This is a genomic window from Pseudomonas helleri, from assembly GCF_001043025.1.
In the GTDB taxonomy this organism is placed as follows: domain Bacteria; phylum Pseudomonadota; class Gammaproteobacteria; order Pseudomonadales; family Pseudomonadaceae; genus Aquipseudomonas; species Aquipseudomonas helleri.
Map to the genome: position 1 here is coordinate 167793 of NZ_JYLD01000011.1, position 51614 is coordinate 219406.

At 57.9% G+C, this 51614-nt stretch carries 51 protein-coding genes and 1 rRNA gene (1 of these 52 only partly in view); 22 read left to right on the forward strand and 30 right to left on the reverse strand.

Going from position 1 to position 51614, the window contains the following annotated elements; genetic code table 11:
* Both TU84_RS18455 and TU84_RS18460 read right to left on the reverse strand, forming a co-directional pair.
* Positions 1-141, reverse strand: partial view of a carboxylate/amino acid/amine transporter gene (locus tag TU84_RS18455; RefSeq protein WP_048371537.1) — the 5' portion only. Its footprint begins 720 nt before the window's first position; only the first 141 of its 861 coding nucleotides appear in the window; its start codon is at positions 139-141; the stop codon falls past the left edge of the window.
* A gap of 227 nt (positions 142-368) precedes the next feature.
* On the reverse strand, positions 369-968 hold the full coding sequence (locus tag TU84_RS18460) for an FMN-dependent NADH-azoreductase (protein ID WP_048371539.1): 600 nt from the start codon (positions 966-968) through the stop codon (positions 369-371).
* Positions 969-1143: 175 nt separating this feature from the next.
* Here TU84_RS18460 and TU84_RS18465 point away from each other — a divergent pair, with 175 nt between their 5' ends.
* The 4 genes from TU84_RS18465 (at position 1144) to aqpZ (ending at position 5692) form a co-directional block, all read left to right on the forward strand.
* Positions 1144-2067: a LysR family transcriptional regulator gene (locus tag TU84_RS18465; RefSeq protein WP_048371541.1), complete on the forward strand. Its 924-nt coding sequence runs from the start codon at positions 1144-1146 to the stop codon at positions 2065-2067.
* Between the two features lie 170 nt (positions 2068-2237).
* Positions 2238-2825: a peptidylprolyl isomerase gene (locus TU84_RS18470; RefSeq protein WP_048371543.1), complete on the forward strand. Its 588-nt coding sequence runs from the start codon at positions 2238-2240 to the stop codon at positions 2823-2825.
* Between the two features lie 90 nt (positions 2826-2915).
* The gene (locus TU84_RS18475) at positions 2916-4748 is read left to right on the forward strand and encodes an ABC transporter ATP-binding protein (protein WP_048371545.1); all 1833 of its coding nucleotides are present in this window, start codon (positions 2916-2918) and stop codon (positions 4746-4748) included.
* A gap of 200 nt (positions 4749-4948) precedes the next feature.
* Positions 4949-5692: an aquaporin Z gene (aqpZ, locus tag TU84_RS18480; RefSeq protein WP_048371547.1), complete on the forward strand. Its 744-nt coding sequence runs from the start codon at positions 4949-4951 to the stop codon at positions 5690-5692.
* 18 nt (positions 5693-5710) lie between these two features.
* Here aqpZ and TU84_RS18485 read toward each other — a convergent pair whose 3' ends face one another.
* The gene (locus tag TU84_RS18485; protein ID WP_048371549.1) at positions 5711-6835 is read right to left on the reverse strand and encodes a GNAT family N-acetyltransferase; all 1125 of its coding nucleotides are present in this window, start codon (positions 6833-6835) and stop codon (positions 5711-5713) included.
* A 323-nt stretch (positions 6836-7158) separates the two neighbouring features.
* On the opposite strand from TU84_RS18485, the gene TU84_RS18490 reads away from it, so the two are divergent.
* Positions 7159-8451 carry a putative porin gene (locus TU84_RS18490; RefSeq protein ID WP_048371551.1) on the forward strand — a complete coding sequence of 431 codons (1293 nt, stop codon included), beginning with the start codon at positions 7159-7161 and terminating at the stop codon, positions 8449-8451.
* Between the two features lie 113 nt (positions 8452-8564).
* On the opposite strand, the gene TU84_RS18495 is transcribed toward TU84_RS18490, so the two are convergent.
* The 4 genes from TU84_RS18495 to hrpA all read right to left on the reverse strand — a co-directional run bounded on the left by TU84_RS18495 (position 8565) and on the right by hrpA (position 14768).
* Positions 8565-8798 (reverse strand): anti-sigma factor family protein, encoded by a 234-nt coding sequence (locus tag TU84_RS18495; protein WP_048371553.1) that lies wholly within the window; start codon positions 8796-8798, stop codon positions 8565-8567.
* A complete protein-coding gene (locus tag TU84_RS18500) occupies positions 8792-9403 on the reverse strand; it encodes an RNA polymerase sigma factor (RefSeq protein WP_048371555.1) in 612 nt (203 codons plus the stop codon). Before TU84_RS18500 ends, TU84_RS18495 begins: the two co-directional genes overlap by 7 nt.
* A gap of 138 nt (positions 9404-9541) precedes the next feature.
* Entirely contained in the window at positions 9542-10663 is a 1122-nt protein-coding gene (locus TU84_RS18505; RefSeq protein WP_048371557.1) for a beta-ketoacyl-ACP synthase III, read from the reverse strand.
* 193 nt (positions 10664-10856) lie between these two features.
* Positions 10857-14768, reverse strand: coding sequence for an ATP-dependent RNA helicase HrpA (gene hrpA / locus TU84_RS18510; RefSeq protein ID WP_048371642.1), 3912 nt, complete (start codon positions 14766-14768; stop codon positions 10857-10859).
* Positions 14769-14939: 171 nt separating this feature from the next.
* Between hrpA and TU84_RS18515 the strand changes: the two genes are divergently transcribed.
* Positions 14940-15806 (forward strand): DMT family transporter, encoded by an 867-nt coding sequence (locus TU84_RS18515; protein ID WP_088500400.1) that lies wholly within the window; start codon positions 14940-14942, stop codon positions 15804-15806.
* A gap of 223 nt (positions 15807-16029) precedes the next feature.
* Here TU84_RS18515 and TU84_RS18520 read toward each other — a convergent pair whose 3' ends face one another.
* The 3 genes from TU84_RS18520 to cysK all read right to left on the reverse strand — a co-directional run bounded on the left by TU84_RS18520 (position 16030) and on the right by cysK (position 19404).
* Positions 16030-16896, reverse strand: a complete 867-nt coding sequence (locus TU84_RS18520) for a DMT family transporter (protein WP_048371560.1) — start codon at positions 16894-16896, stop codon at positions 16030-16032.
* 344 nt (positions 16897-17240) lie between these two features.
* Positions 17241-18179, reverse strand: a complete 939-nt coding sequence (locus TU84_RS18525) for an aspartyl/asparaginyl beta-hydroxylase domain-containing protein (protein WP_048371563.1) — start codon at positions 18177-18179, stop codon at positions 17241-17243.
* Positions 18180-18429: 250 nt separating this feature from the next.
* Positions 18430-19404 carry a cysteine synthase A gene (gene cysK / locus TU84_RS18530; RefSeq protein WP_048371564.1) on the reverse strand — a complete coding sequence of 325 codons (975 nt, stop codon included), beginning with the start codon at positions 19402-19404 and terminating at the stop codon, positions 18430-18432.
* A gap of 198 nt (positions 19405-19602) precedes the next feature.
* On the opposite strand from cysK, the gene TU84_RS18535 reads away from it, so the two are divergent.
* Entirely contained in the window at positions 19603-20448 is an 846-nt protein-coding gene (locus TU84_RS18535; protein WP_048371566.1) for an AAA family ATPase, read from the forward strand.
* A gap of 21 nt (positions 20449-20469) precedes the next feature.
* The gene (locus TU84_RS18540; RefSeq protein ID WP_048371568.1) at positions 20470-21648 is read left to right on the forward strand and encodes a vWA domain-containing protein; all 1179 of its coding nucleotides are present in this window, start codon (positions 20470-20472) and stop codon (positions 21646-21648) included.
* 91 nt (positions 21649-21739) lie between these two features.
* Here TU84_RS18540 and TU84_RS18545 read toward each other — a convergent pair whose 3' ends face one another.
* From TU84_RS18545 to TU84_RS18570, 6 genes are all read right to left on the reverse strand, one after another.
* Positions 21740-22657, reverse strand: a complete 918-nt coding sequence (locus TU84_RS18545) for a 5-oxoprolinase subunit C family protein (protein WP_048371570.1) — start codon at positions 22655-22657, stop codon at positions 21740-21742.
* Positions 22654-23358, reverse strand: a complete 705-nt coding sequence (locus tag TU84_RS18550) for a 5-oxoprolinase subunit B family protein (RefSeq protein WP_048371571.1) — start codon at positions 23356-23358, stop codon at positions 22654-22656. Before TU84_RS18550 ends, TU84_RS18545 begins: the two co-directional genes overlap by 4 nt.
* Positions 23355-24107 (reverse strand): 5-oxoprolinase subunit PxpA, encoded by a 753-nt coding sequence (locus TU84_RS18555; protein ID WP_048371573.1) that lies wholly within the window; start codon positions 24105-24107, stop codon positions 23355-23357. Before TU84_RS18555 ends, TU84_RS18550 begins: the two co-directional genes overlap by 4 nt.
* 185 nt (positions 24108-24292) lie before the next feature.
* Positions 24293-24826: a DUF2937 family protein gene (locus TU84_RS18560; protein WP_048371575.1), complete on the reverse strand. Its 534-nt coding sequence runs from the start codon at positions 24824-24826 to the stop codon at positions 24293-24295.
* 11 nt (positions 24827-24837) lie between these two features.
* Positions 24838-25614 carry a class II glutamine amidotransferase gene (locus tag TU84_RS18565; RefSeq protein WP_048371577.1) on the reverse strand — a complete coding sequence of 259 codons (777 nt, stop codon included), beginning with the start codon at positions 25612-25614 and terminating at the stop codon, positions 24838-24840.
* A gap of 36 nt (positions 25615-25650) precedes the next feature.
* Positions 25651-26145: a hypothetical protein gene (locus tag TU84_RS18570; RefSeq protein ID WP_048371644.1), complete on the reverse strand. Its 495-nt coding sequence runs from the start codon at positions 26143-26145 to the stop codon at positions 25651-25653.
* A gap of 100 nt (positions 26146-26245) precedes the next feature.
* Here TU84_RS18570 and TU84_RS18575 point away from each other — a divergent pair, with 100 nt between their 5' ends.
* Positions 26246-28291, forward strand: coding sequence for a S9 family peptidase (locus tag TU84_RS18575; protein WP_048371578.1), 2046 nt, complete (start codon positions 26246-26248; stop codon positions 28289-28291).
* A gap of 75 nt (positions 28292-28366) precedes the next feature.
* Here TU84_RS18575 and TU84_RS18580 read toward each other — a convergent pair whose 3' ends face one another.
* A complete protein-coding gene (locus TU84_RS18580; protein ID WP_048371580.1) occupies positions 28367-28663 on the reverse strand; it encodes a hypothetical protein in 297 nt (98 codons plus the stop codon).
* A gap of 82 nt (positions 28664-28745) precedes the next feature.
* Between TU84_RS18580 and TU84_RS18585 the strand changes: the two genes are divergently transcribed.
* The 3 genes from TU84_RS18585 to TU84_RS18595 all read left to right on the forward strand — a co-directional run bounded on the left by TU84_RS18585 (position 28746) and on the right by TU84_RS18595 (position 30413).
* On the forward strand, positions 28746-29432 hold the full coding sequence (locus tag TU84_RS18585) for a spermidine synthase (protein WP_048371582.1): 687 nt from the start codon (positions 28746-28748) through the stop codon (positions 29430-29432).
* Between the two features lie 51 nt (positions 29433-29483).
* Positions 29484-29858, forward strand: coding sequence for a YajD family HNH nuclease (locus TU84_RS18590; protein ID WP_048371584.1), 375 nt, complete (start codon positions 29484-29486; stop codon positions 29856-29858).
* 84 nt (positions 29859-29942) lie between these two features.
* Entirely contained in the window at positions 29943-30413 is a 471-nt protein-coding gene (locus TU84_RS18595; RefSeq protein ID WP_048371586.1) for an RNA methyltransferase, read from the forward strand.
* On the opposite strand, the gene TU84_RS18600 is transcribed toward TU84_RS18595, so the two are convergent.
* The 8 genes from TU84_RS18600 to TU84_RS18635 all read right to left on the reverse strand — a co-directional run bounded on the left by TU84_RS18600 (position 30410) and on the right by TU84_RS18635 (position 36631).
* A complete protein-coding gene (locus TU84_RS18600; RefSeq protein WP_048371588.1) occupies positions 30410-31459 on the reverse strand; it encodes an AI-2E family transporter in 1050 nt (349 codons plus the stop codon). The genes TU84_RS18595 and TU84_RS18600 overlap by 4 nt on opposite strands.
* A 73-nt stretch (positions 31460-31532) precedes the next feature.
* Positions 31533-32351 (reverse strand): DUF4892 domain-containing protein, encoded by an 819-nt coding sequence (locus tag TU84_RS18605; RefSeq protein WP_048371589.1) that lies wholly within the window; start codon positions 32349-32351, stop codon positions 31533-31535.
* A 112-nt stretch (positions 32352-32463) separates the two neighbouring features.
* Entirely contained in the window at positions 32464-33318 is an 855-nt protein-coding gene (locus tag TU84_RS18610) for an alpha/beta fold hydrolase (RefSeq protein ID WP_048371591.1), read from the reverse strand.
* A gap of 12 nt (positions 33319-33330) precedes the next feature.
* Positions 33331-34131: an alpha/beta fold hydrolase gene (locus TU84_RS18615; RefSeq protein WP_048371593.1), complete on the reverse strand. Its 801-nt coding sequence runs from the start codon at positions 34129-34131 to the stop codon at positions 33331-33333.
* 109 nt (positions 34132-34240) lie between these two features.
* Positions 34241-34684 (reverse strand): hotdog fold thioesterase, encoded by a 444-nt coding sequence (locus tag TU84_RS18620; RefSeq protein ID WP_048371594.1) that lies wholly within the window; start codon positions 34682-34684, stop codon positions 34241-34243.
* 121 nt (positions 34685-34805) lie between these two features.
* A complete protein-coding gene (gene sixA / locus TU84_RS18625) occupies positions 34806-35258 on the reverse strand; it encodes a phosphohistidine phosphatase SixA (protein ID WP_048371597.1) in 453 nt (150 codons plus the stop codon).
* On the reverse strand, positions 35255-35587 hold the full coding sequence (locus TU84_RS18630) for a DUF4389 domain-containing protein (protein ID WP_048371599.1): 333 nt from the start codon (positions 35585-35587) through the stop codon (positions 35255-35257). Before TU84_RS18630 ends, sixA begins: the two co-directional genes overlap by 4 nt.
* Positions 35588-35605: 18 nt before the next feature.
* The gene (locus TU84_RS18635; RefSeq protein WP_048371600.1) at positions 35606-36631 is read right to left on the reverse strand and encodes an NAD(P)H-dependent glycerol-3-phosphate dehydrogenase; all 1026 of its coding nucleotides are present in this window, start codon (positions 36629-36631) and stop codon (positions 35606-35608) included.
* Positions 36632-36867: 236 nt separating this feature from the next.
* Between TU84_RS18635 and TU84_RS18640 the strand changes: the two genes are divergently transcribed.
* The 5 genes from TU84_RS18640 to TU84_RS18660 all read left to right on the forward strand — a co-directional run bounded on the left by TU84_RS18640 (position 36868) and on the right by TU84_RS18660 (position 42225).
* The gene (locus TU84_RS18640; protein ID WP_048371601.1) at positions 36868-38766 is read left to right on the forward strand and encodes an ATP-binding protein; all 1899 of its coding nucleotides are present in this window, start codon (positions 36868-36870) and stop codon (positions 38764-38766) included.
* Between the two features lie 248 nt (positions 38767-39014).
* Complete coding sequence (gene fabA, locus TU84_RS18645) at positions 39015-39530, forward strand: 3-hydroxyacyl-[acyl-carrier-protein] dehydratase FabA (protein ID WP_032859207.1); 516 nt, start codon at positions 39015-39017, stop codon at positions 39528-39530.
* 11 nt (positions 39531-39541) lie between these two features.
* Positions 39542-40762, forward strand: a complete 1221-nt coding sequence (gene fabB / locus TU84_RS18650; RefSeq protein WP_048371603.1) for a beta-ketoacyl-ACP synthase I — start codon at positions 39542-39544, stop codon at positions 40760-40762.
* A 126-nt stretch (positions 40763-40888) separates the two neighbouring features.
* A complete protein-coding gene (locus tag TU84_RS18655; RefSeq protein ID WP_048371605.1) occupies positions 40889-41305 on the forward strand; it encodes an OsmC family protein in 417 nt (138 codons plus the stop codon).
* A 59-nt stretch (positions 41306-41364) separates the two neighbouring features.
* Positions 41365-42225 carry a pirin family protein gene (locus TU84_RS18660; RefSeq protein ID WP_048371607.1) on the forward strand — a complete coding sequence of 287 codons (861 nt, stop codon included), beginning with the start codon at positions 41365-41367 and terminating at the stop codon, positions 42223-42225.
* 15 nt (positions 42226-42240) lie between these two features.
* Here TU84_RS18660 and TU84_RS18665 read toward each other — a convergent pair whose 3' ends face one another.
* On the reverse strand, positions 42241-43560 hold the full coding sequence (locus TU84_RS18665) for a Na+/H+ antiporter family protein (RefSeq protein ID WP_048371609.1): 1320 nt from the start codon (positions 43558-43560) through the stop codon (positions 42241-42243).
* A 305-nt stretch (positions 43561-43865) separates the two neighbouring features.
* On the opposite strand from TU84_RS18665, the gene TU84_RS26835 reads away from it, so the two are divergent.
* The gene (locus TU84_RS26835) at positions 43866-46013 is read left to right on the forward strand and encodes a methyl-accepting chemotaxis protein (RefSeq protein WP_048371611.1); all 2148 of its coding nucleotides are present in this window, start codon (positions 43866-43868) and stop codon (positions 46011-46013) included.
* Positions 46014-46058: 45 nt separating this feature from the next.
* Here the strand turns inward: TU84_RS26835 and TU84_RS18675 are convergent, their stop codons facing one another.
* From TU84_RS18675 to TU84_RS18685, 3 genes are read right to left on the reverse strand one after another with little or no spacing between them, the layout of a single operon-like run.
* A complete protein-coding gene (locus tag TU84_RS18675) occupies positions 46059-47378 on the reverse strand; it encodes an ATP-binding protein (RefSeq protein ID WP_048371613.1) in 1320 nt (439 codons plus the stop codon).
* Positions 47375-48043 carry a response regulator transcription factor gene (locus TU84_RS18680; RefSeq protein ID WP_048371615.1) on the reverse strand — a complete coding sequence of 223 codons (669 nt, stop codon included), beginning with the start codon at positions 48041-48043 and terminating at the stop codon, positions 47375-47377. The genes TU84_RS18675 and TU84_RS18680 overlap by 4 nt, the downstream gene beginning before the upstream one ends.
* The gene (locus TU84_RS18685) at positions 48043-48360 is read right to left on the reverse strand and encodes a PepSY domain-containing protein (protein ID WP_407729029.1); all 318 of its coding nucleotides are present in this window, start codon (positions 48358-48360) and stop codon (positions 48043-48045) included. The genes TU84_RS18680 and TU84_RS18685 overlap by 1 nt, the downstream gene beginning before the upstream one ends.
* Positions 48361-48546: 186 nt before the next feature.
* On the opposite strand from TU84_RS18685, the gene queD reads away from it, so the two are divergent.
* The 4 genes from queD to tnpC all read left to right on the forward strand — a co-directional run bounded on the left by queD (position 48547) and on the right by tnpC (position 51358).
* Positions 48547-48903, forward strand: a complete 357-nt coding sequence (gene queD, locus TU84_RS18690) for a 6-carboxytetrahydropterin synthase QueD (protein WP_048386287.1) — start codon at positions 48547-48549, stop codon at positions 48901-48903.
* Between the two features lie 208 nt (positions 48904-49111).
* On the forward strand, positions 49112-49429 hold the full coding sequence (gene tnpA, locus TU84_RS25690) for an IS66-like element accessory protein TnpA (protein WP_082148756.1): 318 nt from the start codon (positions 49112-49114) through the stop codon (positions 49427-49429).
* Positions 49426-49761, forward strand: a complete 336-nt coding sequence (gene tnpB, locus TU84_RS18695; RefSeq protein ID WP_048371619.1) for an IS66 family insertion sequence element accessory protein TnpB — start codon at positions 49426-49428, stop codon at positions 49759-49761. Before tnpA ends, tnpB begins: the two co-directional genes overlap by 4 nt.
* Positions 49762-49810: 49 nt before the next feature.
* Positions 49811-51358: an IS66 family transposase gene (gene tnpC, locus TU84_RS18700; RefSeq protein WP_048371621.1), complete on the forward strand. Its 1548-nt coding sequence runs from the start codon at positions 49811-49813 to the stop codon at positions 51356-51358.
* Between the two features lie 138 nt (positions 51359-51496).
* Here tnpC and rrf read toward each other — a convergent pair.
* Positions 51497-51612: ribosomal RNA gene (gene rrf, locus TU84_RS18705) — 5S ribosomal RNA — on the reverse strand.
* Positions 51613-51614: the final 2 nt, after the last annotated feature.

A 51614-nucleotide genomic window follows, 5' to 3' on the forward strand; every position in this document is an offset into this window, starting at 1 on the left:
TGTCAGCGGGATAAAAACCAGACCGGCCAGCACCACACGCACCAGCACGGCGAAGTAACTGTCGACGTGCCCTGCCAGATACTCGCCAATAAGGCTGAAGGAAAACGCCTGAATCAGCGTCACAACTAGCAAATAACCCATAAATCTCTCGCCCGGTATTGAGTGGACGCGACCTTAGCGGTTTTTCAGCACGCTGCGCTATCGGCCCGTAAACCGCAGGCAAAAAAAACCCGATCCAGCGTAGGGCTGATCGGGCGATAGCACTCAAAGAAAGTGCCAAGGGAGGTTCGATGCGCGAACCGCTTGCTTGAAGGAGCAGTGAAGCGAATTAAGCCATGCAACGATTATCTGTTGATTAACAGACCGGCTCAGGCCACATCTGAAAGCCTGGCTTTGGCTTGGTTCAACCCTTTTTCCTGGAAGTCGCCGCCCAGGTTCATGCCCTCGGCATGGATAAAGGTCACGTCATGAATGCCCACAAAGGCCAGTACCTGGCGCAGGTACGGTTCTTGGTGGTCTGCGGTGCTACCCGCATATATCCCGCCGCGCGCAGTGAGCACGTATGCTTTTTTACCGGTGAGCAGACCCAGGGGGCCGGTGTCGGTGTATTTGAAAGTCAGGCCGGCGCGCAACACATGGTCCAGCCAGGCTTTGAGGGTGCTGGGGATCGCAAAGTTGTACATCGGCGCCGCCAGCACCAGCACGTCAGCCGCCAGCAACTCGTCGGTCAGCTCATTGGAGCGCTGCAAGGAAGCCTGTTCGGCGGCGTTACGCTGCGCCTCGGGCTTCATCCAGCCGCCCAGCAAATCGGCGTCCAGATGCGGCACCGGGTTCACAGCCACATCGCGAATGGTCAGGCGATCAGCCGGATGAAGGGTTTTCCAGTGACTGATGAACTGCTGTGTCAGCTCGCGGGAAAAGGAATCCTGTTGGCGAGCGCTGCTTTCGATGATCAGAACATTAGACATGGGCGGTAGGCTCCATCTGTGAAGGCTGTAAGGCGATGGAGTGAATCCTAGAGGGCATTTCATTGATGAAAAAGCGTAAATATCTGCTACAACCTATCTATAAATTTGTTTATTAATGAGTACCCTGTACAACAGGCTGCGGCTACACAACGACTCGTTACCAAAGGAATACAACGTGAAAGCGCCCCGCGTGACCCTTGACCAATGGCGCACGCTGCAAGCGGTGGTCGACCACGGTGGCTTTGCGCAAGCTGCTGAGGTGCTGCATCGCTCGCAGTCGTCTGTCAGTTACACCGTTGCTCGCATGCAAGACCAGCTCGGCGTGCCGCTGTTGCGCATCGACGGGCGCAAAGCCGTGCTCACCGAAGCCGGCGGCGTTTTATTACGGCGTTCGCGCCAGTTGGTCAAACAAGCCAGCCAGCTTGAAGACCTCGCCCATCACATGGAGCAAGGCTGGGAAGCCGAAGTGCGGCTGGTGGTTGACGCCGCTTACCCGAATGCACGGCTGGTGCGCGCCTTGACCGCTTTTATGCCGCAGAGCCGTGGCTGTCGTGTGCGATTGCGCGAAGAAGTCCTGTCGGGCGTCGAAGAGGTTTTGCTGGAAGGCGTGGCCGACCTGGCCATCAGCAGTTTCAATATTCCCGGCTACCTGGGCACAGAACTGAGCACCGTCGAATTCATTGCCGTGGCTCATCCCGATCACGCCCTGCATCGTATGCAACGGGTGCTGCACTTCCAGGACCTTGAAAGCCAGTTGCAAGTGGTGATTCGCGACTCGGGCCGCCAGCAACCCCGCGACGTGGGCTGGCTGGGCTCTGAACAACGCTGGACGGTCGGCAGCCTGGCCACGGCCGCCGCTTTTGTGGGCAGTGGCCTGGGCTTTGCCTGGCTGCCCCGGCACATGATCGAGCGCGAACTCAAAGAGGGTGTGCTCAAAGCGTTGCCACTGGATCAGGGCGGTGACCGCCACCCGGTGTTTTACCTGTACGCCAACAAGGACAAACCGCTGGGCCCGGCGACACAAATACTGGTGGAGTTGTTGCGCACCTTTGATACCGCCCCCCTGGACGCAGCCTTTGCTGCCCCTGAGCAGGCATAAAGCAAAGATTGCAGCCATGACAGCGGTGGGCAGGAACATCGATCCCGAATATCCTGTCCAAGCTTCGCGGCTGGCCATTCATCAGTGCCAACCTCATCACATCACCTATTCAACACACAGCGCGTGCGTTCTCGGACGCAGCTGCTTCTACTTTTCAGGACTTTTGACTTATGTTGAAAAAAATTGCCTTTGCTGCCAGCGCCCTGCTCTTCGCCGCCAACCTGATGGCTGCAACGCCTGCGGCAAACAAAGCGACACCAGCGCAAAAAGCACCCCATGTACTGTTGGATACCAGCAACGGCCAGATTGAAATCGAACTGGACCCCGTCAAGGCACCGATCAGCACCAAAAACTTTCTGGATTACGTTGATAGCGGCTTTTACAACAACACTATTTTCCACCGTGTTATCCCCGGCTTCATGGTGCAAGGCGGCGGGTTCACCTCCCAGATGACGCAAAAAACAACCCGCGACCCAATCAAGAACGAAGCTGGCAACGGCCTGCACAATGTGCGCGGCACCTTGTCGATGGCACGTACCTCCAATCCGAACTCCGCGACCAGCCAGTTCTTTATCAATGTGGCTGACAATGCGAATCTCGATCCAGGCAGTAACGCTGGGTACGCGGTATTCGGCAAGGTGGTTAAAGGCATGGACGTGGTTGACGTAATCGTCAATTCGCAGACGACCACCAAAAGCGGTATGCAGAACGTGCCAATCGATCCTGTTTACATCAAGTCTGCCAAACGCATCGACTAAGCCTAATCGCTTCGCATGCTGCGGGGAGCTTGACCGGCCCAGGCCGGTCACACCACTAAAGGAGAGCCCGCTCAGCGGGCGTCAGTGACCATGCTTTATCGTCGTTTTGAACAACTGATCGATATTTTTCGCGAAGCTCCCAGCGCCACACCGCCCAACACCGTTTGGGCGTTTTACATCTATTACCTGCGCCAGGTCTGGCCACTGTTTGCCGCCTTGCTGGTGGTCGGGCTGGTCGCCGCCCTGATTGAAGTCTCGCTGTTCAGCTACTTGAGCACCCTGATCGATCTAGCCCAGGGCACGCCCAACACTGAGTTTTTCAGCATTCACAGCGGTGAGCTGATCTGGATGGCAGTGGTGGCGCTGATCATTCGCCCGGTGTTTTTCGGCCTGCATGATCTGCTTGTGCACCAGACCTTAAGCCCGAGCATGACCAGCATGATCCGCTGGCAAAACCACAACTATGTGCTCAAGCAAAGCCTCAACTTTTTCCAGAACGACTTCGCCGGGCGCATTGCCCAGCGCATCATGCAAACCGGCAACTCGCTGCGTGACTCTGCGGTGCAGGCCGTCGATGCGTTGTGGCACGTGTTGATCTACGCCATCAGTTCGCTGGTGCTGTTTGCCGAAGCGGACTGGCGGCTGATGATCCCTTTGCTGACCTGGATAGTGCTTTACATCGGCGCGCTGTATTACTTCGTGCCACGGGTCAAGGAACGCTCGGTGGTGTCTTCGGATGCGCGCTCTAAATTGATGGGCCGGATCGTTGACGGCTACACCAACATCACCACCCTCAAGCTGTTTGCCCACACCAATTACGAGCAGCAGTACGCCCGCGAAGCGATCATCGAACAAACCGAAAAAACCCAACTGGCCAGCCGCGTCGTAACCAGCATGGACGTGACCATCACCTCCATGAACGGGCTGCTGATTGTGAGCACCAGCGGCCTTGCGCTGTGGTTGTGGAGCCAGTCACTGATCAGCGTGGGCGCCATTGCGCTGGCTACTGGCCTGGTGATTCGCATCGTCAACATGTCTGGCTGGATCATGTGGGTGGTCAACGGCATTTTTGAAAACATCGGCATGGTCCAGGACGGTCTGCAGACCATTGCGCAACCCGTTACGGTCAAGGACAAGGACAACGCGCCACGCCTGAAGGTCGATCGCGGTGAAGTGCGTTTTGAGCACGTGGACTTTCACTACGGCAAACAGAGCGGGATCATTAGCGACCTGAACCTGGTGATCAAACCCGGCGAAAAAATCGGTTTGATCGGACCGTCCGGGGCGGGCAAATCGACGCTGGTCAACCTGCTTTTGCGCCTGTATGACCTGCAAGGCGGGAAAATTCTGATAGACGGTCAGAATATCGCCGAAGTGACGCAAGAAAGCCTGCGCGAACAGATCGGAATGATCACTCAGGACACGTCTTTGCTGCACCGTTCGATCCGCGACAACTTGCTGTATGGCAAGCCGGACGCCACCGACGACGAGCTCTGGGCAGCCGTGCGAAAAGCCCGTGCCGATGAGTTTATTCCTGCCCTTTCCGATGCTCAGGGGCGTACCGGTTTTGACGCCCATGTGGGCGAGCGCGGGGTCAAATTGTCGGGTGGTCAGCGCCAGCGCATCGCTATAGCACGGGTGTTACTGAAGAATGCGCCGATTCTGATCATGGACGAAGCGACCTCGGCGCTGGACTCCGAAGTCGAAGCCGCGATCCAGGAAAGTCTCGAAACCTTGATGCAAGGTAAAACCGTGATTGCCATCGCTCACCGGCTTTCGACCATCGCCCGCATGGACCGTTTGGTAGTCCTCGAAAAAGGTCAGATTGCCGAGTCCGGCACCCACGCCGAACTGCTCGCCCATGGCGGTTTGTATGCCCGTCTATGGCAACACCAAACGGGTGGATTTGTCGGCCTCGACTGATCCAAAAAAACACAACCTGTAAAGCCCGCGCAACACATCGCCAGAGCCCGTGGTTAAAGGGCTCTGGCGTTTTTTTAAGGTCTGGAAAATACCCGGTCGCCTGCTGTAATGAAGTAAAGATTCAGATGAATCTTGTCGTCAATTGCAGGATGCACAATCGTGTTTTTTGATCGATAGAGTTATCTATCCTGGATCCTTAAATGAACTTGTTCAAACGTTCGGCAACGGAGTTGGTGGGTACTTTCTGGCTGGTACTTGGCGGTTGTGGCAGCGCGGTGCTGGCAGCCGCTTTTCCCGATGTGGGCATCGGCCTGCTCGGTGTTGCCCTGGCCTTTGGCTTGACCGTGCTGACCATGGCATTTGCCATCGGGCACATCTCGGGCTGCCACCTCAACCCGGCGGTGTCATTTGGGCTGTGGGTGGGTGGCCGATTTCCTGCCAAAGAGTTGCCCGCCTACATCGTCGCCCAAGTACTGGGCGCGATTTTCGCGGCAGCCCTGTTGTACTTCATTGCCAGCGGCAAGCCCGGCTTTGATCTGGCCGCCAGTGGCCTGGCCGCCAACGGTTATGGCGAGCACTCGCCCGGTGGTTACTCAATGGTCTCGGGGCTGGTGTGCGAAGTGGTCATGAGTGCGATGTTTATCCTGATCATCATGGGCGCCACTGACAAACGGGTCCCGCCAGGCCTGGCACCGATTGCCATTGGCCTGGCCTTGACCCTGATTCACCTGATCTCGATCCCGGTGACCAATACCTCGGTCAACCCCGCGCGCAGCACCGGCCCGGCGTTGATAGTGGGCGGGTGGGCCCTTGAGCAGTTGTGGATGTTCTGGCTGGCGCCATTGATCGGTGCGGCCATCGGTGCCCTGACATACCGCTGGCTGGGGTCTGTTGATGTGTCATTGCAGACGAGCCAGCCGCCGTTGGCCAGCGAACACGTTTAACCGCAAAACCGGCGAGAATCAGGCCTGCCGGTATGGCAGCGCCGTTCTCGCCTCTTCGGCATAGGCCAGCACGCCCTTTCGCTCACGCGCCAGAAAATCACTGACAGCGGCTTTCAAGCCCTGATGGCGCAGGTAATGCCAAGAGTGCGTAATCACCGGCTCAAAGCCGCGTATCAGCTTGTGCTCGCCCTGAGCGCCGGCATCAAACCGCTGGATGCCGTGAGCGATGGCGTAATCCATGCCCTGGTAAAAACAGGTTTCGAAATGCAAACGGTCGAACTCGGCCAGACAGCCCCAGTAACGACCATACAAGCTGCCGCCCCCGATCAGGCTAAAAGCCATGGCCACCGGGGTTGAGCCTTGTTTGGCCAGCACCACGCGAATCGCTTCGGGCATGCGCTCGGCCAGCAAACTGAAAAAGTCACGGGTCAGGTACGGCGTCTGGCGTCGCACCGCATAGGTGTTGGCGTAACAGGCGTAGACAAAATCCCACTGCGCCTCGGTCACCTGCCGGCCCTCCAGCCATTCAAATTCAAAGCCCTGCCCCGCGACTTGCTCGCGCTCTTTGCGCATTTGCTTGCGCTTGCGCGAACTCAGAACGTCTAGAAAATCCTGAAAATCGCGGTACTCGCGGTTTTGCCAATGGAACTGACAACCCAACCGTTGCAACCAGCCGGGCTGTTGCGCCAACGCGGTATCCGCCAGCGCATCGGTGAAGTTGATGTGCGCGCTGGACAGCCCTTCGATCTCCAGATAACCGGGCAAAGCGGCCAATAATTCAAAACCGTCTTCAGGCCGTGCGGCCAGCAATCGCGGGCCACTGACCGGGCTGAAAGGCACTGCGGTCAGCAGTTTGGGGTAGTACTCGATCCCGGCCCGTTCACATGCATTTGCCCATTCGTGATCGAACACGTATTCGCCGTAGGAATGCCATTTCCGGTAACTGGGCAATGCCGCCAGCACGCGATCGTTTTCAACGTGCAGCAGGTGTTCAGACTGCCAGCCGGAATGCGGGCCCAGGCTGCCACTGTCCTCCAGTGCACTGAGAAACCCATGGCGAAGGAACGGTTGCGCCACCGGCACCAGCGCATCCCATTGCTCGGCCGAGATGGCGGACAGGCTGTCCAGACGTTGTAACGGCATTCAAAAGCCCCGGGCTATTGCGTTAGAACGGCGATGTTAGCACCCGCTTATGACACTGCGCCTTTTACATTTCCACACAATGGCTGGACCCGTTAGAAACCCACGCCTGCAGATGAGTCGATTCAGCTCGAGAGTGCGTTGTCACAGAGTTGCTATCACTGTGCCACTTTTCTGTCATATCCAATCGTGATACTGGCGCCGCTTCTTAGAAGTCGGGGTTATGAGTGAGCGCTTATCAACCCACGTAAACATCATATTAGCGAGCCCATAAGGGCCGAGTGTTTTTGGGGTGGCAACGTCCATCTCACTACTGGGAGATTCATATGCGTCTTGTTTCTACACGGATTGCGGCGGGACTGTGTGGCGGGCTGGTATTAGGCATGAGTGTTCCAGCAAGCGCTGGCGTTGATGCAAAACTACTGGAAATGCTCAAGGCAAACGGCTCTATTTCTGCGGCGCAGTACGCCGAACTGCAAACCGAGTTGACCAGCGAGAAACAAGCTCAACAAGAAGCCGCTGCAGACCAGGTTAAAAAATCTGACCTCAGCGCTTTCGAACAAAAAGTGGCCTGGGCTGCCAAAACCGAATTCAAGGGCGATGTTCGGGTCCGTCAGGAAACCGTCAAAATTGATGGCGAATCCGATGGCAAAAACCGTGACCGCCAACGTATTCGTGCTCGCCTGGGTGCTTACACCGAAATCAACCCGCAAGTGAACACCGGCATCCGTATCGCCACCGGCGGCAGCGACGACGCACGCTCCACCAACCAGGACCTGGACAACTACTTCGACAAGAAGCAGCTGTGGCTGGACATGGCTTACGTTGACTATCACCCGACAGCGATCAAAAATCTGCACCTGGTTGGCGGCAAGATGCCACAACAGTGGGTCAGCATGGGCGACGTGATCTGGGATAGCGACATCAACCCTGAAGGTGTGTCTGCCTCCTACAAAACCAACCTGGGCAGCAGCGGCGTCGAAGTGTTCGGCAGCACCGGCTACTACACCCTCAAAGACAACGTGAACGGCGATGGCGTGCAGTTCAAAAATGACTTGAGCATGTATGCCGGTCAGTTGGGTGCCCGTTTCGCACCGACCGACAGCCTGAAAGTAACCCTGGGTGGTAGCGTTTACGGCTTCCACAACGACGAAGACAGCCGCTGCCCAACCACCGGCACCAAGACCACGCCGTGCGCCCTGGCCGTTAACGGCAACAGCACCAGCGAGTTCCGCCTGTGGGAAGGTTTCGGTCAGGTCGACATCGCCAACCTGCCGGTTCCGCTGTCGTTGTACGGCCAATACGTGCACAACTCCGAGACCGACAGCGATCAGGACGACGCTTGGCTGGTGGGTTTCAAGAGCAAGCTCAACGCCTTCAGCCTGGACTACAACTACCGCGACGTTCAGCGTAACGCTGTGGTCGGCGCCTTCACTGACTCTGACTTCGCCAACGGCACCACCGGTTCTCGCGGTCACAAGTTCAAAGTGGGTTACGAAATCGACAAGAACTTTGGTGTCGGCGTGACGTACTTCCTGACCAAGGCTGACTACGCAACCTCCACCCAGAAAGATGCCAGCACCAACACGCTGCAACTGGACGTAGAAGCCAAGTTCTAAACCGTTTCACGCAACAAACACGCCGCTGAACGCTTTCACCGGCTTGTGTTAACCCGCAGTGCGCGAATGCCGTCGGTCCCCATCACATCCCCGACGGCATTCGCGCTTGCGCCCTACCGCTGACGCGATTGCTCGGTCAGCATCCGTTCAACCGTCGCGTCCAGGTCAGTGGGCAGCGGTTCGGGCAGCGCCTTCAACGTGGCACTCATCAAGCGCATTTGCCGGATAAAGCGCCGACAATTGGGGCAAAACAGCAAATGATGGCGCATCTTCAAACGCTCACGAACACTCAACTGCCGGTCCATGTGGTCACTTGATCGCGCAACGTATTGCTTGCAGCTCAACATTCGCCGGTCTCCTCGAAATGCTCCACGGTCGCAAAGACTTTAAGCCGGGCACGATGCACCAGCACTCGGGCATTAGAGAGCGATATATCGAGAAGATTACAAATCTGCTCCAACTCCAGCCCCTGGCGTTCACGCAATACCAGCACCGAGCTTTGCCATTGCGGCAGGCTGAGCAACGTGCGCTCAAGGCATTCACGCAACTCTTGTTCCGTGAGCAGCGCTTCCGGGGTGTCCTGATGCCAGGCATAAGGCCCCAACAACCAGTGGCCATCGCTGGCAAAACGCTCATCATCAACCGTACCGTGGGGTGACGGCAGGTCGTCGAGCAAGACTTCGCGGCGATTGTGTTTAAGGCGGGTTTTGGCGGCGTTGGCGGTGATAGTGAGCAGCCAGGTCTTGAGGCTGGAACGGCCTTCGAACCCGCGCAGGTTGCGCACCACTGACAACCAGGCGTCCTGAACGACTTCATCGGCATGCCGACTGCCGACAATCGCATAAGCCACGGCGAGCATGGCCCCTTGATAGGTACTGACCAACTGCCGAAAAGCTTGTTGCTCACCGGCGAGCAGGCGCTGGAGTATTTCAGAGTCGTCAGCAGCAGCCATTAACGCTCCCGGGGCAGAATCAACCACCCTGGTGGGAGCGGGCTTGCTCGCGATTCAGGCAACGCGGTTTGTCTTAATCACCGCGCTGTTTGCATCGCGAGCAAGCCCGCTCCCACAGGATGTGTCTTTGGGCGTTGATCAGCGTTTGCGCAGGATCACGCTACCTATCGAGTAGCCGGCGCCGAACGAGCTGAGTACCGCCAGCGAGCCACTGGCCAGATCATCCTGGTAAGTGTGGAAGGCAATCACGGAGCCCGCAGAACTGGTGTTGGCGTAGGTATCGAGAATCACCGGCGCTTCTTCTATCGACGCTTCGCGGCCCAGCAGGCGCTTGACGATCAGGTGGTTCATGCTCAGGTTGGCCTGGTGCAGCCAGAAGCGTTTGACGTCAGCCACTTCGACCTTGTTTTCTTCTAGGTGCTGGCCGATCAGCTCCGCCACCATCGGGCAGACATCACGGAATACCTTGCGGCCTTCCTGCACGAACAGCTTGTCCGGGCTGTCGGGGTTTTCGTCCGAAGCACGGTTGAGGAAGCCAAAGTTGTTGCGGATATTGTTCGAGAAGGTGGTCAGCAGTTTGGTGCTGACGATGTCGAACTGATGTTCGGAAGTCGCCAGGTCAGCGCGCTCAACCACAATGGCGGTGGCCGCATCGCCAAAAATAAAGTGGCTGTCGCGGTCACGGAAGTTCAAGTGACCGGTGCACACTTCCGGGCTTACCAGCAGCACCGCGCGGGCCTGACCCAGTTGCACGCTGTTGCTGGCCGTCTGCAGACCGAAGGTCGCTGACGAGCACGCCACGTTCATGTCAAAACCGAAACCCTGAATGCCCAACGCCTGTTGCACTTCGATGGCGATGGCCGGGTACGGGCGCTGCAGGTTTGAGCAGGCCACGATCACGCCGTCGATATCTGCGGCAGTCTTGCCCGCTCGCTCCAGCGCTTGCCTGGCGGCGCCGACGGCCATTTCGCAGAGCACGGACATCTCGTCATTGGAACGCTCAGGCAAACGCGGGCGCATACGTTGCGGGTCAAGGATGCCGTCCTTGTCCATCACAAAGCGGCTTTTGATACCTGAGGCTTTTTCGATAAAGGCAGCGCTGGACTCGGCCAGAGGCTCGATGTCACCGGCTTCGATAGCGCCAGCGTTGTCGGCGTTGAACTGTTGCACATACGCGTTGAAGGACTGCACCAACTCTTCGTTGGAAATGCTGTTGGCCGGGGTGTACAGGCCAGTGCCGCTGATGACGACGTTATACACGGTCGTTCCTCTTATTCTGTTCAAGCCGAAAATAATCGTGTCAGGTAGTTATAGCCGCGAAGTTTGCCATAAATGGCAACATTTGGCCTGATTTGCCGAATCATGAAAACACGTCATCTGGTAGAAGCGAGCTTGTCTCGCGATCTTTTGACCTCTTAAAAGATCGCGAGACAAGCTCGCTCCTACCGAAAACCTAAGCGCCCACCAGACTCCATTGTTTATTTAACCGCTTATCCGAAATCGGCACTTTGGTGCCCAATTGCTGGCCAAACAGCGACACGCGATATTCCTCTAGCCACCAGCGATAGAGCTCCAGTTGCGGGTCGCGCTTGCCTTCCTGGGCATGCTTGGCAGCACGCGCCTGGTACTGGGCCCACAAACCTGCCAGCTCAGCACTCCAGACCCGGTCTTTCTGCACCTGACCCGGCAGTTTTTCCAGGCGCATTTCAATGGCCTTGAGGTAGCGCGGCAGCTCTTTGAGCCACTGCGCCGGGGTTTCGCGCACAAAGCCCGGATAAACCAAATGGCTCAGTTGCTGCTTGATGTCATTCAGGGCCACCGCCTGGGCCAGATCAATCTTGCCTTTGAAGCGCTTTTGCAGCCCGTGCCACAGCTTGAGAATGTCCAGCGTCAGTTTGGCCAGCTTCTCTGCGTGCTCGGTCAAGGCACCGCGCTTGCGCTCGGCCAACGACGCCAGCCCCGCACCATCTCGCGGCAACGTCGCTTCGCCCTCAAGGATGCAGCTGTCGAGGCTGGCCAACAGGATGTCTTCGACCAGGCTCTCGACTCTGCCCAGCTCGCGGTACAACAGGCCCAGCTCGGTCTGGCCCGGCAACTTGCTGCGCAAGAACTTGGCAGGTTCAGCCAACTGCTGCATCAGTAAACGCTGCAAGGCACGGCGGTGCTGGTACTCCGCCTCGGCAGGCGTTGAAAAGCGCCCTTCCTTGACGGTATTGCCCTCTTCCACCAGCGCCGGGTAGACGGTCATCGACAGCCCGGCGATCTTTTGCTGGGTTTTCTCGGCCACCGGCGCAAAGACTTTGGCTTCAACAGGCTGCTGGCTTTTAGCTGTTTGCGGCACCGCCAAAGCCGCCTGACTGGCTTGCGCAAAGCGAGCCGTCAGTTCGGCAAGGTCACGACCTTCACCCAGGAACTTACCGTCGCCATCGACAATTTCGAGGTTCATCTTCAGATGACTCTCAACCTGCTGCGCGGCTTCGGCCCACGCTTCGTCAGTCACCCGTGCGCCGGTCATGCGCAACAGTTCACGGCCCAATGCCTGCGGCAGCGAACCTTCAGCAAACGTCATGCGTTGCAGCGCAGCTTTGACGAAGTCCGGCACCGGGACGAAGTTTTTGCGCAAGGCCTTGGGCAAACTGCGCACCAGGGCAATGCATTTGGCTTCGATCATGCCTGGCACCAGCCACTCCAGACGCTCTGGCGGCAAGACCGGCAACAAGGGCGCCGGCACTTTAACCGTCACCCCGTCACGCGGGTGATTCGGTTCAAAGTGGTAGCTCAATTCGAGGGTCAAATCCCCCAGATGCAGGGTGTTCGGGTAGTGCTTGGCGGTGATTTCGGTGGCTTCGCGAGCCAGTACGTCCTCTTCGCGCATGATCAGCAACTGCGGGTCTTTTTGGCTATTGACCCGGTACCAGCTGTCAAATGTCGCGGTCTGGTGAATCTCGGCCGGCAGACGTGCGTCATAAAACGCATAGAGGGTTTCTTCGTCAGCTAGAATGTCACGCCGCCGCGCCTTGGCTTCCAGCTCATCGAGCTGTTCGAGCAGCTTGGCGTTGGCCGTCAGGCACTTGGCCCGCGACTGAATCTCGCCGCGCACCAGCCCTTCTCGGATAAACAACTCACGTGACAGCACCGGATCAATCGGGCCGTAATGCACCGCGCGCCGACCGACCACAATCAACCCGTACAGGGTGATCTGCTCGTAGGCCACCACTTGCCCGCGTTTCTTTTCCCAATGCGGCTCAAAGTAGTTCTTTTTGATCAAGTGCCCCGCCAGCGGCTCGATCCAGTCAGGTTCAATCTTGGCCACCATTCGCGCATAAAGCTTGGTGGTTTCGACCAGCTCGGCAGTCATCAGCCATTGCGGGCGTTTTTTGCCCAAGCCCGACGACGGGTGGATCCAGAAGCGACGTTGACGCGCGCCCAGGTAATCGCCGTCTTCAGTTTTCTGCCCGATCTGGCTGAGCAAACCGGACAACACCGCTTTGTGCAGTTTGGGATAGTCGGCCGGCTCTTTATTGACGCTGAGCTGCATGTCGCGGCAGATCAAACTCAATTGGCGGTGCGAATCGCGCCACTCGCGCAGCCGCAGATAATTCAGGAAGTTCTTGCGGCACCAATTGCGCAGCGGGCTCGCGGTCAAGGCCTGGCGTTGCTCTTCAAAGCCGCGCCACACATTGATCAGCGCGGCAAAGTCCGAGTCCACGTCTTTCCACTGTGCGTGGGCCTGATCCGCTGCCTGCTGACGCTCGGGCGGGCGTTCACGCGGGTCTTGCACCGACATGGCACTGGCGACGATCAACACTTCCTGCAAGCTGCCCAGTTTGGCGGCTTCAAGCAACATGCGGCCCATGCGCGGGTCCACCGGCAAGCGCGCCAGTTGGCGGCCCAAGGGTGTCAGCTGGTTCTCGCGGTTAACCGCTGACAGCTCTTGCAGCAGGTTGAAACCGTCGGTGATGGCCTTGCCATCCGGCGGCTCGATAAACGGAAACGCAGTAATTTCGCCCAGACGCAGGTGCAGCATCTGCAAGATAACGGCTGCAAGGTTGGTCCGCAGAATCTCTGGATCGGTAAATTCCGGGCGACCGTTGAAGTCTTCCTCGGCGTACAAACGCACGCAGATCCCCGGCTCGACCCGTCCGCAGCGGCCTTTACGCTGGTTGGCACTGGCCTGGGAAATAGCTTCGATAGGCAGGCGCTGCACCTTGGCCCGATAGCTGTAACGGCTGATACGTGCGGTGCCGCTGTCAATCACATAGCGAATACCCGGTACGGTCAACGAGGTTTCCGCAACGTTAGTCGCCAGCACCACACGACGCCCCGGATGCGACTGGAAAATCCGTTGTTGCTCAGCCGGAGACAGGCGCGCATACAAAGGCAGAATTTCGGTGTGCTTGAGTTGTGCCTTGCGCAGCATCTCGGCGGCATCACGGATCTCGCGCTCGCCGGGTAAAAACACCAGCACGTCGCCAGGGCTTTTACGCTCGCTGCGCTCATGGGCGGCGATCTCATCGAGGGTGGCGATGATCGCCTGGTCGACACTCAAGTCCTCCTCGACACTGTTGCCCTCTTCGTCCTGCTCGGAGGTCAGCGGGCGGTACCAGGTTTCGACCGGGAAGGTACGGCCGGACACTTCAACAATCGGCGCATCGTTGAAGTGTTTGGAAAAACGCTCCAGGTCGATGGTGGCCGAGGTGATGATGACTTTGAGGTCCGGACGCCGTGGCAGCAGGATCTTCAGATAACCGAGCAAAAAGTCGATGTTCAGACTGCGCTCGTGGGCTTCGTCGACGATGATCGTGTCATAGCGCTCGAGGTAACGGTCGTGCTGGGTTTCGGCCAGCAGTATGCCGTCGGTCATCAGCTTGATCAGGGTGTTGGAATCACTCTGATCCTCAAACCGCACTTGATAGCCGACCAGCGCCCCCAGCGGCGTGCCCAGTTCTTCAGCGACCCGGCTGGCAACACTGCGCGCAGCAATCCGGCGAGGCTGGGTGTGACCGATCAAGCCGTGCTGGCCGCGGCCAATTTCGAGGCAGATTTTCGGCAATTGAGTGGTTTTACCCGAACCGGTTTCACCGGCCAGAATCAACACCTGATGCTTGAGCAACGCCGCCTTGATCTCGTCGCGCTTGGCTGCAATCGGCAGATTTTCGTCATAACGAACCAACGGCACGCTGGCTGCTCGCGCAGTGACCTGCGCGCATGAGGCCTGCACACGCTCGGCCCAGGCCGCCAGCTTGGCGTCATCAGGCTTCTTGCGCAGCTCATGCAACTGCCGACGCAACTTGTGGCGGTCGGCAATCATGGCGTGATCAAGGTTTTTCAACAGTTGGTTGATAGCAGGCGATTCGTCAGTCATCAGGTGCGCAAAAGTCTTGGTAAAGGCAGGCGGCGATTGTCGCAGATTTAAGCGGTTGTGCACGAATCTGTAGGAATTGCGCGCAACCATTGCCTTGCTGCCTGCATCCCCTACACTGCGCGGCTTAATCCTTGTAAGAGAAACCTTGTGAGATTCGCAGATTTTGTACGCATGCTGTCGTTGGCCGGCATTTGGGGCGCCAGTTTCCTGTTCATGCGAATCATCGCGCCAGTGCTCGGCTCTATTCCCACCGCGTTTTTCAGGGTTTCGATTGCCGCTACCGGCTTGCTGGTGATGTTGGTGCTGATGCGCGTCAGCTGGAATTTCGGCGGCAAGTTGAAAGTGGTGTTGATCCTGGGTGTGATCAATTCCGGGTTGCCTGCCACGTTGTATTCGGTTGCGGCGCAAGTATTACCCGCGGGGTATTCGGCCATCTTTAATGCGACCACGCCGCTGATGGGGGTATTGATTGGCGGACTGTTTTTCAGCGAGCAACTCACCCTCACCAAGCTGGCCGGGGTATTTCTCGGGTTATTTGGCGTCGGGGTGTTGACCGGTGCCGGGCCGGTGGCCTTCGACCTGAACTTGCTGATGGGCGCCCTCGCCTGCCTGCTGGCGACGATCTGCTATGGCTTTGCGGGCTTTTTGGCGCGCCGCTGGCTGGACCAACAAGGCGGGCTGGACCCTCGCCTTTCGGCCATGGGCAGCATGCTCGGGGCTACCTTGTTTCTGTTGCCGTTGTTTGGGCTGAGCCTGTTCAATCAACCACCAGCCGATTGGGGCGGTGCACGGGTATGGTTGTCGCTGTTGGGGCTTGGGCTGGTGTGCACAGCCTTTGCCTATATCTTGTTCTTCCGTTTGCTGACCAACATCGGCCCGGTCAAATCCATGACCGTGACCTTTATGACCCCGCCCTTCGGGATCTTGTGGGGCGCCTTGTTTCTGGGCGAACCGCTGTCAATCGCGCACCTGTACGGCGGGCTGCTGATCGCCGCAGCGTTATGGCTGGTGCTCAAGCCCAATAAAAATGCCCTGTAGAAAACCTGCGTTCGACCCGCGAGGTTTATCAAGATCTTGACGTGTATCCGGAGCTGCGAGGTGGTTGGTTTTACGACTGCTGCGCAGCCGGACGTAGCCTCGCAAAGCTCGTCAACTGCTACGGGGCTGGCGTGCACATGGGATTGTAGGAGCGAGCTTGCCTCGCGATCTTTTAAAAGATCAAAAGATCGCGAGCAAGCTCGCTCCTACAGGGTGATATGGGTTAACGGGTGGTTTTACGGAACACGAAGACCAGACCAATGATGATCAAGGCCATGCCGAGTACGCTCAGCGAGGCCAGTTTGTTGCCAAAGATCAGGTAGTCCATGACCGCTGTGACCGCAGGCACCAGGTAGAAAAGGCTGGTGACGTTCACCAGGTTGCCCCGGGCGATCATCCGGTACAGCAGCAAGGTCGCCAGCACCGACACCACCAACCCCATCCACAACACCGGCACCACAAAGCCTGCGCCGTGTTCAAAGTGGAACGGTTGAAACGGCACAAACACCGCGCACAACAGCAACCCGGCCAGGTATTGCAACGGCAATGTGCCTAGCGGGTTCTGGGTAATGCGTTTTTGCATCAAAGTGCCCGCCGTCATGCTCGCCAGCGCCAACAACGCACAGAGCATTCCACCCCAGGACAAACCGGCCAGACCAATGTTTTGGTACACCACCAGAATCAAGCCAGTCAGCCCCAGCATGAGCCCCAACGAACGGCTAAAAGAGTGACGACGCTCCAAAATCACCGCCGTCAGGATCGGCTGCACACCCATCACCGTGGCCATGACGCCGGGCGTGACCTTGAGGTCCAGCGCCAGCAGATAAAAAATCTGATACGCGCCCAGCAGCACCGTCCCGGTGGCCAGTGCGTAACCAATGGCTTTGGCGCCGCGTGGCATCTGCAGTTTCATCGACGGGATCAACAGCACCAGCGCCAGCAGAGCGATGGCAAAACGAATCAACAGAAAGGCAAAGGGCGAAGCATGGGCCAACCCCCACTTGGAGAAAATCGCGCCGCTGCTCCACAGCAGTACAAACAGGCTCGTGGACGCCGCCGCAAACGCGGATTCTTTAGAAATCGAAAGCATAGGTAACACCTGTCATCAGACATAAAAAGCCAACTCAGCCGAAGCTGAAGTTCAATGGTTTTTTAGACGGGTACGGGCAGCCGAAAGCTCTGCTTAGCCCGCAACACCAACACCCGGTGGCGAAACAACGACGTTCACCACGGTGCGGCTGACAGGAGGGGGATAGTGGCTGATCTGCACAGGCTGTTTGCCCCCGCACGGCATCTCGCCAGCAAAAACTGCTGGAACGACAACGCTGTGAGTAAGGGAAACCGGCATGTGCTGATTCTTTTGAAGAGAGTGGTATGAGCCATTGGCTCAACGAGCGCTGACTATAACCAGCGCTCGACACTTATTGCAATGACTTATCCGAACAACCAACGCCACAGCAGTACCAGTACGATCACGGCCAGCACCGGGCGGGCGATGCGGTAGAGCTTGGGGTTGCGGCGTTTCCATTGTTTGACTACGCCGCTGAAGCGGTCACTGAAGCTTTTGCTCCAGGCGTAGGCTTTGTTGATGCCGCCTACGCGTTCGTCGTCGAGATTTTGCGGGGCGGTGGCTTTGCCCAGTTGCGCACTGACCCAGCGATTGATGCGGGTCATCAGGCGGCTGGTCAACGGGCGCTCGACGTCGCAAAACAAGATCACGCGGGTGATGTCGGTTTCGTTTTTCACCCAGTGCACGTAGGTCTCGTCGAACATCACGTCTTCACCATCGCGCCAGGCGTATTCCTCGCCGTCAACGAAGATGCGGCACGCGTCGGAGTTCGGTGTCGACAACCCCAAGTGATAGCGCAAGGAACCTGCAAACGGGTCGCGGTGCGGGTTGAGATGGCTGCCACCCGGCAACAAGGCAAACATTGCGCCTTTGACGTTGGGGATGCTGTTGACCAGCTCTACGGTTTTAGGGCACAGCAGTTCGGCCGATGGCAGCGGTTTGTCGTACCACTTGAGGTAAAAACGCTTCCAGCCTTTTTTGAAGAATGAGCCAAAGCCGGCGTCGTTGTTCTTCTCGGCGGCGCGGATATAGCCTTCGTCGAACAAGTGCATGGCTTCTTCACGAATGGCTTGCCAGTTGTCTTTGAGTACGTCCAGCTCGGGGAATTTGCTGCGGTCCAGATAAGGCTTGGACGGCACGCCCGAGAATAAGTACATCAGCGCGTTGTAGGGCGCAAAGAATGCGGAGTGGTTGACGAACTGGCGTAACACCGGCAAACGCGCCTTGCCGCGCAAATGCACGTACAGGATGCTGCCGACAAACAGCAGTATGAGCCCTGCCTTGATGGCGAAGGATAAGGTCATGCAACAACTCCTCGAAAATACCGTGCGGCACCAAAAGCCCGCCGTGGCAGCCCGCCATGATAAACACTACCGACGCAGGACAAAACCCGCGCATTCCAACATTCAGTCTTAAGTACTACTCAATAACAGCGTAATTATGCATAAGCAGGTGTTTAGATCGTTTGATTTGAGTCATCAGTAACGAGTGGGAGCGGGCTTGCTCGCGATTCCGGCTATCGCGAGCAAGCCCGCTCCCACAGGACCTTCGGTGTTACTGCTGCAATTCCTGTTCGCTGAACAGGTCGCTGAACAAGAAGCTCGACAGGTAGCGCTCGCCCGAGTCCGGCAAGATCACAACGATGGTCTTGCCCTGCATTTCCGGGGTTTCAGCCAGGCGTGCGGCCACGGCCATGGCTGCACCGCCGGAGATCCCGCTCAAGATGCCTTCATCGTGCATCAGACGCAGGGCCATGGCCTTGGACTCGTCGTCGCCGACCAACTCAACTTTGTCGAGAATCGACAGGTCGAGGTTTTTCGGCACAAAACCTGCGCCAATGCCCTGAATTTTATGCGGCGAGGGCTTGATCTCCTCCCCGGCCAGCGCCTGGGTGATCACCGGCGACGTGATCGGCTCAACGGCGACCGACAGAATCGGTTTGCCCTGGGTGTGTTTGATGTAACGCGATACGCCGGTAATGGTGCCACCGGTGCCCACGCCCGCGACCAGCACATCCACATCGCCGTCTGTATCGTTCCAGATTTCCGGGCCGGTGGTTTTTTCGTGGATCGCCGGGTTGGCCGGGTTATCAAATTGCTGTGGCATAAAGTACTGCTCAGGGTTGCTGGCCTGAATTTCAGCAGCTTTATCAATGGCGCCCTTCATGCCCTTGGCCGGCTCGGTGAGTATCAGCTCAGCCCCCAGCGCCTTGAGCACTTTGCGCCGCTCAAGGCTCATCGAAGACGGCATGGTCAGCACCAATTTGTAACCCCGTGCAGCAGCCACGAAGGCCAGACCGATCCCGGTGTTGCCGGAAGTTGGCTCGATAATGGTCATGCCCGGCTTGAGCACGCCACGGCTCTCGGCGTCCCAGATCATGTTGGCGCCGATCCGGCATTTCACCGAATAGCCAGGGTTACGCCCTTCAATCTTGGCCAGAATGGTCACGCCACGCGGCGCAATTTTGTTGATCTGAATAAGAGGTGTGTTACCGATGGAGTGCGCGTTATCTGCAAAAATGCGGCTCATGGCGGGGTCCTTATGCACCTTTTGGGAAGGCCCCAAGGGTAGGCTTCACGGTTCATCGCGTCCAGTCGTGACGCCTCAGTCAGAGAATGAATAAGGCGTCTGCGTTCACCTGAGGCGGACGTCGCGTTATAGTCGGACATACTTTTTTGCCCCCCGCCCTGCCCTTGCAGGCCTGGATCATGGTTTGAGGAATTGCAGATGAAGTTTGAAGGCACCCGCGCCTACGTGGCCACTGATGACCTGAAACTAGCGGTCAACGCAGCGATCACCCTGGAGCGCCCGCTGCTGGTCAAGGGCGAACCCGGCACCGGCAAGACCATGCTCGCCGAGCAGTTGGCCGAATCCTTTGGCTGCAAGCTGATTACCTGGCACATCAAGTCCACCACCAAGGCCCATCAAGGCCTGTATGAGTACGACGCCGTAAGCCGCTTGCGCGATTCGCAACTGGGCGTGGACAAAGTGCACGATGTGCGCAACTACCTTAAAAAAGGCAAATTATGGGAAGCCTTTGAGGCCGAAGAGCGGGTCATCCTGCTGATCGACGAAATCGACAAGGCCGACATCGAGTTCCCCAACGACCTGCTGCAAGAACTCGACAAGATGGAGTTCTACGTTTACGAGACCGATGAAACCATCAAGGCCAAGGTCCGCCCGATCATCATCATTACCTCCAACAACGAAAAAGAATTGCCGGATGCGTTCCTGCGCCGCTGCTTCTTCCACTACATCAACTTCCCGGATCGCACCACGCTGCAGAAGATCGTCGACGTGCACTTCCCGGACATCAAGAAAGAGCTGGTCAGTGAAGCGCTGGACGTGTTCTTCGATGTCCGAAAAGTACCCGGTCTGAAGAAAAAGCCGTCGACGTCCGAACTGGTGGATTGGCTCAAGCTGCTGATGGCCGACAACATTGGCGAAGCGGTGCTGCGTGAGCGCGACCCGACCAAAGCGATCCCGCCACTGGCCGGCGCGCTGGTGAAAAACGAGCAAGACGTGCAATTGCTGGAGCGTCTGGCGTTTATGAGCCGTCGCGGCAATCGCTGATTTTTCAAGAAGGCGATAAGCATGCTGCTTAATCTGTTCAATGAAATGCGTGCGGCCAAGGTGCCGGTTTCAGTGCGCGAACTGCTGGACTTGATCAACGCGCTGAAAAACCGTGTGACATTCGCCGACATGCACGAGTTTTACTACCTGGCGCGTACGATCCTGGTGAAGGACGAGCGCCATTTCGACAAGTTTGACCGTGCCTTCGGCGCCTATTTCAACGGCCTGCAAAACCTCAATGAACACCTTGAGGCGCTGATCCCTGAGGACTGGTTGCGCAAAGAGTTTGAACGCTCGCTGAGTGACGAGGACCGGGCGCAATTGCAGTCGCTGGGCGGCCTGGACAAGCTGATCGAGGCGTTCAAACAGCGCCTTGAAGAGCAAAAGGAACGCCATGCCGGTGGCAACAAGTGGATCGGCACAGGCGGCACCAGCCCGTTTGGCTCGGGCGGTTATCACCCCGAAGGGATTCGAGTAGGCGATGCCGGGGCGCGTCAGGGCAAGGCGGCGAAAGTCTGGGAACAGCGTGAATACAAGAACCTCGATGATCAGGTCGAGTTGGGCACCCGCAATATCAAGGTAGCGTTGCGTCGCCTGCGCAAGTTTGCCCGCCAGGGCGCCGCCGATGAACTGGATATCGACGGCACCATCGACCACACGGCCCGCGATGCCGGGTTGTTGAATATCCAGATGCGGCCCGAGCGGCGCAACAACATCAAGCTGTTGTTGCTGTTCGATATTGGCGGCTCGATGGATTCCCACGTAAAAACCTGCGAGGAGTTGTTCTCGGCCTGCAAGACCGAGTTCAAGCATCTGGAGTACTACTACTTCCACAACTTTATTTATGAGTCGATGTGGAAAAACAACCAGCGTCGCCACGTCGAACGTATCGCCACACAAGATGTGCTCAACACCTACGGCGCCGATTACAAAGTGATTTTTATCGGTGACGCAGCGATGGGCCCGTATGAAATCACCCACGCCGGGGGCAGTGTCGAGCACTGGAACGAAGAGCCGGGCTACAAGTGGATGCAGCGTTTTATGGAGAAATATAAAAAGCTGATCTGGATTAACCCGTATCCTAAAGATACCTGGAAATACACGGCATCGACCGGGATTGTGCAGGACCTGGTTGAAGACCGGATGTACCCGCTGACCCTGGACGGGCTGGAAGAAGGGATGCGGTTTTTGGCTAAGTAATCCCGTTTTTTTTGTAGGAGCGAGCTTGCCTCGCGATCTTTTTAAAAGATCAAAAGATCGCGAGGCAAGCTCGCTCCTACGGGGTTCGGGGTTAGATGAAGCGTTGCATAAAAGCCTGGTGCTGGCGCTGTGCGGCTTCTTGGGTGACAGGCCGCAAGTAGACGGTCTCCCCCGGCACACATTGTGCCAAACGCGCCAGCGCCAAAGGGGTTAATGCCCCCAGGCGCGGGTAGCCGCCAATGGTCTGCCGGTCATTGAGCAAGACAATTGGCTGGCCATCGGGCGGTACCTGGATCGCGCCCAGCGGAATGCCTTCAGAGATCATCGGCGCGCCCTGATACTCCAGCGCCGGGCCCTGCAAGCGGATACCCATGCGGTCTGCGCGGCTGTCGAGGGTCCACGGCTGATTGAAGGCATCGAACGTGCTTTGCCCACTAAACGCGCCGATCTGCGCGCCCAGTACCACATCCAGCAAGGGGTTGGCAGTAAAGCCGGGGTGTTGCGCAAGGGGAATGTCACGTAGCGCAGACGGCTCTGCGGTGTAATTCAGCTCATCGCCAATGGCCAACGCACGACCGAAACCATCGGGGCCACCCAGTTGCTCACGCACCACCGTTGCACTGCTGCCCAGTACCTGCGGCGCGACAAACCCGCCGGGGGCTGCCAGATAGGCACGAGCGCCCAACAGTGGCTGGGTAAAGCTCAGGGTCTGGCCTTTTTTCAACTCGATAAACCGCCAGGGCTTTAGTGCTTTACCGTCGACGCTTGCCGCCAGATCGGCGCCCGCCAGCGCCAGGGTGCAATCGCTCTGGGCAATCAGGCTCATGCCGCCCAAGGTGATCTCAATGACCGCCGCGCCTGGCGCATTACCTAATAGCCAGTTGGCCCACGTCATCGACAACCAGTCTGCGGCTCCGCCTTGGGTCACGCCCAAATGCCGTACACCAAAACGTCCGGCATCTTGCAACAGACACATCGGGTTGCTGGCCTTGATCAGTAAACGGCTCATGCAAAAGCCTCCTGAGGCGTGTCGTCACCGCCTAAACGGATGAATTCTGCGTGGGAAACAGCCTCGAATTGCACGGTATCGCCGGGTTGCATCAAGCTGTAGCCCTCTCGATTGCGATCAAACAGAGCGCTCGGGGTGCGGCCGATAAGGTTCCAGCCACCGGGCGATTGCGCCGGGTAAGCCGCCGTTTGCCGCTCGGCAATGCCCACGCTGCCTGCGGCCACACGCTTGCGCGGTGTGTTCAGGCGTGGCGCGGCAAGGGCTTCTTCGACCAGCCCCATAAAGGCGAAACCGGGGGCGAAGCCCAAGGCGAACACTTGATATTCACGCTCGCTGTGGCGGCGAATCACCTCACTGACGGGGCCGCCAATGCGCGCGGCCAGCAGCGAAAGTTCCGGGCCGACACTGAGGTCGTACCACACCGGCAGCACATGGCGCTGGCCAAGGCGCTGTGTTTCGGGACGCAGGTCCGTGATGGCCTGGCCGATCATGTGCCGGGCCTCGGCCGGGGTCAGCGCCAAGCCGTCGTAATGCACCATCAAGGTGGTGTAGGACGGCACCAGGTCTATCAGATGGTCGGCAAATACAGCGCGCAGTCGCTCGCTGGCCGCCAGCATCCACGGCATGTTGCTTTCCGAGATTTCATCGAACAGACGCAGCATCAGGCAGTCGATGGCCACGACTTCAATCCGCGGCTTCATGGCTGCGCCTGCTGGTTCAGGGCTTCACGAATGCGCCGCACGGCCGCCACCGAGCTGGCGTTGTCGCCGTGTACACACAAGGTCGTGGCGTGCAGGTGCAAGGCGCTGCCGTCGCTGGCCGTCAAAGGCTGGCCTGCGGCAATCGTCAGCGCTTGCTGGACGATGACATCTGCTTGATGGTGCACGGCGCCGGGTAACTGGCGCGAGACCAAGTGCCCGGCGCTGTCGTAGGCCCGGTCGGCAAAGGCTTCGAACCACAGGGTCAGACCAAACTCATCGCCAATGGCCTGGGCCGCGCTGTTGTCACGCGTGGCCATCAGCATCAGCGGCAAGCTGACATCGTAGGCGGCGACCGCCTGAACCACGGCGCGCAACTGCGCAGGGTTGGCCATCATGTCGTTGTACATCGCGCCGTGGGGTTTGACGTAGCTGACGCGCGAGCCCTGGGCGCGGCAGATGCCGTCCAGTGCGCCGATCTGATAATGCAGCAGGTCTTGCAGCTCTTGCGCCGAGTAGGCCATGGAGCGCCGACCGAAGCCCGCCAGGTCTTGATACGCCGGGTGCGCGCCGATCAGCACATTGTTCGCCAGCGCCAGGCCCACAGTTTTGCGCATGATCCCCGGATCACCGGCGTGAAAGCCGCATGCGATGTTTGCGCAATCAATAAATGGCATCACCTCGGCATCCAGGCCCAGGGTCCAGTTGCCAAAACTTTCGCCAATGTCGCAGTTCAATAACAGGCGGCTCACGGTGATGCTCCTGTGGTCTTTTTAGAAGTTAGGTGCAGGCATTTTTCGACAGCAACAGGCGGTTAGTCCAACTAATAAAAGCAGGGTATGGGGATAAGAAAAGTTGATGGCTTGATGCTGCCTCGCGATTTTTTAAACATCAAAAGATCGCGAGGCAAGCTCGCTCCAACAGCGGGACGCGGGGTTTAGCTGTTGCGTTCGCGGCGGGCGATGCGTTCGCGCTGGCGTTTGCCGCCCAGCACGACCCAGTCCACCAGCCGGAAGAAGCCTTCGATGATGAAGGAAAACAGCAATGCACCGGCCATTGCCCAGCCAATGGCGGTGGGCGACAGCAGTACCTGGTAGGTGTAGGCGTTGAGCGTTTCCTGGCGGATGTCCGGGTCGGCCGCATAGGCCACTTGAAGGGCGCGGATGTACCACGGGCCTTGCATGGCCTGGAACTGATCGTCGAGCAGGCGCTGGCGGTTGAGCAAGGTGCTCAGGCTGGTGGCATCGCTGCGAAACACCGGGTCGTCACTGGCCTGGTAATGCGCCACCAGGGCGTGCAGGTCACCTTTGAAGAATTGGTTGGCGGTGTTCTGGAAACCGGCCAGCCCGGTCTGGGCTTCGATCAGGTGCGCTTCCACGCGGTTGGCGTAGTCGTTGATAAAGCCCGGCACTTGCACGCCCAGTAACAGGCCCAGCGTAAACAGCACCAACCGCAGGTAACTCAGCCACATACACGCGTCCCTTAATCAGTTTTTCCGTGGCTGATGCGCTCACCGCGGCGCCACAGGCTCCAGTGGCCAGGCTCATAGCGCGTCCAGACTTCGTTTTCGGTCAAAGGCTCGGTGGCGATCACCGTCACGACGTCGTTAGGCGTTGTTTCTGACTGGAAGTCGACGATCACGTCGACATCTTTCAATCTGGCTGGGCCAAACGGGGCGCGTCGAGTGATGTGCACCAGTTTGGTTGAGCAGTAGCAAAACAGCCAATCGCCATCACTGAGCATGCAGTTGAACACGCCCTTGCTGCGAAACTCGGCGCAGGCCTGGGTCAGCACCGGGATCAGCTCTTCGACTTCAACCGGCTCCGGAAACGCTTCACGCACGCGGTTGAGTAAATCGCAGAAAGCCGCTTCGCTGTCGGTGTCGCCAATCGGCCGGTAGAAGCTGGCGCTCGGTGAGAAGTCAGCCAATTGGCCGTTGTGTGCAAAGCACCAGTTACGGCCCCATAACTCGCGGACAAACGGGTGGGTGTTGGACAAGCAGACTTTGCCGACGTTGGCCTGGCGGATATGACCAATCACCACTTCGCTTTTGATCGGATAACGCTGCACCAGCAACGCGACTTCAGAGTCGCAACTGGCGGCCGGGTCCTGGAACAAACGCAGACCGCGACCTTCATAAAAGGCAATACCCCAGCCATCACGATGCGGGCCGGTACGCCCGCCACGCTGCATCAAGCCGGTAAAACTGAACACAATATCAGTCGGGACATTGGCGCTCATGCCCAATAATTCACACACGCTCGCACACTCGCATTCAAGCTCAACGAAAAGAAATCAGACCCGCGGTTCAACCCGGTTCGAGCCTGCCGGACGCGGCGCAGGCGGACGACCGTAACGGTCATCACCGGCCGAGCCGAATGGCTGGTCATCTTCCGGGTCAATTTTGCGGTTTTGCTCAGCAACTGCGCTTTGCGCCTGACGTGCCTTGCGGGCACGCTCGATTGGCCAGCGAATAAACACAAACACCGCGTACAGGCAAAACGCAAACAGGGTGTACATCAACAAGTCAGACGCAGCACGCCAGACGTTGTCACCCACCTTGAACGCCAGGTCCAGGGCCGAGATGGCCACCGCCGGGGCGAATTGATCTTTGACCGGGTCAATAATGGTCGGGCTGAACAGCAGCACCGCCATCAGGATGCGTAATGGCTCACGTAACCAGCGCCACATAAAGCGGGTCAGGCGGCACCATACGAGCAGGCAGCCTAAAGCGGCGAAGGCGTATAAGCCCCAGGCGATCAGATAGTCGTTCTCGGTCATGGTATCCATGGTCGGCAGGCAATGAAGCGCTATGATAACGGCTTTTCGAGAGTGCGGCTGCACCGCCGTCAGCGTCACTTCTATTCATTCAGATTTCAGAGAACGCTCAATGACCGAATCAGCCTACGCAAACAGCGCACCAATCGCACATAAGGTCGAGGGTTCTGACCCCTACGCATGGTTACAAAATCGCGATAGCAAAGAGGTTTTGGACTACCTGATAGCGGAAAACAACTACCAGGAAGCGCAACTGGCCGACCAGGCCGAATTGCGCGAAACGCTGTTTCAAGAGATCAAGGGACGGATTCGCGAGACGGACTTGTCGCTCCCCTCCCCTTGGGGCCCTTACCTGTATTACACCCGCACCCAGGCCGGTGACGAATACGCCCGCCACTACCGCTGCCCGCGCCCGGCCGATGACAGCCAACAGGTCGACGAAAACGCCGAGCAGTTGCTGCTGGACCCGAACGCCCTGGCCAATGGCGGGTTTATTTCATTGGGTGCGTTCAGTATCAGCCCGGACCATCAGCGACTGGCCTATAGCCTGGACACCAGCGGCGAAGAAACCTACCGCCTGTTCGTCAAAGAGCTGGCCATTGGCGCCGTCACTGAACTGCCCTTTGAGGACTGCGATGGCAGCATGACCTGGGCCAATGACAGCCAGACCCTGTTTTTTGCAACGCTGGACGACACTCATCGCCCGCACAAACTGTGGCGTCATACCTTGGGTGAAACCGGGGCCCATGAGGTGTTTCATGAAGCGGACGGGCGATTTTTCCTGCATTGCTACCGTTCAAGTTCCGAACGCCAACTCATCCTGTTGCTCAACAGCAAAACCACCAGTGAAACCTGGGTGCTGGACGCCGAGCAGCCGCAACAGGCATTTCGCTGTTTGGCGCCACGGGTTGAAGGCCACGATTACAGCGTCGATCATGGCCTGCACGAAGACCAGTGGGCGTGGTTTATCCGCACCAATCAGGACGGGATTAACTTTGCGCTGTATTACGCGCTGGGTGACGCCCCGCAGCGCAGTGAGTGGCAACGCCTGATCGCCCATGACGACCAGGTCATGCTTGAAGGCCTGACGCTGAACGCCAAGGCGCTGTGCCTGAGCCTGCGCGAAGGCGGCCTACCGATTATTGAGATCCGTCCGAACGGTTTGCCGTCATACCGCGTGCAACTACCAGACGCAGCCTACAGCCTGTATGTGCAAGACAACCTTGAGTTCCAGGGTGCGCACATCCGCCTGCGTTACGAGTCGCTGAATCGCCCGGCGCAAGTCCGCCAGCTGACGCTGACCGATGGCGAACAAAAGGTCCTCAAGGAAACGCCGGTACTCGGGCCGTTCAATGCCGATGACTACGTCAGCCAACGTTTGTGGGCCACTGCGCCGGATGGCACCCAGGTGCCCATTAGCCTGGTGGTAAAGCGTGATGCGCTGGGCAAACCGACACCGCTGTATCTGTATGGTTACGGCGCCTATGGCGAAAGCCTTGACCCGTGGTTTTCCCACGCACGCCTGAGTTTGCTTGAACGCGGCGTGGCGTTTGCCATTGCCCATGTGCGCGGCGGCGGCGAGCTGGGCGAGGCGTGGTATCGCGCGGGCAAGCAGGAGCATAAACACAACACATTTAGCGATTTTATTGCTTGTGCCGAGCATTTGATCGACCAAGGGCTGACCCGCAGCGAGCAATTGGTGATCAGTGGCGGCAGCGCGGGCGGCCTGTTGATAGGGGCAGTGCTCAATCAACGTCCGGAACTGTTCAAGGCGGCGATTGCTGAAGTGCCGTTTGTTGATGTGCTCAACACCATGCTCGACCCGGATTTGCCGCTGACGGTGACCGAATACGACGAGTGGGGAAACCCGCAGGAGCCTGAGGTCTACGACCGCATCAAGGCCTACGCGCCTTATGAGAATGTGGCGGCGCAGGCGTACCCGGCGATGCTGGTGATCGCCGGGTACAACGACAGCCGTGTGCAGTATTGGGAGGCGGCCAAATGGGTGGCCAAGCTGCGCGCCACCAAGACCGACGACCATTTGCTACTGCTTAAAACTGAGCTGGAAGCCGGCCATGGCGGCATGAGCGGCCGCTATCAGGGCCTGCGCGACGTCGCGCTGGAGTATGCGTTTGTGTTTAAGGTGTTGGGGATTTAAGCCTTTGCGGTTGTCGGCCTGCAAGCAACGGGTTGCGCTGCAACCCTTCGCAGCCTGCGGCAGCGACTACGGCGGTCAGTCCGCCGGGATCTTGGCTTTCGGGTCTTTGGCTTCAAGCCCGGGTATCGGCTGATCTTTGGGCGGTGGCTGCGGCAGGTCTATCGGCGGCAGCGGCACAAGGCTGCTGTTGCCGGGGGCAGGCTTGGGCGCTGCACGTGGGGTGACCTGCGGGTATGGCGTAGGTGTAGCAGTGCCCGGCGAACCCGGTGCGGATGTCACCGGGACACTCGGAATGGGGGTTAACTCCGCTGCCTGAGCCGCACTTATCGAGAGCGCGCCCCACACAATGGCCGTTAGAATAGTGCGTTTCATCAATGACTCCGTTGCCAGACCAGCTTGTATGCCGTCAGGCTACTCGCAACCAGCTGATTTTGTCCTCTTCTATGAGACTTCCATGAAACGTTTTGTTTTGCTCGACACCACCCCGATCCCCGAAAATGGCGGCGCCTTGTGCCTGTTTGAGTATGGTGAAGACTTCGTTATCAAGATTCAGGGGGGTGACGGCGGCCAGTTGATGAACACCCGCATGCATGGCTCTGAAGATGCTCTGGCTGAGATCCCGTGCCGTAAAGTGGCCGGTCGCACGAACTCACGGGTGCTGATTGGCGGCCTGGGTATGGGCTTCACCCTGGCTGCGGCCCTCAAACATTTGGGCAAGACAGCCGAAGTGGTGGTCGCGGAACTGGTACCCGGCGTTGTGGAATGGAACCGCGGCCCGCTCGGCGAGAAAGCCGGCAACCCCTTGCAAGACCCGCGTGCGGTGATTCGTGTCGAGGACGTGGCCAAGGTGCTGCAAGCCGAACCCAATGGCTTTGACGCGATCATGCTCGACGTCGATAACGGCCCCGAAGGCCTGACCCAAAAAGCCAACAGTTGGCTGTACTCAGCCGGTGGCTTGAGTGCTTGCGCCAAGGCATTGCGCCCCAAAGGCGTGCTGGCCGTCTGGTCGGCAAGCGCCGACAAGCAGTTTTCGGACAAGCTGCGCAAAGCAGGCTTCAAATCCGAGGAAGTGCAAGTCTTCGCCCACGGCAACAAGGGCACGCGTCACACGATCTGGATTGCGGAAAAAATCAAAGGCTGATCAACAGCTAAACTTCACGACATAACCGTCATTCGTCTTAAGGTGAACCCCATGAGTTCAGCAAACCCACCCTCCCACACCGCCAAGCTGGACCGCATCATGGCCGATGCCCAGCGTGACCGTGAAATGGGCTATCGCGACAAAGCCCTGAAAATGTACCCCCACGTGTGCGGCCGCTGCACCCGAGAGTTCTCGGGCAAACGCCTGAGCGAGTTGACGGTTCATCACCGCGACCACAACCATGACAACAACCCGCAGGACGGCTCCAACTGGGAGCTGCTGTGCTTGTACTGCCACGACAACGAACACTCGCGCTACACCGACCAGCAGTACTTTTCGGACAGCTCACTCAGCACCCCTAAAGTTGCCAAGGCCACTCATAACCCGTTTGCGGCGCTGGCCGGGTTGATGAAAAAAGACGAGTAAGCGCTTCTTGTCGCCGGGTGTTGGCGCCGGTGGGCGGGCCATGTGCTGGTATACTCGCGTCTTTTTTCAGAAAGGCACCGGCACGTGGCAGACAAACGGTACAGCTGCATTGGTTTGTATAACCCCAAATCACCGGAAAACGTCGGCTCGGTGATGCGTGCGGCTGGTTGCTACAACGTGGCTTCGGTGTTTTACACCGGCAAACGTTATGAGCGCGCCCGCGACTTCATCACCGATACCAAGAAGATCCATCAGGATATTCCGCTGATTGGCATCGACGACCTCAAAAAAATCATCCCGTTGGGCTGCATCCCGGTCGCCGTTGAACTGGTCGAGGGCGCACGCTCTTTGCCCGAGTACACGCACCCGGACCGGGCGATTTACATCTTTGGCCCCGAAGACGGCTCGCTGGATAAAGAGGTGCTGGACTGGTGTGAGGATGTGATTTACATCCCGACCAATGGCTGCATGAACCTTGCAGCCACGGTCAATGTGGTGTTGTACGACCGCTTGGCCAAGGGCAAGAACACGCGTTCCGGCCCCAAATTTGGCTAAGGTTTTTTACCGTACTGCTGGCCGGTGCTCCAATCGACCAGCAGGCTGTAAGCAATCGCCAGCAAGGTCGGCCCGATAAACAGGCCAATAAAGCCGAAAGCAATCAACCCGCCAAACACCCCCAGCAATACTATCACCAGCGGCAAGTTGCCGCCCCGGCTGATCAGGTAGGGTTTGAGCACGTTGTCGACACCGCTGATGATCAGCGTGCCCCAGATGCCCAGGAAAATCGCCATGCCATACTCGCCTTTCCAGGCCAGCCAGGCGGTGGCCGGGATCCAGACCAAGGGCGGGCCCATGGGGATCAGGCTAAGCAGGAAGGTGGCCAAACCGAGCACCAGCGCCCCCGGCACACCGGCGATCAAAAAGCCGATCAGCGCCAGCAAGGCCTGGGCTGCTGCCGTACCAATCACCCCGTTAACCACCCGCTGCACGGTGCCTGCCACCAATTCCTGATAGTAATCTGCGCGCTCGCCGATCAGCCGCACCAGCAGGCTATGGACGAACATCGCCAGGCGCGGGCCGTCCCGGTAGAAAAAGAACACGAAGACAATGCTCAGGGTCAGCTCAAGAATCCCGCCGCCGATTTGCGCACTGCGCGCCAGCAGCCAGTTACCCACCTGCCCCAGGTAAGGTTTGACCGCCACGATCATGGCCGCGCCTTGCTGATCGATGGTGTTCCACATGCCGACCAGCCGCTCACCGACCAGCGGAATGCCAGCAAGCCAGGTCGGCGCTTCGGGCAAGCCTTCAAGCTGTACATCTTTGACAAAGGTGGTGGCGTCACGCACGTGGTCTGCCAGGTTAAAGCCCAGCCACACCAGCGGCCCGGCCACCAGCAGCATCCAGCCAACGGTCAGGATGCTGGCGGCCAATGTCTCGCGACCGTTGAGCCAGCGCGTTAAGAGACGCATCAAGGGCCAACTGGCGAATGCCAGCACCGCCCCCCAGAACAAAGCCGACCAAAACGGTGCCATCACCCACAGGCTGGCGCCGAACAGCACCACGAGCAGGATCTGCACCAACAGGCGATCGTTATTGAGCATGTAGGTTCCGCAGACAATTGAGGTTTCGAATAGAAGCGACGACTACCAGAGTGTAGCCGCCGTTTTGCAGGGTTTAGCGCAACAACTCCAGATGCAGGCCCTTGGCCGGTTTGGTCCCCAGGTCCATGCGAGCGGCGCGCACACCGCCTTTGATCAAGGCATCACGCCAGGCCGCTGCCTGGGTGCCGGTCAAACTGACCCGGGAGGTGACATCAAGGTTCAATGCCCGGGCGATCAGGGTGACCCATTGTGCGTCCGGCTCACCGGTCAGTTTCGGGAAGTCCAGCTCGCCTGTGCTTTTCAACTGGCGTTGCAAGGTCGCTGAGGTGGGCAGCAGGTCGCCAAGATCGGCGCTGGCCTGGAGTTGCTCGACGTGCAGATAAGCTTTGCGCCCACCCCGATTGATGCCATACAAGGCGACCAGCTGATTCTGCTCTGGCGCAGCCCGGCGCATCAACAAGTAGGACTGCTGATCATCCGCCCCCACGAGTTTGGAGTTGCCAAACACTTCATTGGCCCACAGGCTGCTTTCACCGCAATCGCGGCCCTGACACCAGAACAGCAGCTCGGCGCCTTCTTTTTGCAAGGCTTCACGGGCTGCCGTAAAGGCTTCAGAGCCCGTATGCTCGGCGGGCAGTTCGTACGTCACGGCGGTGGTTTGACCACGGCTGTTGACCTGCCCTTCAAACCGCAGGCGGCCACTGATTTTGCGAATTGAGCCCATGGGGTAAATGCGTTCGATGTCGGGCTTTACGCTGTAATCGACAATTTGCGCGTCGGCCAGCCGGGGCAGACCTTGCAGGTCTTGGCTGCCTGGCACATCCGCAGCCGATGCCCAGGTACTCAGGCAACTCAGGCCCAGCGCCCAGATAAAACGAGTGGGTATGTTCATCGGCGTCTCACGGTTGAGAGCGGATGGCCTTTGCAGGGCGCAGCGGTGTAGTGATCCATGATGGTTGTCTCCCCTTTCAAGCCGCCAAGCCTCGACAGTTGGCCTGCGCAAGTCAAGGAGTGACGAAGAACCGATTGAAACAGTCTGCAACAAGGGTTGCTCCAGCCTCGTCATTCAGGTGCAAATGATGACCGCCGGCTAACCGTTCCAAGGTAAAGGGTAGACGATCCAACAGCTCAGGGTGGCTGGCCAGCATGCCCTCTTCGGCCACCACCAGCATGGTCGGGCACGTGACCCGGCGCACGAACGACATGGCCTGCGCATCGGTCAGTCGAAGCGGTGACGGCAACGTCAAGCGGCTGTCACTGCGCCAGCTGTAGCCTCCAGGCACGGGCATCAAGCCACGCTGGGCAAGCAGTTCGGCCGCTTCGCGACTGACAGCCACCATGCCCTTCATGCGCGCTTCAATGGCTCGATCAAGGGTGGGGTGTACCGATTTGCGCTTGTGCCCATGGGCCAGCTGCGCCTCAAGGGCCTTGCCCATGTTCTCGGCCGCGTCAATGTCGGGGCCGCTGCGCAGGACGATGCCGTCGATCAAGGCCAACCGGGTGACCCGCTCGGGGAACGAGCCCGCGATGATCACCGAGACAATCGCGCCCAGCGAATGCCCCAACAGGGCAAACTGCTTCCAGCCCAGTTGCTCGGCGACACACAGCACGTCAAACGCGTAATCGGCCAACGCATAACCCGCCCCACGCGGGCGGTGATCCGAGTGGCCATGACCGGCGAAATCCACTGCCACGATACGCAAGCCTGAGAGTTTGGGCGCCAGCCGGGCAAAGCTGTTGGCGTTGTCCAGCCAGCCATGCAGGGCGATGACCGGCAGACCGTCTTGCGGGCCAAAAATATGCGCTGCCAGTTCGATATGCGGCAGGCTCAGACGGATTTCTTCAACCACAGGGCTCATGCAGGGTGCTCTTTAGAGGCCGGGTTGACGCAGTTCCCAGCGGGCAAAAATGTGTTTGAGCAGGTGGGCGGTTTCTTGCGGTTGCTCCAGCGGGAACATGTGCCCGCCCGGCACGCTCAGCGACTCACCGAGGGGCAAACGCGCCACGGCGCGGGCATGATGGCGCATGACCACGCGGCTGTCTTGCCCGCGCACCACGGTTAAAGGCACCTGCAATTGCAGGATACGTCCGGGACTGGTGTGGGGAACACCGCGGTAGATGTTGATTTCAGTGGCCGGATCAAAGCTCAGGCGCAAGCGGTCATCAACGGCTTGCAGGCCATGCTCGAGGTAGGCATCAAAACAATCGGGATCGAAGCTGCGAAACAATGCCTTGCCCGCGAAGTATTCCCGTGCAGCTGCGCGGTCAGCAAACTCTTCACGGCGCCCCAGGGTACGACCTGCCGGGGTGAGGCGGTCGATGAAACCAAAACGCTTGGCGGCACGAATCATCCATTGATCGGCCACTGTCAGCACCGGGGAATCCAGCATGACCACGCCTTTGTACAAATGCGGGCAGCGTAACGCGGCGTGCAGGTGCAACATGCCGCCCAGCGAATGGCCGACGCCGAGCACCGGTTCGTCTTGTTGTTGCAGGTGATAAATCAGCTCATCGACCAGATTGCGCCAATTATTGTCCACCGGGAACCGCGGGTCGTGCCCGTGCTGCGGCAAACGCGCAACGCTGAAGTCCGGCGCCAGGGCGTCAAACAATTTGCCGTAGGTGCCTGAGGGGAATCCATTGGCATGGGCGAAGAAAATCTGCCGAGACATACAAGGCGTCCATACATAGGAAGTACGCCTTATTGTCTGTAGGAATATTCCTCACAACAACGACTGTATGCGCCATGAAAGGCGACACAACGGCCATTACTGTGCCGAATCAGCGCGCTGGAGGTGTTTCGCCCAGCGGGACGACGGCGATGGTCAGTCGCGAAATGCAGTTGAGTTTGCCGTTGTCGTCGGTCAGGCGAATGTCCCAGACGTGGGTGGTGCGCCCCATATGAACCGGCTTTGCCACCGCACTCACCCGCCCGCTACGCACGCCGCGCAGGTGGTTGGCGTTGACCTCCAGACCTACGCAATAGAACTTTTTGGTGTCTATGCACAGGTAGCTGGCCATCGAACCGAGGGTTTCGGCCAGGACCACCGAAGCCCCGCCATGCAACAAGCCGAACGGTTGATGAGTGCGGTGATCCACCACCATGCTCGCGGTGATCGACTGGTCATCGTAGGCATCAAAGGTAATGTCGAGCACGTCGCAGATGGTGTTTTTACGCATCTCGTTGAGGTGCGCGAGGTCCGGCTGGGTGGTCCACAAACTCATGGGTCATTCCTTGCTCTGTGAGTGATGGCTGTCATTTTGTCGTAGGATTTTTCGACAACCTGAGCCCAACTATCTTTCACACAGACCTGATTCTGCAACTGTTGCTACAACGGGTGTTTGCCTACCGGGGGTTATGCACACTCAGCAAGGTCATGCTGCCGGCCAGCGGCCACTCCCCTTCGAGCTCCGCCAGGCTGGCGGTGTGCATCGGCTGCGGCTGACGCACATGACCGTGCTGCAACAGGCTGATCAGCTCACCCACGAAAGGCTGATGGCTGACCAACAATACATTGCCACTGTCTGGCAGCTTGCTGGCGGCGAACTTGGGCTCGCTTTCTGGGGTCAGCCACGGCACGGTGATGAACTCACCGGTAAACCCCAGGGCCTCGCGCACCAACTCAGCGGTTTGCTGAGCCCGTACGTACGGGCTGACCAAAATGCGCTCCAGGGGTTTGCCGATCAAGTGTGCGGCGCTGTAGAGCACTTGATCACGACCATGGGCGGTGAGTTCGCGTTCGGCATCACGTCGGGCGTGAGGCTGAGCTTCGCCGTGACGCAAAATCCACAGCTTCATGGCTTGGTCTCGGTGCCGTTCGAAGGGGCGACGTAAGGGGCTTCACCTTCTGGCGCACGCGGTGCTGGCCAGTCAGCAAAAGGCCAAGGCTTTTGCTCGGTGTGAAAACTGCCAAAGCGCCCGATCTGGGCAAGATAAAGGCTCAGGCTGTCACCAAAGTTCATCAGACAGCCATTGGGGGCGCCGTAGACCAGGCGATAAATCAATTGCACCAGCACCAGGCCGCCGAGCACCAATTGCGCGACTTGCCAGACCAATAGAAAAACCAGCATCCACAGCACGCGTATCACGATGGATTCGTACTTGGGGGCGTTATTGCTGTCACTCATGTGCTGCTCCTGTGCTGATCAGTTGAAACCACTGGTGGAGATAAAGTCGACATCGGTCTTGGGTTCTGCGCGCATCAACAGTTCGATCACTTGGTTGAGCGTACGGCCTTCAAACAGAATGGCATGCAGCCCGGCCACCAACGGCATGTAAACGTTCAGTTCCTGCGCTTTGGCCTTGAGCACCTTGAGGGTATTCACGCCCTCGGCCACTTCGCCCAAACGGGCGACCGCGTCTTCCAGGCTCAGCCCCTGCCCCAACGCATACCCGACCTGATAGTTGCGGCTTTTGGGCGATGAACAGGTCACGATCAAATCGCCTACACCCGCCAAGCCGAGAAAAGTCATCGGATTAGCGCCTTGGCTGACAGCAAAACGAGTCATTTCTGCCAAAGCACGGGTAATCAACATACTTTTGGTGTTTTCCCCCATGCCCAGCGCCACCGCCATGCCGGCGATGATGGCGTAGACGTTTTTCAACGCCCCGCCCAGCTCTACACCGAAGCGGTCGGCGCTGGCATAGACGCGGAAGGTACGCCCGTGCAAGGCGCTCTGCACCTGGGTGCAGAGTGCTTCATCAGCGCTGGCCACCACGGTGGCGGTCAATGCATGTTCTGCCACTTCACGGGCCAGGTTGGGGCCGGACAACACGCCGATGCGGGCTTGAGGGGCGATCTCTTCGAGGATTTCGCTCATCAGTTTAAAACTGTGGGCTTCGATGCCCTTGGTCAGGCTGACCAGCATTTTGCCGCTCAAACGCTCGGCGTGGGGCGCCAGCACGCTGCGCAACGCGCTGGAAGGAAGCGCCACAAAGCACAATTGGCAGCTCTGCAGCGTGGCTTGCAGGTCGGTGACCGGCTCGACACCCGGGTGAATTTTGATGCCTTTGAGGTAGCGCGGGTTTTCTCGATTGAGGCGCATCGCCTCGGCTTGCTCGGGGTCGCGCATCCACTGGTGCACACGGTGACCGTTTTCTGCCAGCAAGTTGGCCACGGCGGTGCCAAAACTACCGCCTCCCAAGACCGCAATAGCGTGCTGTTCAGTCATATGCAATCCCGTCTTCCATCTAACAGTGGCAATGCTCGCATTATACGGGCCGCCAGCCCTGCGACCAGCCCCATAGCGCATCGCTCTGGCGCCGTTGCTTTGAAGCGCACCCTGCCCGTCGTTTTGACCACTTAAAGCCCGATAAATAGGCGGCCCTGACTGTCAAAGTGTGACAGCTCAGTTACCATGCCGCTCTGAAGGTCGCTGAGAAGCACAACTGAAGGGATTCATCATTCATGACGACACGTAGTCGCTGGGATATTCACACCCGCACGCAGATGATGAGTCTGGGCCCAGCTTTATTGATCACCCTGCTGCTGATCAGTTTTTTCACCTGTGTACGGATCCAGGACTTGCGCCAGGAGCTGAACTACACCGGTCAGTTGATTGCCAACCAATTGGCCCCGGCCAGTGAATATGGGGTCATTACCGGTAATGCGGTGATCCTGCAAAGCCTGATTACCGCCTCGCTGAACACCCCCCACGTTGAGTTTGTGCAGATCCAGGACAGTGCCGGCAAGACGCTGGCTCGCGCTGAAAAAGCGGCGTTTTCCCCATCACAAGGGGCCAAATTTGAGGTTTTTCAGGCGCCAGTGCGCTGGCAGAGAGGCCACTCAGGCGATGTGTTTTTACGCAACAACCTGCAAGCCTCTGCGCCAGAAGAGGATTACCTGGGCCGCGTGCTGGTGGGTATGTCCAACGATGCATTCAGCAAGCGCCAACAAGAGATCCTGCTCAAAGCGGTGATTCTTGCGCTCTTTGCCCTGGGTTTTACCTTCCTCTTGGCACGGCGCCTGGCGGCGAACCTGTCCAAGCCCATCAGCGACATGAGCAAAACCGTCAAGGCCATCCAGCACGGTGATTACAAGGCTCCCCTGCCGGTGGTTGACGATGGCGAACTGGGCAGCCTGGCCCAACACATCAATAATCTGGCCTCGGGCCTTGAACAGGCCAGCCGTGAGCAGCAGACGGCTATAACGCAATTGACTCAGGCGCGCGAAGAAGCCGAGAGCGCCAACCGCGCTAAAACTGAATTTTTGGCGATGATGAGCCATGAGTTGCGCACGCCCATGAATGGCGTGCTGGGAATGCTGCAACTGCTCGAAACCACCGAGATGACTGAAGAGCAAAAGGAGTACGCAGACCTTGCCTCGGCGTCTACTGAGCACTTGTTGAAGGTGATCAATGACATTCTCGACTTCTCGAGGATCGAACGCTCGACGCTGGAACTTGAGCACATTGCGTTCAACTTACTGGATTTGATCGATAACTGCGCACAAACGTTCCAGTTCAGTGCAGGCCAGCGGGGTTTGCTGCTGCAACTGACACTGCCTGAGGGCTTGTCGGCCTTGCACGTCCTGGGCGATCCGACCCGGATACGGCAAATTCTGGTCAACCTGATTGGCAATGCATTGAAATTTACCGAGCGCGGCAACGTCAGCATTGAAGCTAAATGGCAGCCGCTGGATCACCAGTTGATTTGGTTTACTTGCACAGTGCGCGACAGCGGCATCGGGATCAGCAACGAAAAACTTGAATCCATGTTTGACGCCTTCCAGCAAGCGGACAGTTCGATATCCCGGCGTTATGGTGGCACCGGCCTGGGCCTGCCCATCGCTCGCACGCTGGCTGAGCGCATGGGCGGTACGTTGCGCGCCAAGAGTGAGGAAGGCCAAGGTTCAGTGTTCACCCTGGAAATTCCGCTGGAGCTGCACCAACCCGTGACCCTGAGCCAACCGCCGGCGCTGGCTGCACAACCGCCCATGGGCCACGGCGGCAAAGTGCTGTTGGTGGAGGATAATCCGGTCAATCAGACGGTCATCGAAGCCACCCTGCGAAGCCTTGGCTACGAAGTGTGCGTGGTCAGTGATGGCGCACAAGCCATTCACCAGGCCAATACCGAAGACTATGTGGCGATTTTGATGGACTGCCGTCTTCCCATCATTGATGGCTATGAGGCCACCCGGCAAATTCGCCAATTGGCAGGCTGCAGGACGGTGCCCATTATCGCGTTGACCGCCAACGCCTTACAGGGAGACAGGGAAAACTGCCTGCAAGCCGGTATGAACGATTACCTTGCAAAGCCGTTCAAACGAACCGATCTGGAACAAATTCTGCAGTGCTGGGTCCAGTAACTTGTGGCTAAAGAGCCACCTGCGACTGGCGTAAAATGCAAAAGTGCGGCAGTCTTAGGCACCCGAATGGGCCCCTGAACCGGCCCGATTTAAATTTTCAGTGCACAAGTGTACATTCCTGTCCTTTGCGCTGTGACTTTCACTACAACGCAATAGTCTATGTGTAGGCTGGCGAACTGAGGCAACATGTTTCGGTTGGTCGGGAAGATTTGCCCCACCCTGCCGCATGGGATTATTGAGGAGCTCGCATGACCAAACAAAACGCCTTTACTCGGGAAGATCTGCTGCGCTGTAGCCGCGGCGAACTGTTCGGCCCAGGTAACGCGCAACTGCCCGCCCCTAACATGCTGATGGTGGATCGCATTACCCATATCAGTGAAGAAGGCGGCAAGTACGGCAAAGGTGAATTGGTCGCCGAGCTGGATATCACTCCAGACCTGTGGTTTTTTGCCTGCCACTTTGAAGGCGATCCGGTGATGCCGGGCTGCCTGGGCCTCGACGCCATGTGGCAGCTGGTTGGCTTTTACCTGGGCTGGCAGGGTTTGCCGGGCCGCGGTCGTGCCCTGGGTTCGGGCGAAGTGAAGTTCTTTGGCCAGGTTTTGCCGACCGCCAAGAAAGTCACCTACAACATTCACATTAAACGCGTCCTCAAGGGCAAGCTGAACCTGGCCATTGCCGATGGTTCGGTGACTGTCGACGGTCGCGAGATTTATACCGCTGAAGGCCTCCGGGTCGGCGTGTTCACTTCAACTGACAACTTTTAAGGGTTATCCGCATGCGCCGCGTCGTTATCACTGGTCTGGGCATTGTTTCGTGCCTGGGCAATGACAAAGAGACCGTCTCCGCTAACCTGCGTGCTAGTCGCCCTGGCATCCGCTTCAACCCGGAATACGCCGAAATGGGTCTGCGTAGCCAGGTTTCCGGCTCCATCGACCTGAACCTCGAAGAGCTGATCGATCGCAAGATTTATCGCTTTGTTGGCCATGCAGCGGCTTACGCCTACCTGGCCATGAAAGACGCCATCACTGATTCGGGCCTGACCGAGGAGCAAGTCTCCAACCCGCGTACTGGCCTGATCGCCGGTTCCGGTGGTGCGTCGACCCTGAACCAGATGGAAGCACTGGACATCCTGCGCGAAAAAGGCGTTAAACGTGTCGGCCCATACCGTGTAACGCGGACCATGAGCAGCACCGTGTCCGCTTGCCTGGCGACACCGTTCAAGATCAAGGGCCTGAACTACTCCATCGCTTCTGCTTGCGCCACCAGTGCTCACTGCATCGGTCACGCCATGGAACAGATCCAGATGGGCAAGCAGGACATCGTTTTCGCCGGTGGCGGTGAAGAGGAGCACTGGAGCCAGTCGTTCCTGTTCGACGCAATGGGCGCGCTGTCCAGCAAGCGCAATGACACCCCTGAGCAAGCTTCCCGTGCCTACGACGCCGACCGTGACGGTTTCGTCATCGCTGGCGGTGGCGGTATGGTCGTGGTCGAAGAGCTGGAACACGCTCTGGCCCGTGGCGCCAAAATCTACGCTGAAATCGTTGGCTACGGCGCAACGTCTGACGGCTATGACATGGTTGCTCCGAGCGGCGAAGGCGCTATCCGCTGCATGCAGATGGCAATGTCGACGGTCGATGCACCGATCGATTACATCAACACCCACGGCACATCGACTCCGGTTGGCGACGTGGCAGAGATGAAAGGCATTCGCGAAGTCTTCGCAGACAAGGCACCGCCTATCAGCTCGACCAAGAGCCTGTCGGGTCACTCCCTGGGCGCCGCAGGCGTTCACGAAGCGATCTACTGCATGCTGATGATGGAAGGCAACTTCATTGCGGGCTCCGCCAACATTGATGAACTGGACCCGGCGGTTGCCGATATGCCAGTGCTGACCAAAACCCGTGAAGATGCAACGATCAACACCGTGATGAGCAACAGCTTCGGCTTCGGCGGCACTAACGCCACCCTGGTTCTGAAGCGCTGGGAAGGCAAGTAAGGCCTCCCCCGCTCACTGAAAATGCCCCGACCTGGTCGGGGCATTTTTTTTGCCCGATGGAACGTACAACCCGGTGCAGTGCTCTATAAAGATCAGGACCTTTATCACTCCACTCTGAGGTTTGCCATGACCGTTACCGTCAACACCGTGTCCCACGAAGGTTTTCGTCACAGCATTAAAATCGACGATTACGAAGTGTTTACTGATGTTCCCAAAGCGATCGGTGGCGAGGGTTCAGCTCCGTCTCCGCACGATTATTTCGACGCCGCGCTGGGCGCCTGCAAAGCATTGACGCTCAAGCTCTATGCGCAAAAGAAAGACATTCCGCTTACCGGGGTGACTGTTGAGGTCAAGCACGATGCCAGCGAAGAGCAACAAGGCAAATACGCGCTGCACGTGAAACTGACCCTCAAGGGCGTACTGACCGACCAACAGCGCGAAGAGCTGCATAAGGTCGCCGACAAGTGCCCGGTGCACAAGCTGATGACCACCGCTGACGTCACCATCGAAACGCACTTGTCAGAAGGCGCTTTCAGCCAGTAATGCGGGCCTGGTGAGCGTTGGGTTATGCTCAACGCTCCCTTTATTGCCTGGATGGGCCCATGCCGACATTCACCGTGATTCACCCGCGCGCCGAAGACGTCGAGGGCCAGCCGATCTTGCGCCCGCTGCCTTCAGCCAAAAGCCGCAGTGTCGGGCCGTTTGTTTTTTTCGATCACATGTTGGTGACCAATTACCCGCCTGGGTACGGCATGAATATCCAACAGCATCCGCACATTGGCCTTTCGACCCTGACTTACCTGTTTGAAGGCCAATTGCAGCACAAAGACAGTTTGGGCTCAGACCAGTTGGTCGGGCCTGGCGAAGTCAGCTGGATGACCGCAGGCGCCGCGATTGCCCATATTGAGCGTACCCCCGCCCCGCTACGCGAGCAGGGCTCGACCTTGCACGGCCTGCAAGTGTGGCTGGCGTCGCCTAAAGAACACGAGCAAGGCGCAGGTTCGTATAGCCATCACCCGGCCGACAGCCTGCCCGTGAGCGATAGCCTGGGGGTCCGCGTACGAATGATTGCCGGGACAGGCTTTTGCCTGGAGTCGCCGGTGCCGGTGCTTTCACCGACGGTGTATGCCGAAATCCATATGCAAACAGCCACCACCCTGTTGATCCCTGATGAACATCAGGAGCGGGCGCTGTATGTGTTGCAAGGCGACATGCAGCTGGAAGGCCAAACACTGGAGCCACACAGCCTGGTACTGCTGCCGGCGGGTGAAGCACTGACCCTGAGCGCAGACAGCGATTGCCACGCGGTGCTGATTGGCGGAGCGCCGCTCGATGGGCCGCGGCGCATGAACTGGAATTTCGTTGCCAGCGACCGCGAGTTGATTGAGCGGGCAAGAGCCCGCTGGGCGGCAGGCGATTGGCCGACCGTCCCTTTCGAGAGCGGCCGGATTGAGTTGCCCTGAAGGCCTGAGACGGCCTTAGAGGATCATCGCGGCGGCCCAGCCGAAGGCCAGCAGTGGCAGGTTGTAATGCAAAAAGGTCGGCACCACGGTGTCCCAGATGTGGTGATGCTGGCCGTCGATGTTCAAACCGGAGGTCGGGCCCAAGGTAGAGTCCGACGCTGGCGAACCGGCATCCCCCAACGCGCCTGCCGTACCGACGATGCACACAATCGCCATCGGGCTAAAACCCAGTTGCACGCAAAGCGGTACGAAGATCGCGGCCAGAATAGGCACCGTCGAAAATGAAGAACCAATCCCCATGGTCACCAGCAACCCGACCAGCAGCATGAGCAGCGCGCCTACGCCCTGGCTGTGATTGATCCAGCCCGCCGAGGCTTCAACCAGTGATTTCACCTCGCCCGTGGCCTTCATGACTTCTGCAAAGCCTGAGGCGGCGATCATGATGAAACCGATCATGGCCATCATTTTCATGCCTTCGGTGAACAGGTCGTCGGTCTCGCGCCAACGCACAATCCCGGACACCGAGAAAATCAGAAAACCGACCAGGGCGCCGATAATCATCGAACCCAGCCACAGCTGAATGATGAACGCGGACGCAATCGCGACCCCGGCCACCAGCAGGGTCAACGGGTTGTAGTTGATCGCGGTCTGTTCAACCTGCTCGATCTTGGCCAGGTCATATTCACGCTTTTTGCGGTAGCTGATGAACACCGCCACCAGCAGGCCAACCAGCATGCCCAGCGCAGGGATAGCCATGGCGTGGGTGACATTGACCTGGCTGATATCAACGCCACTTTTGCTGACGTTGGCGAGCAGAATCTGGTTGAGGAAAATATTGCCAAAACCAACCGGCAGGAACATGTACGGCGTGATCAAGCCAAAGGTCATGACACAGGCAACCAGGCGGCGGTCGATCTTCAGTTTGGTCAGCACATACAGCAAAGGCGGCACCAACAGCGGGATGAAAGCGATATGAATCGGCAAGATGTTCTGCGAGCAAATCGCAACCACCAGCAGTAACCCGATCAATAGCCATTTGACCCTATTGCCGCCGACAGCCTGCTGCTTGTTGACCATCGCCAAGGCTCTGTCGGCCAGGGCATGAGCCAGCCCGGACTTGGCGATCGCCACTGCGAAAGCGCCCAGCAAGGCGTAAGACAACGCCACAGTGGCTCCGCCGCCCAAGCCGCTGTTGAACGCCTCAAGCGTGGCCTCGATGCTCAGGCCGCCCACCAACCCGCCTACCACCGCACCCACAATCAGTGCGATGACCACATGCACACGGGACAGACTGAGCACCAACATGATGCCGACCGCGGCAATTACTGCATTCATAGTTACAACCTCATAGTACGCACCACGATAAAAACACCGTAAAGCGGAAAACTCCGGGCAATAGACTGCTGTTCCAGTCGCCGGATTTGGAAAGGAGGGCTTATTTGAGGGCGCACACTTTGCAGGAGCATCGTCGCCTTGTCAAAGCGCAGGCCAGAAGCGATCGCCAGACCACTGAAAAAGCAATTTATCCCTAGTATTTACAGGGCTTTAGCGCAATTTTTTAACATGAAATTTCGCTTTTTGTCGTAAAGAAATGTGTCAAATGGCCGCTAAGGGTAAAAGCCTCTTTTTAGGATGTCTCCATGTCGCTCAGACAGCTTTCCATACAGTGGAAAATCACCTTGCTCGCCGGCCTTTGCCTTGTGGGTATTGTTGCCCTGCTGGTAGGACTTTCTCTCTACCGCATGGAGTACACCTCCAGCCTGGTAGAAGCCTCAAGCGCAAAAATGCTCAATGAGTCAGCCCAAGCGCGTATTGAAGCTCAGGGTGAGGCGCAGGCCCAAGCCATTAGCCGCCAATTCATGGACGCCTACCAATATGGAAACGGCTTTGCCCGCCAAGTCCTGTTTTTGCGTGAGCAATCTGAAAAGCGCTTTCTGGATGCCTTCGACCTGCGTGAGGACCTGACTCACCAAGTAAAAGCGGCATTGCAGGCCAACCCTGACTTGCTCGGCCTGTCGCTGGTGTTTGAAGCCAACGCACTGGATGGCAAAGACAAGTTGTTTGAGCATCAACCCGTACTGGGCAGCAACGACAAGGGTCGCTTTGCCCTTTATTGGTCACAGCCGACACCCGGCAAGCTGACTTCAATGGCGCTGCCTGAAACCGATATGTCCGACACCAGTATCGGACCGAGCGGTCAGGCCAATAACTCATGGTTTACCTGCCCGCGTGCGACGCTAAAACCGTGCATTATCGAACCTTACTTTTATGACATTGACGGGCAACGGGTGCTGATGACCAGCATCGTTTTCCCGCTGATGGTCGATGGCAAGGTGATCGCTTCGCTCTCCGTTGATATCAACCTCAACAGCCTGCAGGCCATGAGTGTGCAGGCCAGCAAAAAACTGTACGACGGGCAAACCAACGTCGGCATCATCACCTCGGCAGGCTTGCTGTCCGGTTTCAGCGCGGATGCCAGCAAGCTCAGCCTGCGCCTGAATCAGGTCGACCCCGATGACGGTGCCAAGCTGACAGAGTTGATGAACAGCGCGGATCAGACCGAGAGCATCCGCAGCCATCAACGCTTGAAAGTGCTGACGCCGTTTTTGCCGATTCCTGGCAGCAAACCCTGGGGCGTCTTGCTCGATGTGCCTGAAAAGGTTCTGGTGGGGCCGGCACAGGTGCTTCAGGCCGACCTGGAGGCGCGCGATACCACCGGCACTCTGATTGAGTTGGGGCTGGGTTCGCTGGCGGCGATCATCGGTTTGCTGTTGGTATGGTTGATGGCGCGCAGCGTGACTCGCCCGATACTGGGTGTTGCGCGCATGCTGGAGGACATTGCCAGTGGCGAAGGCGACCTGACGCGCCGTCTGGAGTACGACAAAAAAGATGAGCTGGGCCAATTGGCGGGCTGGTTCAACCGCTTCCTCGACAAACTGCAACCGATCATTGCCGAGGTTAAACGCTCCGTGCAGGACGCTCGCAGCACCGCTGACCAGTCGGCGGCGATTGCGACCCAGACCAGCGCAGGCATGGAGCAGCAATACCGCCAGGTGGATCAGGTGGCCACGGCATCTCATGAAATGAGCGCCACGGCGCAGGACGTCGCCCGCAGTGCTGCACAGGCCGCGCAAGCCGCACGTGATGCCGATCAGGCGACGCGAGAGGGCTTGACCATTATCGATCGCACAACCAACAGCATCGACCACTTGGCCGCAGACATGAGCGAGGCAATGGTGCAAGTGGAAGGGTTGGCGGCCAACAGCGAGAAAATTGGTTCTGTACTGGAAGTGATCCGCGCCATTGCCGAGCAAACCAACTTGCTCGCCCTGAATGCGGCGATTGAGGCAGCACGTGCCGGTGAAGCAGGCCGTGGATTTGCCGTGGTGGCAGACGAAGTGCGTAACCTGGCGCGACGGACTCAGGAGTCGGTCGAAGAAACTCGCCAAGTGATCGAGCAACTTCAAGTGGGCACCCAAGATGTCGTGTCGTCCATGGGCAACAGTCATCGTCAGGCTCAGGGCAGCGTCGAGCAAGTGGGACAAGCGGTCACTGCTCTGCAGCAAATCGGCGAGGCGGTGACAGTCATTACTGACATGAACTTGCAGATTGCCAGTGCCGCAGAAGAACAAAGTGCCGTGGCCGAAGAGATTAACCACAACGTGGCCACAATTCGTGATGTCACCGAGTCGTTGTCCGGGCAGGCCAATGAGTCGGCACGGGTAAGTCAGTCGCTGAACTCGCTGGCGAACCAGCAACAAAACCTGATGGATCAGTTCCGCGTGTGACGTGACAGCCGAGAGGCGCCTGTTGGCCTGAGCCGCTGGCGCCTCTTAACGTTTACGCTTTTGCAGTTCGATGATCACTGACAAGCCGCCCAGCGGTCCGGTTTCAAGCCTCATCTCCCCTCCCCATGCCTCCACAATATCGCGCACGATGCCCAAGCCCAGGCCATGGCCGCTGACTTGTTCGTCCAAACGAGCGCCACGACTGAAGACCTGATCACGCTCGGACTCAGGAATACCGGGACCATCGTCCTGGACCTCTATGACAAATCCATTCGGGTTTTGCTGAACACTCAGTTCAACCTGGGAGTCGGCCCATTTACAGGCGTTATCCAATAGGTTGCCGAGCAATTCGAGCATGTCTTCACGGTCCCAAGGCATCTGCAGCCCGGGTGAGGCATTTAACGCCAGGTGCAGGTGATTGCCATGAATCATGCCCAGCGTGGACATTAAGGCAGGCAGTTCTGCATCGCCGTCAAACTGGGCACCCGGCAAGGCATCACCGGCCAGCCGGGCGCGATTGAGCTCGCGACTCATCCGCTGTTGAATATGCTCCAGTTGCTCGCGCAGGCTTTGTTGCAACTGAGGGTAGTGCTCAAATTGCGGGTCATTGACCAAGCTGTATAAGACCGCCAGAGGCGTTTTTAAGGCATGCCCCAAGTTGCCCAGGGCATTTCGCGAGCGCTTTAAGGTGTCTTCAGTGTGGCTCAACAGGTGGTTTATCTGTGTGACCAAAGGCTCAAGTTCAAGGGGAACCTGGGTGTCCAGCTGTGAGCGTTGACCTGATTGCAATTGCACGATTTGTTTGCGCGCGGTTTCCAGTGGCCGCAGTGCTCGACGGACGGTGAGCCGCTGCATGAGCAAGATGACCATGAGCGCAACGATGCCAATGCCCAGACCAATTCTCTGCACTTGCTTGAAGCTTTCTCGTATCGGCGTGTAGTCCTGAGCCACTGTGATGGAAACAGGCTGGCCAAAGCGCAGGTAATCGCTGCGCAGGAGCAGCAACATCTGGCCTTCCGGGCCGGGTTGAAGCGTGCTGTCCAGGCCGGGCTGCTTGGGTCTGGGTAATTGTGCGTCCCACAGTGAGCGCGAGCGCCAATGTGTGTCGCCAAATTCGATGCTGAAATAATGCCCTGAAAACGGACGCTGATAAGCGGGCGACAGGCGTCGCTCATCCAGCTGTAAGCCTAGAGGACCACGGCTAAGCGCGACTAACAGGTTTTCGCTGTCAATCTGCAGGCCAGACTCTAAATATCGCTGAAGGCCATTTTCAAATAGCCAGAGGCTGACCTGGCTCACCACCAGGCCCGATAGCAACAAGACACTGATCAGGCCAATGCTCAAGCGCCGCTGAATGGACTTCACTGATCACCAGACCCGAAGATATAGCCCTGCCCGCGACGGGTTTCTATGACAGAGCGGCCGAGCTTGCGCCGCAAATGGTTCACATGAACCTCAAGCACATTGGAGTCGCGTTCTGTTTCACCGTCGTAGAGATGCTCAGCCAAATGGCTTTTGGAGAGGATCTGTTGGGGGTGGAGCATAAAGTAGCGCAACAGGCGAAACTCGGCAGCGGTCAGTTGCACTTCACTCTCGCCATGGGTAACAGATTGGCGCGACTCGTCCAGGTGCAACCCTGCGGATTTAAGCAACGGCTGGTTCGACTGACCATGAGAGCGGCGCAGCAGCGCTTGTACACGCAGTTGCAGCTCTTCAGGGTGGAAGGGTTTGGTTACGTAATCATCGGCTCCGGCCTTGAGCCCTTCAATCCGCTCAGACCATGAGCTGCGGGCGGTCAGGATCAGCACCGGCGTGGCAAGCCCCTGTGTGCGCCATTGTTTAAGGACGTCGATACCGGGAACACCCGGCAAACCCAGATCGAGAATAATCAAATCGTACGGCTCACTTTGCCCCTGATACAGGGCATCACGGCCGTCTGCCAGCCAATCCACTGCATACCCCAAGCGCGTTAGCCCGGTTATCAATTCGTCAGCCAAGGGGACATGGTCTTCTACCAGCAACAACCGCATTAATCATCAACCTCATCTTTGAGTAGCTGGCCATCTGCGGCATTCAGCTTGAGTTCACGGACGACACCGTCCTGAGTCAGCAACTCAACTTCGTAAACATACATGTCATCATCCTCTTCCAGCTCCGCTTCGAGCAGCTTGGCCTTGGGGTGATACTGGAATGCCTTTTGAAGCAGTTGCTCCAGGGGCAAGATGACGCCTTTTTCTCGCAAACGCAGCGCTTCGTCCTGATCCAGGTCCCGGGAGAAGACCAAACAGGAAAACGTAAAAAGCAGCAGTGCAACACAACCTCGAACGTACTGATTCACGGTGATCACTTACCTCCGATGCATGCCACGTTAAAAATGCGGACTATAGCGTTGTTGGCTTAATTGAAACTGAATATGCAGGTCTGTCTGCCCGTTGGCCTGGAGCTTGATTGTCGTTAGCCGTGCGTTAACTGCTAAACTGCCGCCCTGCATTCATCGCCCAGGCGATAGCCACCTTTCAGAGCTATAAACACTGTGGAAATTTTTAAAGAGTTTACCTTCGAATCCGCGCATCGGTTGCCTTACGTCCCTGAAGGCCATAAATGCGGTCGTTTGCATGGGCATTCATTCAAGGTTGCAATCCATTTGAGTGGCGACATTGATCCTGCAACCGGCTGGATCCGCGACTTCTCGGAAATCAAAGCGATTTTCAAGCCGCTGTATGAGCAACTCGACCATAACTACTTGAACGATATTCCTGGCTTGGAAAATCCAACCAGCGAAGTTTTGGCGAAGTGGATTTGGCAACAGCTCAAGCCCTTGCTTCCTGAACTGTCAGCCATTCGAATTCATGAAACGTGCACCAGCGGATGTATTTATTACGGCGACTGAACGCCGGGATATAAAGAAACCACCTGAGCGGTGGTTTTTTTATGTCTGGAATTTGAACTGCAAGCTGCAAGCGCGTGGGGGCCTGGGCGGGGGGTGTCCAGTTCTACTTGGGGGTTTCGCTGTAAGCGAACGGTGAACACACCTACCGACCTCCCAAATTAAGGGCGATGGTGTCCACCTATTTTTAAGCGGACGCGATAGCCCTTAAATGCGCCAACGAAGCTCTTACCCCAAGTCGTTCAAAGCCCAGGTTGTCCAGCAATGCCTGCAACCCGGCGCCTCCATTTCCAGCGTGGCCATCAGTCACGGCATCAATGCCAACGTGATCCGTAAGTGGCTGCCACTTTTTCGAGATCAACCAGCCACAACCCTAGCGGCGTTTGTTCCGGTAAAGGTCGCCCCGAAAAGACAGGCCGAGTCATCGGTAATCATCGAGCTGCCATTTGGTGAGCAAATCATCACGGTTAAATGGCCGTCTTCCGATCCCGAAGGATGTGTCCGTTTTGTCCGTGGACTTTCTTCGTGATCCGCATCGACACAATTTGGCTGGCCACCGAGCCGATGGATATGCGCTCCGGCACCGAGAAAGCCCTCGCACGAGTCGTGTCTGTCTTCGGTGCGGCGCAGCCGCACTGTGCTTATCTCTTTGCCAATCGCCGAGGCAATCGCATGAAGGTGTTAGTGCACGACGGCCTGGGCGTTTGGCTGGCGGCACGCCGTCTACACCAAGGAAAATTCTCCTGGCCGAGTAATCGGCATGGCGATCAAATGGAGTTAAGTCCTGAGCAATTACAGGCTCTGGTGGTTGGCCTTCCCTGGCAATGGCTTGGGTCTGACGGAGCCATCCGTAACCATTAAGAGAAATGGATGACATACATCGATCAGTAGATCGGGCAGAGTCATCGCCATGATTCCTACTCCTCCTCTCGATCAGCTCGACACTGAACAACTGCGCAGCCTCGCTGCGCAGTTGCTCACACACGTTGAGCATCTAGATACGCAACTGGCGAGCCTCGACAAAGAGGTTCTTCATCAGAAGACCCGTAACCAGCAACTCATTCACGAAATCGCCCTGCTCAAACGCCACCGCTTCGCCAAACGCTCCGAGTCGTTCAGCCCTGATCAGGCCAGCTTGCTCGACGATCTGATTGAGACCGATCTGGCCGCCATCGAAGCAGAGCTTGAAATCCTGGCACCAAAGCCAGCGCAAGCAGCAGTCCGCCAGCAACCCAAACGCACTGCATTGCCTGCCGAGTTTCCACGCACGTTGATTCATCACGATCCAGAAAACACTCAATGCCAATGCGGCTGCGCCCTCAAGCTCATCGGCGAAGACGTCAGCGAAAAACTCGACTACACGCCAGGCGTATTCAGCGTTGAACGGCATATTCGTGGCAAATGGGTCTGTGACAACTGCGAAACCTTGATTCAAGAGCCGGTGCCGGCGCAGGTCATCGACAAAGGCATCCCGACGGTCGGGCTGTTGGCCCAGGTGATGATCGCGAAATACGCCGATCATTTGCCGTTGTACCGCCAGGAGCAAATCTTCGGGCGGGCCGGTCTCGCGATTCCTCGTTCAACGCTGGCCAGTTGGGTCGGCGCTTGCGGCGTGCAATTGCAGCCACTGGTCGATGCCCTGCGCGAGGTCGTGCTTGAGCACAACGTGGTGCATGTCGATGAAACCCCGGTGCAGATGCTCGCGCCGGGCGAGAAGAAAACACAACGTGCTTATGTTTGGGGCTATGCCACGACGGCGTTCGCAGGGATCAGTGCAGTGGTGTACGACTTCAGCCCCGGTCGCTCGGGCGAATATGCCCGTAACTTTCTTGGCGACTGGAAAGGCAAGTTGGTCTGCGACGATTACGGTGGTTACAAAGCCAGTTTTGCACTTGGCGTCACTGAAATCGGCTGCATGACCCACGCCCGCCGTAAGTTCTACGATCTGCACGTCACCAAAAAAAGCGTGCTGGCCGAGCAAGCATTGCGATACATCGCAGCGTTGTATGAAGTTGAACGCGAAGTGCGCGATTTGGAACCGGATGTCCGGCGACGAATACGTAAGGAAAAGGCAGCGCCCCTAATGGACGCGTTTCATGCCTGGATGATCGCCCAGCGCGAGCTTGTGCATGAAGGTTTGGGGATTACCAAGGCGCTGGATTACAGCCTAAAACGATGGGCTGCGTTGAGCCGTTATCTCAACGACGGCACGGTGCCGATAGACAACAACCATATCGAACAGCAAATTCGACCTTGGGCTCTTGGAAGAAAAAACTGGCTGTTCGCCGGTTCTCTACGCAGTGGCCAACGCGCTGCCGCGCTAATGAGTTTGATCCAGTCAGCCAAGCTCAACGGCCACGATACGTATGCTTATCTAAAAGACGTTCTTACTCGCCTGCCGACGCAGCGGGCGAGTGAGATTGGGGAGTTGTTGCCGCATCGATGGCAACCGGCTTAGTTACGCAAGACGGGATGCCCGGACGCTTACGTTTCGCTGGGTTTATCGATTGTTTGTTGCGGGGCGATGATCAGTGTTTTTTCGAGCACAAAAACAAAATCCCTGTCTGCGTGAGCAGACAGGGATTTTGGAATTTAATCTTGACGATGACCTACTCTCACATGGGGAAACCCCACACTACCATCGGCGATGCATCGTTTCACTGCTGAGTTCGGGATGGGATCAGGTGGTTCCAATGCTCTATGGTCGTCAAGAA

Excerpts from the sequence above, each read along its gene's own strand:
- TU84_RS18620 (WP_048371594.1), bottom strand. The coding sequence starts at position 34,684 with ATGAGTTTGTGGACCACCCAGCCGGACCTCGCGCACCTCAACGAGATG.
- TU84_RS18605 (WP_048371589.1), bottom strand. The coding sequence starts at position 32,351 with ATGAACATACCCACTCGTTTTATCTGGGCGCTGGGCCTGAGTTGCCTG.
- TU84_RS18515 (WP_088500400.1), top strand. The coding sequence starts at position 14,940 with ATGCTGTCGTTGGCCGGCATTTGGGGCGCCAGTTTCCTGTTCATGCGA.
- aqpZ (WP_048371547.1), top strand. The coding sequence starts at position 4,949 with ATGAACTTGTTCAAACGTTCGGCAACGGAGTTGGTGGGTACTTTCTGG.
- TU84_RS18580 (WP_048371580.1), bottom strand. The coding sequence starts at position 28,663 with ATGAAACGCACTATTCTAACGGCCATTGTGTGGGGCGCGCTCTCGATA.
- TU84_RS18560 (WP_048371575.1), bottom strand. The coding sequence starts at position 24,826 with ATGTGGCTGAGTTACCTGCGGTTGGTGCTGTTTACGCTGGGCCTGTTA.
- TU84_RS18660 (WP_048371607.1), top strand. The coding sequence starts at position 41,365 with ATGCCGACATTCACCGTGATTCACCCGCGCGCCGAAGACGTCGAGGGC.
- tnpA (WP_082148756.1), top strand. The coding sequence starts at position 49,112 with ATGCGCCAACGAAGCTCTTACCCCAAGTCGTTCAAAGCCCAGGTTGTC.
- fabB (WP_048371603.1), top strand. The coding sequence starts at position 39,542 with ATGCGCCGCGTCGTTATCACTGGTCTGGGCATTGTTTCGTGCCTGGGC.
- TU84_RS18460 (WP_048371539.1), bottom strand. The coding sequence starts at position 968 with ATGTCTAATGTTCTGATCATCGAAAGCAGCGCTCGCCAACAGGATTCC.
- TU84_RS18525 (WP_048371563.1), bottom strand. The coding sequence starts at position 18,179 with ATGACCTTATCCTTCGCCATCAAGGCAGGGCTCATACTGCTGTTTGTC.
- TU84_RS18680 (WP_048371615.1), bottom strand. The coding sequence starts at position 48,043 with ATGCGGTTGTTGCTGGTAGAAGACCATGTCCCCTTGGCTGACGAATTG.
- TU84_RS18590 (WP_048371584.1), top strand. The coding sequence starts at position 29,484 with ATGAGTTCAGCAAACCCACCCTCCCACACCGCCAAGCTGGACCGCATC.
- TU84_RS18610 (WP_048371591.1), bottom strand. The coding sequence starts at position 33,318 with ATGAGCCCTGTGGTTGAAGAAATCCGTCTGAGCCTGCCGCATATCGAA.
- TU84_RS18550 (WP_048371571.1), bottom strand. The coding sequence starts at position 23,358 with ATGAAGCCGCGGATTGAAGTCGTGGCCATCGACTGCCTGATGCTGCGT.
- TU84_RS18635 (WP_048371600.1), bottom strand. The coding sequence starts at position 36,631 with ATGACTGAACAGCACGCTATTGCGGTCTTGGGAGGCGGTAGTTTTGGC.
- TU84_RS18545 (WP_048371570.1), bottom strand. The coding sequence starts at position 22,657 with ATGAGCCGTTTACTGATCAAGGCCAGCAACCCGATGTGTCTGTTGCAA.
- cysK (WP_048371564.1), bottom strand. The coding sequence starts at position 19,404 with ATGAGCCGCATTTTTGCAGATAACGCGCACTCCATCGGTAACACACCT.
- sixA (WP_048371597.1), bottom strand. The coding sequence starts at position 35,258 with ATGAAGCTGTGGATTTTGCGTCACGGCGAAGCTCAGCCTCACGCCCGA.
- TU84_RS18520 (WP_048371560.1), bottom strand. The coding sequence starts at position 16,896 with ATGCTTTCGATTTCTAAAGAATCCGCGTTTGCGGCGGCGTCCACGAGC.
- TU84_RS18640 (WP_048371601.1), top strand. The coding sequence starts at position 36,868 with ATGACGACACGTAGTCGCTGGGATATTCACACCCGCACGCAGATGATG.
- TU84_RS18585 (WP_048371582.1), top strand. The coding sequence starts at position 28,746 with ATGAAACGTTTTGTTTTGCTCGACACCACCCCGATCCCCGAAAATGGC.
- hrpA (WP_048371642.1), bottom strand. The coding sequence starts at position 14,768 with ATGACTGACGAATCGCCTGCTATCAACCAACTGTTGAAAAACCTTGAT.
- TU84_RS18485 (WP_048371549.1), bottom strand. The coding sequence starts at position 6,835 with ATGCCGTTACAACGTCTGGACAGCCTGTCCGCCATCTCGGCCGAGCAA.
- TU84_RS26835 (WP_048371611.1), top strand. The coding sequence starts at position 43,866 with ATGTCGCTCAGACAGCTTTCCATACAGTGGAAAATCACCTTGCTCGCC.
- TU84_RS18540 (WP_048371568.1), top strand. The coding sequence starts at position 20,470 with ATGCTGCTTAATCTGTTCAATGAAATGCGTGCGGCCAAGGTGCCGGTT.
- TU84_RS18495 (WP_048371553.1), bottom strand. The coding sequence starts at position 8,798 with ATGTTGAGCTGCAAGCAATACGTTGCGCGATCAAGTGACCACATGGAC.
- TU84_RS18535 (WP_048371566.1), top strand. The coding sequence starts at position 19,603 with ATGAAGTTTGAAGGCACCCGCGCCTACGTGGCCACTGATGACCTGAAA.
- TU84_RS18615 (WP_048371593.1), bottom strand. The coding sequence starts at position 34,131 with ATGTCTCGGCAGATTTTCTTCGCCCATGCCAATGGATTCCCCTCAGGC.
- tnpC (WP_048371621.1), top strand. The coding sequence starts at position 49,811 with ATGATTCCTACTCCTCCTCTCGATCAGCTCGACACTGAACAACTGCGC.
- TU84_RS18500 (WP_048371555.1), bottom strand. The coding sequence starts at position 9,403 with ATGGCTGCTGCTGACGACTCTGAAATACTCCAGCGCCTGCTCGCCGGT.
- TU84_RS18665 (WP_048371609.1), bottom strand. The coding sequence starts at position 43,560 with ATGAATGCAGTAATTGCCGCGGTCGGCATCATGTTGGTGCTCAGTCTG.
- TU84_RS18655 (WP_048371605.1), top strand. The coding sequence starts at position 40,889 with ATGACCGTTACCGTCAACACCGTGTCCCACGAAGGTTTTCGTCACAGC.
- TU84_RS18570 (WP_048371644.1), bottom strand. The coding sequence starts at position 26,145 with ATGGATACCATGACCGAGAACGACTATCTGATCGCCTGGGGCTTATAC.
- TU84_RS18470 (WP_048371543.1), top strand. The coding sequence starts at position 2,238 with ATGTTGAAAAAAATTGCCTTTGCTGCCAGCGCCCTGCTCTTCGCCGCC.
- fabA (WP_032859207.1), top strand. The coding sequence starts at position 39,015 with ATGACCAAACAAAACGCCTTTACTCGGGAAGATCTGCTGCGCTGTAGC.
- TU84_RS18490 (WP_048371551.1), top strand. The coding sequence starts at position 7,159 with ATGCGTCTTGTTTCTACACGGATTGCGGCGGGACTGTGTGGCGGGCTG.
- TU84_RS18575 (WP_048371578.1), top strand. The coding sequence starts at position 26,246 with ATGACCGAATCAGCCTACGCAAACAGCGCACCAATCGCACATAAGGTC.
- TU84_RS18475 (WP_048371545.1), top strand. The coding sequence starts at position 2,916 with ATGCTTTATCGTCGTTTTGAACAACTGATCGATATTTTTCGCGAAGCT.
- TU84_RS18600 (WP_048371588.1), bottom strand. The coding sequence starts at position 31,459 with ATGCTCAATAACGATCGCCTGTTGGTGCAGATCCTGCTCGTGGTGCTG.
- TU84_RS18630 (WP_048371599.1), bottom strand. The coding sequence starts at position 35,587 with ATGAGTGACAGCAATAACGCCCCCAAGTACGAATCCATCGTGATACGC.